Below are 57,671 nucleotides of genomic sequence, written 5' to 3'. Positions count from 1 at the left end.
AGCCTGTCAGAGGCTGCCCAATACTTCACCCTATTTTGAGTGCGGTGTCTACAGGTTTTCCGTGGGTGCCTCTATTGGGCGACTGCGACCCTATGGCCGAGGCTTCCCGCGGGGCGCTGGAGCTTCTCCGCATGCTTGACGTTGAGCTCGGCGTCCTCGGTGTGGGTAGTGGCAGGACTGTGTTGAGGTTCCTCCACATGGCCGTCGACGCGGGGGTGGAGCCGGGGGTTGCTGTGCCCAGCAGCTTTGAGACGGGGGCCGCGGTTTACGGGTTGGGGTGGACTGTGGGTGACCCCCGCGTATACCGGGGGGTTGACGCTTATGTCGACGGGGCTGACGAGGTGGAGCCTGGAAGCGGGTATATGGTGAAGGGGGGTGGGGGGGCTCTGCTGGGGGAGAAGATACTTGCCTCCAGGTCTAGGCTCAACATATTCATAGTTGGTGAGGACAAGCTGGTGGGGAGGCTTGGGGAGAGGATGCCTATTCCCGTGGAGGTTGAGCCCGGCTTTGCCGCTATGGCGCTGGCGGGCCTTGAGGAGCTTGGGCTTAAACCACGGCTGAGGACCTCGCAGGGTAAGAGAGGGCCTGTGGTTAGCGACTGGGGCGGTGTGCTGGTCGACCTGCACACCGGGCCCATAGAGGATCCGCGGGATCTGGAGTCGACGCTCAGGATGGTGCCGGGGGTGCGTGAGACCGGCCTCTTCCTGGGGCTCGCCGACTACATTGTAGTAGGTCTTTCAGGCTGTGGCTACAAGGTTCTAGGCCCCTACAGGAGGGGAGGGGTTTAGCGTGTCGGTGAGGGACGCCTGCCTAGAGTATCTGGCCCTCGAGCCCGACGAGGTCCTCGGCCTCTCCGGGAGGTATGTGAAGCTCGAGGCGGGCGGTGCCACGGGGGTCTGGGTCTACCTGGGCGGGTCGAGGGACTATATTCTGGTCGAGGGGCTATACTGCTCCTGCCCCAGCATGGCGGGGAGCCTGTTGAAGGGGGGCTGGGGGTGCAAGCATTTGAGAGGGCTTAAGGCCGCAGTCTCGAGCGGCAGGTTCAGGAGGGTTGCTATGGAGCCTAGGGAGGTGGGGAGGGTTGTTATGGAGGTTTACGCCTCAGGCCTGGCGGTGACTGTTAGGAGGAGGCTGGCTTCAGGCGGCTAGCGGGGGAGAAGCCTCTCCACAGCCTTGGCAGCCTCAATCAGGGGCACCATAACCCTCTCCCCCGTCGCGGCGCTGTATAGTGTTAGGAAGCCCCCCTCAGCCTCCTTACCCCCCACGAACGCCACCACGGGTATGCCAAGCCTCGATGCCTTCCTCCTCTGAACCTGTCCGCTGGCCCGGGAGAGGTCTATCCTCACGTTGAAACCTCCCTTCCTGAGAAGCCGGGCGGCCTCCCAGGCGTAGCTGTAGTAGCTCCTGTCAAGGACGACGACTGCGACCTGAGCGACGGTTTTCACGTCAAGGCTATACACGCCGAGCTCCAGGCCCGCGTCTATAATCCTCTCTATACCTATGCTGACACCGGTTGCCGGTATATCCCTGCCCGCGAACATGCCTATCAACCCGTCGTACCTCCCTCCACCGGCCACACTCCCTATCCTTGGCTCGTCGAGGACAACCTCTAGTATGGGCCCGGTGTAGTAGTCTAGCCCCCTGACAAGGCTCAAGTCTAGCTCAACCCTACTATCCCTGGCTAGGGATAGCATCTCCTCCAGATGGTCGAGAGCCTCCCTAACCCTCCTGTTAGACCCGTAAACCCTCCCCGCGGACTCTAGGACCTCGCCGGGCCTCCCCCTCCACGAGATAATCTCCATAATCCTTGCTACCGTAGAGCCCGCTAGCCCCAGCTTCTCAAGCTCCCTCCTAACACCCTCCTCCCCTATCTTGTCCAGCTTGTCTATAGCCCTGTAGATCGGCAGGGGGTTCTCGAGGCTCAGCTCCTCCTCGAATATGCCTGCTAGGAGGCGCCTATCGTTAACCCTAACCCTAAAACCATTGAACCCCAGGGCCTCCATACTGTCTACCACGAGGCTCACAACCTCGGCATCCGCCTCGGGGTGCGGGCTGCCCACTATGTCGGCGTCGCACTGCACGAACTCCCTATACCTCCCCTTCTGGGGCTCCTCATGCCTCCAAACCTTCCCTATATGATACCTTTTGAACGGCATCTGCAGCCCCGGGTTAGACGCGACGAACCTGGCTAGGGGGACTGTAAGGTCGTACCTGAGCGCGTACCACCTACCGCTCCACGGGTCCTGGAACCTCCATATGAGCCTGGCCTCCGCCTCCTCCCCATACTTACCCGAGAGGGTCTCCCAGTACTCCACAGCAGGGGTGTCGAGCGGGTCGAAGCCGTAGCTCTCGAACACCCTCTCAAGCCTGGAGAGCAGCCTCTTCCTGAGTATCATGACTTCGGGGGGGAAGTCTCTGAAGCCTCTGGGGGGCCTAGGGCGACCTCCCGCCACCTGAGGCACCCTTAGCCTCCATACTACTCATAGACCTTATGAGGTACTCTTGAACTATGCTGCCGTATATACTAATCCCTAGTATGAATGTAGCGTAGATCCTCTGCCTCAGGGATAGGCTAGCACAGTCCCTAGACCATATCCTCTCCAGGGCCTCGCTAACCTTGGGCGGAGGACGCTGTTTGAGAGGGTCCTCTACATACTTCTTCACACGCACCGCCTCCTCATCGTTTAGGCTGAGGGCCTTAGCTATGTCACCCTGCCTGTGGGAGAACATGGAGGGGTCGAGACAGCATTGCCCGCCTCCTGCTTCCTCATCCATTTCTACAGGCCACACCTCTACACAGCTTCTAACACAACTTATGGTTGCTATAAGGTTTTAAACCCGTAACGGCTCAATAGATGGTGTATGGTGCCCGAGATGCCGGAGGCGCTTGTCGCTATCAACGTTGACGTCGGGAAGGAGGATGAAGTGTTTAACAAGCTGCTGGAGATGCCGGAGGTCAAGGAAGTATTCATGGTATACGGGATATACGATATCATAGCCCTAGTTGAGGCCCCAACCATGGACCAGCTGAGGGAGACTATAACGGGTAAGATAAGGAAGATTGACGGGGTAAAGATGACACTCACAATGGTTATAGTGACCAGGAGGGTTAAGAACAAGGGGTAACCCCTCCTAAGACGGGGCGGGGGGGCCAGGCATCCTCCTGTTAAGTATGGCGTTCGACGATATCGATTTTAGAGGGGGAGGATGTACAACACACTTCGCAGGCCTCCTCCTACACACCCTCCTACCCCGCGGCCGCTACACACTGGCGGACTACCCCCTACTCGTCAGGCTTAACCCCGGCATACCCTGGAAGACTAGGGGCAATGCTTCAGTGGTGATAAGGCTATGGACAAGGGGTGAGGATGAGGCTCTAGACGCCGTCGAGACTGCAGTCCAGCTTATGTGGGACTACACTGGCGGGAGGCCCTCTGAGGCGGGTAAGGGGCCTGGTATGGCAGCCCTCGTGGGAGACCCCTTCAGACCTAGCCTCGAGGAGCTGTATAGGAGGGCCCTGGCAGGGGTCCTGGATAGAGGTTTCGCGGTGGCTGTTGTGGAGAGGGAGGGGGGCTGGGTTCGGGGTGGCTGGGGTGTTGTGGGTGCATCCGCATCCCTCGCAGCCTTGAAGCCCGGGGAGGACTATACCTGGGAGCTAGTGGCCTACCGGAAACCGGAGATGTGGGGGAAGGGGAGGTGCGTGGATTGGGAGGCGGCTGCTAGGGTTGAAGCCTCACTACCGCCCTGCACGTTCAACAACATAGACATCGCTGGGGGGAGGGTTGCAGCCGCCCCGGCAGGCCCGGATCCTGTGCTAACCGGGTTCCGCGGCGACTGCCCCCACCTCCTCCACCGCTACTCTGAGGCGCTCTGCGAGGAGCCTCACTTCTGGGTCCTCTACCGCAGCAACCAACACACAGACGCGCCCCGGGGGGTGGAGAGGAGGGTCTACCCGTACTCCTATGTAACATTGGAGGCGGTGGTGGCCGGCACCCCGCAAACACTGCCTGGGGGGCACGTGGTGGTGAGGGCATCAGCAGGCGGCGGCGAGGTCGACCTTGTATTCTATAGGGAGGCCTCGCCTCTCAACCAGGTGGCTAGGCTCCTGGCGCCCGGCGACCTTGTGGAGGCTATGGGGAGCGTGAGGCCCTACAGGCCCCGCGGACTCTGGACGGTTGCGGTGGACAAGCTGTCTGTCAAGCGGCTATCCCCAGTTATCGAGGTGCACTCCCCCCTATGCCCCCGCTGCGGGGCTAGGTTGGAGAGCGCCGGGAGGGGGAGGGGCTACAGGTGCCCCCGCTGCGGCTTCTCCTCTCCCAGCGCCAGACCTATTGAGACACCCGTGCCCCGTGCTCTACAGCCCGGCGTCTACACGCCGAGGGAGGGGAGGCTTAGACACCTGGTCGCCCCGCCAGGCAGGAGGCCTGCCCGCTGGACGCCGCCCCGCCTCGTAGAGGCTCTGTGGGCGTACTCGCCAGACCCCACTCCACCAAGGCCTCCTCCAGTGGGAGACAGTTTTAGCCTCCAGCAGAGCCCCCTAGGCCCTCGGGAATAGTGGTATGAGTGTGCAGGAGGTCTTCGGCAGGGCCACTAACGTTCTTCTCACACTCATAATACTCGCCGTTATAGCATACAGCATCCTTTTAATAGTCGAGCCCAGCTACGCCCCCGAGAGCGACGTGATCTTGCTAGGCGTTAGCGGGGGCAAGCTGAGCTATAGTGTGGAGCCAGTTTTGGAGAGGGGCGAGGGCTACATGCTGGTGAGAACCCCCTCCCAGGGCTACACCATAGCCTTGGAGCCAGTTGAGGGGGGTGTGATGATCTACCTGGTTGAGGAGAGGCCGTACCCCCTACCGCTGCCAGCGCCTGCAAAAGCCGTAGAAAAGGGGTTCATAGACGTTGACGGTTTGAGGCCGGGTTGTGTTTTACAGGGGGTTGTGGGGAGCGGGGTTGAAGGGCCGGTTACCGTTAAGCAGGTGCTAGCTCTCGCCCTGAGCAGGAGCGACTCTATACTTATAAACATCAAACCGGAGGAGGATATGAAGCCTAGGATAGAGATTGAGATACCTGCCAAGGTGGGTAGCAGGAGCTTCAAGGGGGGCTCTATAAGCGTTGATCTAGACCTAAGCCGGGTTTCGGAGGTGAAGGCCCCCCAGGGTAAGATGGTGTACGTTTACCTAGAGGCCTCGGTGGAGATGCTTCGAGGAACCCTCGAATTCGACTGCGGCGGCTCAACAGTTGAGCTTGGAATATCCTTTGCAAACGTTGACGCTAAGCCTGAGGCCAGGTTCAATATAGTAGATGTTCAGGAGCAGCTTAGCGAGGACGTGGTACTCCCCTCGGGAAGCTACGAGTGCATGTCAACCAGGAAGCCTGTGGCACCGGGCAAGACCGTGTACACCACGGTATTCGACATGGACAACCTAACCTACCTCTACACCATAGACGTTGGAAGCGCAACTATAGGGGTTAACGCGGAGTTCACAGGGTTCGAGACAAGGGTCACAGTAGTATCTGGCCTCGAGGAGGTGAAGGCCGTGTGTATACTGAAATCGGTGTCGGGGGACCCGCTACCCATACTATCCTCAGCCAGCCTAAAACCGTCCTAGCCGCGGGGGAAACCTGCTGGAAGGGGGCGGCGGGAGATTTAACCCCCCGCACATTACGGTACATGTGGGAGATCCCGGGGGTATGTAGAGGCTTGTCAGTCAGGAGGAGGAGGGAGAGGAGGGCCGCACCCGTCACAGCCGCGGGGCTGCTGTCCTTCTACGAGGAGTATGAGGGGAAGATAAAGGTGAGCCCCACCATTGTAGTGGGAGCAGCCGTCCTTGTCTCGGCGCTAGTTGCAGCCGCCCACATATTCCTCCCCGCAGTGCCGTAGCAGCCACGGTAGGATGCTGTAGAAGCTGGCCGCCAGCTTAACACTCGCGGATGCCGGGTGATGGTATTACTGTTACGCTAGAGCTGATAGCCGCCGTGGTTTGCGTATCTTTGCCTTATCTACCCGGGTTCTTTTGCGTGTAGGATATGTGAGAATACATGTCCTGCTTATATACTTTATTCATTTACCTCCTGGGTTAACACCTTTTATATGGTGTTTGTTTGTGGAGAGGAGGCTCATCCTCTGGCTAGACGAGGTTTCCAAGGACCTCGTCCCCCTGGTGGGCGGCAAGGCCGCTGGCCTCGGTGAGATGATAAAGGCGGGCATACCCGTGCCCCCCGGTTTTGTTGTTACCAGTGAGGCTTACAGGAGGTTCGTGTTCGAGACCGGTATAGCGGGCTATATAAAGCATGTCCTTGAGGAGACGATTGTGAGCGGTAGGCCGGAGGAGTATGAGAAGGCTAGCGAGCTCATTAGGAGCAAGTTCGTGAGGACACCGATGCCCCCCCATATAAGGAGGGCTATAGTTGACGCCTACAGGAAGCTGGGCACCATGGTCGGTGTTGAGGAGCCCCGTGTGGCTGTGAGGAGCAGCGCCACTGTGGAGGACCTCCCAGAGGCCAGCTTCGCCGGCCAGCAGGAGACTTACCTTAACGTTAAGGGTGAGGAGGAGGTTGTCGAGAAGGTTAAGACAGCCTGGGCCAGCCTGTGGACGGCCAGGGCGCTCAGCTATAGGGACAGCCTAAACATAGACCATGAGACAGCGTTGATGGCGGTTGTAGTGCAGAAGATGGTGAGTAGCCGCAGCAGCGGCGTCATGTTCACCATACACCCAGTGACGGGTGAGGAGGATAAGATCGTTATAGAGTCGATCTGGGGCCTCGGAGAGTACATAGTCGGGGGTAAGGTGACTCCCGACAGGTTCGTCGTTAGGAAGTCTGACCTGGAGATTTTGGAGGCTAGGGTGTCCAGGAAGGATAAGGCTCTATTCTACGATCCAGACTTGAACGAGAACGTCGAGATCAGGATACCCGAGGGCGAGGAGGAGCTTGAGGACCTCAGGAGGAGGCACCCCGCGGTGGCTGAGGTTATAGAGAAGCTTGGGATAAGGCCGGAGGCCCCATCGCTCTCGGAGAAGGAGGTGAAAGAGCTGGCCCGGCTGGCTGTAAAAGTTGAGAACCACTTCGCCAGGCCTATGGATATAGAGTGGGCTATAGACTTCGAGCTCAGGCCTCCGGACAACATACTCCTACTCCAGGCAAGGCCCGAGACGGTGTGGTCCAGGAAGAAGGAGGAGGCTGAGGCTGGGCAGCCGGCGGAGGAGGCGGTGCCCGAGGGCGAGGTCCTCGTCAGGGGGGTGCCTGCCAGCCCTGGCGTTGCATCGGGAAGGGTCAAGGTGGCCCTGACTGTCGAGGAGGCTGCTAAGAAGATGGAGAAGGGGGACGTGCTTGTGACGAAGATGACGGACCCCGACTGGGTGCCCTACATGAAGCTCGCCAGCGCCATAGTGACGGATGAGGGGGGCATGACCGCCCACGCCGCCATAGTGGCTAGGGAGCTGGGCATACCCGCGGTGGTGGGCACCGGAGACGCGACCAAGAAGCTCAAAGACGGGATGCTGGTTACCGTCGACGGTAGCAGGGGCGTGGTATACGCTGGCGCAGTCAAAACCGAGGAGGAGGCTAGGGAGGAGGAGGCTAGGCCTGAGCTGGGCGCGGTGGCGGCCGAGATACTTTCCGAGGTCTACCCCGTAACCGCCACCAAGATCTACATGAACCTGGGCCACCCCGAGGAGATAGACAGGTACAAGCACCTCCCCTTCGAGGGCATAGGACTGATGAGGATAGAGTTCATAATCTCCAGCTGGATAGGCTACCACCCGATGTACCTTATAGAGCAGGGTAGGGGCGTGTACTTCATAGACAAGCTGGCTGAGGGTGTGGCCAAGGTAGCCAGCGCCATATACCCCAGGCCTGTGGTTGTAAGGTTCAGCGACTTCAAGACCAACGAGTACAGGAGGCTTAAGGGGGGCGAGAAGTATGAGACGCTCGACGAGAGGAACCCGATGATAGGCTGGAGAGGAGTCTCCAGGTATATACACCCCAACTACGAGCCCGCCTTCAGGCTGGAGGTCAGGGCTATAAAGAAGGTTAGGGAGGAGTGGGGCCTTAAGAATGTGTGGGTTATGTTCCCGTTCGTCAGGACCACGTGGGAGCTGGAGAAGGCGCTGAGGATAATGGAGGAGGAGGGGCTCTCCCGCGGGAGAGACTTTAAGGTGTGGATAATGGTTGAAGTGCCAAGCACAGTCTTCCTGGCCGACGAGTTCGCCAAGATGGTGGACGGGTTCAGCATAGGCAGCAACGACCTAACCCAGCTGGTTCTAGGCGTTGACAGGGACAGCGGGTTCCTAGCGAAGATGGGCTACTTCGACGAGAGGGACCCCGCGGTACTCAGGTCCATCGAGATACTGATAGAGAAGGCGCACAGCCAGGGGGCCACCGTGAGCATATGCGGCCAAGGGCCCAGCGTGTACCCCGAGCTCGTCGAGTTCCTGGTGAGGAGGGGTATAGACTCGATAAGCGTCAACCCAGACGCTGTTGTGAGGGTGAGGAGGCAGGTGGCCAGTATAGAGAGGAGGATAATGCTGGAGAGGCTGGAGGAGCTGGGCTCCAGGCTATCCAGGGTCTAAGGCCTAACGGGATATAGTTTATCCTCCCTAACCACAACCCTACCCGTTTTGGATAGCATGTCCAGCACGTCCCTAACCTCTCTGGGCCCCCCGTTGACCACTACAACGTCGAACCCGTGGCTATGGGCCAGGTATCCTAGATAGAGGTAGCCGGCCTTCCCTATCCTACCCCTCCTACTATATATAATTATGAGGGTATCCCTCCCCCCTCCCATTGCGAGGCCCGCGGCGACAGCCCTCCGGGAGGACCATATGCCTATTTTTGACCCCTCCGGGAGGACCACCACGATAACCCTCCTGCCGGATATGATGCCAGCGTCCAGCACGGTAACGTCTAGCCCCCCCACGTCGAACCTCTCTACCCCCGCGAAGTCGAAGGCGCCCTGCAGCTCCTCGACCAGGAGGGCGGCCTCGTCGAGGCTTGATCCAGACACGCGGCGTCACCCCAAGCCCCTAGGCTATCCTCCTCTCGGATACTATTGGGGTCCTGGAGGGGGTTGGATGGGCCTCCACTATGTAGGCTTCACCCCCATACAGCCTTACAACGGTCTTGAGGAGGTCCTCCCGCGGCGGCAGCATTACAACCCCGCCCCTCTCCTCCCCCAAGCCTGTGGGGGCGGTGGAACCCCTGACCTCCCCCCACACAAGGGTTCCGTGGCTGGTCGGCTCCTCATACCAGTATGCGTCTCTGGCTGCTGAGGACCTCAGCCTGTTGCCGGTCTGTATAGAGTCTTTGAAGCTGGCGGGGCAGAAGTGGACGGGCACACTGCTGTTCTCCGCCGCCCACCTCAAAACCCTCAGGGCGGCCTCGAGGGCTCCTCTAACGGTGAAGGGCCTCTCACCACTCTCTGTATACCCGCGGGCTAGGAGGGCTCTCGCGTTGGGCTCCACTATCTCCATCTCGTTCAGGTTAACGAAGCCGCCGCCAGCGGCCTCTACAGTCTTAACAGCCTCGATAGCCAGCCCCTCCAGCCCGGGGGCTATGGGCATCTCAACCCCCACGCTCATACCTGTATACCTCTTAACCATCTCAACCCTCGAGAGAAGGCTCCTCTCCGTGGGGTGTATCCTCACCTCGTCTACACCGGCGCGCCAGAGAGCCCTGGCAACCTCCGGGGTCATCCTCCGGCCGCTCGTGTAGAGGTGTATATGGAACCCCCTCCCCAGCTCCGACTTAAACGCCTCCGCCACCTCGAGGGTCCTGTGGAGCGCCACCAGGGGGTCTCCGCCTGTGAGGCTAGCCCCCGAGGCGCCTGTCCTCAGGACCTCGGACACCGCCTCCCAAACACTAGACACGGGGACCTCGTTAACATAGAACACGTCCCTCCCAAGCTTGGCCCTGCTAACTGGGCAGTAGAAGCAGGAGTCGTCGCAGAGGCCTGTCACGAACACAACCGCCTTCCGGCCTGGGAAGCACAGGTCACACCCCCGGGCCATCCAGACGCCTCTAGAGCCCGCTAGGAGGGCCTTGAACGGGTCTCCCAGCAGCCTGCCCCTAGCCCTCTTCAGCCTGACCGCGGCCGCGGCGCCCATAGCCCCAGCACTCTCCCCCAAACAGTTCTATCTTACGCAGCCTTAAGCTAATATCCCATACACCACAGAACCCCCGCGTGTGGTGCTCAAGCTTAAACCTCCCCCTAGACAATGTGGTGGTTGGGAGTATCGGGTTGAACGCTAGGCTAGTTATAGGCGTTTTCCTCGGCCTGGTTATGGTAGCGTCGACGTTTGTAGTGGTCTTCCAGGGCTTCGGCCTGACAGCCCCAGCTGGGGGAGGCTCAAGCTCCTCCGGCGGCGGGGGCGGCGAGCTAGAGGAGCCGCAGGGACTCTTCCCCACGGTGACACTTACAATACCCCTTGCAGAGGGGGATAGGCTTGTGTACGAGTCGACGTCAACGTCCACCAGCGGCACCAACGTTGCTACGAACTCAGTCTCCATTGTCAAGCCGGGGTGGCCCGAGAGCGAGGTGAAGGTCCAGCTGCTAGAGGCTGGGGACCCTGTGGTGACGTCCACGCCGGAGAAGGGAGTGTTGACAACCACTCTCCTAGCCCTCCCGGAGGAGTATCTCGGGCAGCAGGAGATCGTTGTTCCGGTCTACATACCCCCGGGGAGATCGGGCCTCTGCATGAGGATGTCGCTCGAGGCTGGAGACGGCGGGGGCTACGTCTATAGGGGGTACGCTAACGTTGGCGACTATACCGTGACTGTGAAGGCCGTCTATAGGGGGGACGGCATTCTAGAGTCTTTCGAAGCCGGGATAGTTGGCGGGGGACTATCCATACGCTACACCCAGAGCCTGGTCGAGGCTAGCGTCTCGGGCTCCGACACCGGGGTTAGCGTTGAGTGGGAGTGCACCGCCGACGGTTTCAGCAGCAACCTCAGCTACGTTAGGGAGGGGCTGGCTGTGCTGAGGGACGGCGGGCTAACATACATAACGCCGGAGGAGTTCAGGCAGCTGCTCCAGGGCGACGCTATACTGGCTGTGTATAGCAAGACATGCCCACACTGCCATAGGGACTGGCCGCAGCTGCTCCAGGCCTCCCGGGAGATTGACGTTCCCATAGTAATGTTCATATGGGGCAGCCTCATAGGGGAGAGGGAGCTCTCCGCCGCCAGGCTGGAGATGAACAAGGCTGGTGTGGAGGGTACCCCCACACTGGTGTTCTACAAGGACGGGAGGATCGTGGACAAGCTGGTGGGCGCCACACCCTGGGGCTTGAAGGTGGAGAAGGCCAGGGAGATATACGGCGGCTGAGGGGGGCCGCGCGGCTACTCTCCGGCCACCGCCTTTATAGTCTCGACCGCGGCTATGAGTATCTTTGATACAAGGTCAGCCTCCCTCTCGTCTTGCCTCTCCAGAGCCCTAGCGTCAGTCTCCACAGGCCTGGGCGTTGGTGTTAGGGGCCGCTCCGCCACCACGACCGAGAGCGCGTTAAGCCTCTCGAACTGGTACTGCAGCGCGTAGAGGGGGGCTGTAACCGTGTCGGCGGCCCTCACATCCCTCAACCCTATGTACTCCTCGGCGTCGTCGTAGCTCCACCCCATCCTGAGGCTCTGCATGGTCACCGTCGTGCCGGGGCTCACCGACCCCTTCAGTACTCCCAGCTCCGCGTATGCTAGGAGGCCTCTAAGCAGCTCGGCTGAGGCTAGGAGAGGGGTGCCGGGAGGGGCTATTCTCTGGGAGACGGTGTCCAGGGGTATGGCTGCCTTGGCTAGCACCACCCTCTCACCCTCCTCACCCCTCCTGCCAAGCCTGGCACCCCGCGTTATAGCTATAACATTCCTTATGCCGAGTATGAAGAGCTCGTAGACGGCCTCGGCGACGGCCTGCGGATAGGGTGGTATAAGGCCTATGAGAAGGTTCGCCTCACCAACCCTCGCTACTGTGAACCTGAAGCCCGGCGACCCGGTGTATTCCCCCCCGTATATCGTGGAGGCGCCTCTAACCGTCCTAAGATAAACGTCGGGGTGGTCAAGCAGCACGGCGCTTGTAGCCGGCGAGACGCTGGGTATCCTGGTCACTATGCCGACGCCGCTTGACATAGCCTATGCAGCACCCGCATCAAACTCTGTGTTGCAAGCCGGCTCGTATAACCCTTAAATGCCCTCAAAAACACCGGGGCTTATGTAGGGGGTGAGACCATTATTGGCTCAGATACCGTCCTCGAGGACCAACGGCTCGGGGGCGCAGATGAGGGTTTTCGGCCTACACGTGTACGGGAATTTCTATGAGTGCGCCAACACCGAGATCCTGAAGAGCCCTGAGAAGCTTGAGAAGGCGGTACTCGACGCTGCCAGAGAGGGTGGCATGACGGTTCTAGACATAAAGTCCTGGAAGATCGGGGAGGGCGTGAGCGTCGTCGCCATAATACTGGAGAGCCACATAACAGTGCACACATGGCCCGAGTACAGGTTCGCAACCGTCGACGTGTACAGCTGCGGCAGCCACACCAACCCCCACAGGGCCTTTGAGGTCCTCGCGGAAGCCCTGAAGCCGGCTAGAGTAGAGAAGGGGGTCGCAGAGAGGCACCTGGAATAGTAGAAGCCCCCCGGCGCCGCCGGGGGGTTGCACACGCGGCCCCTCACAATATTTTTAAGACGACTCCTCACTCAGCATATCTTCACAGCCTGCAGGTCCTGGGGAACTATAACCCTGGTACCCCTGGAGGCCTGCAGGGCCTCATCCTCGCTCTCCGGAGTCAGGTGGTATAGGAGGCCTAGACTCGATTTCGAGGCTATCCCCACAGCCTCCCCCACGGTAGAGTGGCCGGTGACTGCGGCCTTCTCGGCCATGCTGGAGGGGAGAGTCGCCTCGTGGACTGTAGCTAGGGCCTCCGGTGCTCTCGAGGCCAAGGCCTCGGTGGGCCTGGTGTCGCCGCTCACAAGTATGGAACCGAGCCCAGCCAGCTCCAGCTCCAGGCTCAGGGCCTCCACGGTGTGCTCCGCCCTGTAGCCCCTAACACGTATTAACCCCTCGACACCCGCCTCCTCACCCGGCTGTAGAGGGAGGAGGGAGTATTCAACCCCATACCTTGCCGAGGACCTCACCCCCGCCTCAACAACACTCCTCACAACACCCGCCGCGGCCGGGGGGGTATACAGGGTTAGGGGAGGCCCGCCACGGAAGGACTTCACGAACGACAGTAGCCCCAGGCCGCACACGTGGTCGTAGTGGCCGTGGGTCACAAACACCACCCCCACAGACTCGGGAGGGTATCCCAGGGCCTGGAGGGCGTTGGCGGCCCCGCAGGACGCGTCTACAAGTACCGCGGCCCCCCTATAGTCTAGGAGCAGGGAGGACTGCATCCTCCGGGGGTGTACGGCGGCTCCAGTACCGAGGAAGTAGAGCTCGGCGCACGACAACCCAGAACACCAACGAAGTACTTTGATGTGGGCTGGAAGCTTTAGCGGACAACACTACTCCCTCGAATGACCTGGCGGGCCCCGGCGCCCGGTGGGAGGCGGGGTGGAGATGCTATTCAGCAGCCCAGCGCCCCTGGGGGCTGGCTTAGATGGGAGGCCCGCGCCGTTGGCCTCCACGGCCACCATAACCCCATAACCCTCAGGAAAGGGTTGAGGGCGGGGCGGGAAGTCTCTCTATTTTATACGGTGTGAAGCTGCATGGCCGAACGTCTGTGTGCGTCAACCTAATATCCTCACCCCCCAATATACTATCCTGGTGAACCCGTTGGCCGCTTCTCTAGAAGCTGGTGTGTTGGAGGAGGCTTTCGGCTACTCTGTGGAGGTGTTGAAGAGGCTGGTCTCGATCCCGACTGTCGCCCCCCAGGGGGACCACTATGAGGAGGCCGCGGAACTCCTAGCCAGGGAGCTCGAGTCCATGGGCTTTGAGGTGGCTGTTGAGAGGGTCCCCGCTGAGTATCAGAGGGAGAAGTGTAGACACGCCTCCGAGAACCCCAGGTTTATAGTCTACGGCAGGAGGGGGGAGGGGGGCCCCGCCCTCCACTTCAACGGCCACTACGACGTCGTGCCAGGCGGGCCGGGGTGGACTGTAACAGAGCCTTTCAAGCCTGTGGTGAAGGATGGGAAGCTCTACGGCCGCGGCGCTATAGACATGAAGGGGGGTATAGCCGCCGCCCTCGGCGCCTTCAAGGCCCTCCAGCTCTCGGGGGCCTGGCCGCAGGGGCTTAGGCTTGAGGCTGCCTTCGTGCCCGACGAGGAGATCGGGGGCGAGTGCGGCACAGGATACCTTGTGAACGGGATGGGTGTGACGCCCGAGTACGTTATACTGCCGGAGCCCAGCGGCCTGGAGAAGCCGTGGCACGGCCACAGGGGTATACTCTGGATGAAGGTCCGGGTTAAGGGGAGGACTGCTCACGCCAGCACGCCCTGGCACGGGCGGAACGCTTTCCTGCTGGCGTCTGCCATAGCCCTAGACCTCCAGCAGGCTCTCGCCGCTATGTACGCTGGAAGGAGGAGCAAGTACAGGATAGAGCCTGAGGAGTCCGCCAGGCCTACAGTATCCCTGGGGGGCGAGGCTGGCGTCACCGGGGGAGGGAAGACTAACCAGGTGCCGGGAGAGTTCTACTTCACGGTGGACAGGCGTCTCATACCGGAGGAGACCGTGGCCCAGGCGCGGGGCGAGCTTGTCGGCGTGCTGACCTGGCTCTCTGTGAAGCATGGGGCTGAGGTCGAGGCGGAGGAGGTCATCTCTGCGGAGCCGGCTATAAACGAGCCGGGGGAGCTGTACGAGGCTCTCCGTGAGGCGGCCCGCCAGTCAGGGAGGGTTATAGGACAGCCTGTTGTATGCCCCGGGGGCCTTGACATGTGGTACTACACCGTCAAAGGCTCTAAAGCCCTTGCATACGGGCCCCGCGGAGAGCTGGCCCACGCTCCAGACGAGCATATAGACCTTGTCGAGCTGAGGTTCCTGGTTGAGGCGTTCGCCAGGCTGCCCCTCACCCTGGCAGGGGCCCTGCAACGGCGAACTTGAACAGGTGCACCAGTATAATAGCCCCCACAGCGAGCATCAGCCCCCTAACCATCGAGTACAGCTTGCTCTCGCCGCTCACAACGCCTAGGTAGAGGCCTAGGGCCGCCGATAGTGTAAGTGCTATGGCTAGGGAGGCCGCGAAAGCCTCTCCCATGCCGAGGAGGCCGTAGGCCGCTGCGATATAGGGGGTGATGCTTACCAGGGGGAAGGCTATCACACCCACCCCGCTCCAGAGCGCTATGTAGAGGGGTATTATGTTGGCGGCCTTCCAGTATATGCTCCTCCTCAGGCTCCTCGACACCTTCTTCTCCAGCCTAGACAGCTCCTTAAGCCTCTCAGCCCTCTCGCTGAGATAAACACCCACGACCCCGCTCAGAACACCCATAGCAAGCGACCCTCCCATAATGCTCATAACCATGACAACCGGATCAGCCCCGCTGCTGTAGCCGCCTATGTTAACGCCTATGGCGGCCAGGAGACCATCGAAACCGTTGGTCACAAACATCCTCCTAGCTATGGCTGGCGTGTCGGGATACACCTGCACTATCCTCCTATACTCCATGTACATCTCCCTGAGGCGCCTCACCAAAGAGCACCGGAGTATGAGTGTGTAGAGTCCCGAAGGGGAAATTAGGATAATGCGTGAAGCCAGGATTGCCGTCCCCCCACATTATAGCCCCATAGCCCCAGTTCCTACTGTGATGTGGTTTTCATCCAGCTCCGCCTCGCCCGCGCTGGCAACCAAGCCCCCTCTGGGGTGTTGCGGAGGGCGGTGGAGCCCAGCGGCGTGGGGCTCATATCTAGACTAACCCTATGGGTCTTGGAACACCGCTCCCATCACCCGCAGGGGTCGAGAGAAGAACCTAGGCAGGTTATGAATATAAACTCTACAAATCCATAATTTAAGCATCAGCCCCGTAAGGGGGCTTCCCGGGGCTTCCTGATTAGCCCTGGGGGGTTTGCCGTTAAAAAACAGGGTTGCATGCAAAAATATAGTCTAGGTCTATTATCTCCTTGTAGCCCTTCCCCTGGCCTGCCTTCTAGGCTTGTCTACATGTTGTCTGTAGATGGTCCTCCTGTCGCCAGTTACCTCCACCTCGACAATGCTGGAGTGTGGGATAACGACTATCCTCTCGTCTACTAGCCTTAGCTTGCAGGAGGTGCAGACGTAGAACCTGGTTATCATGTGCCTTCCACCCTCTTTCACGGTCTCGCTGGCATAGTACATCGGTATCCTGCACCTGGGGCAGACTACACTGCCGTTAACCCTCAGGTCCTCGAACCTCACGCTGGCCATCTCTCCAACACCACTCCACTCGCCAACAGCCTTTCGAACACCCCGAGGTCCTCGTTCCACGCAGGCATTCTCGAGCCTTGGACCCCCTGCCTACACTTACTCCGGCAGAGTCTCTGGGTAGGGGGCTCCGCCCCCACTATTCTTTGGGTTGTGGGTAGGCGGTTTAAGAAGTTTGCACCGTTCTCCCCGCGATACAGCCATCCTAGCCTCGCAGGCTTTGTCTCGTGTGCTCGGAGGAGTGTCGCTCCTCATCCCCGTTGTGGTCAGCGTCGCTCCACCGTCCTCATCGCTGGCTAGGATGTGTGGTGGGCCCGGGGGGATTTGAACCCCCGACCACCCGGTGTCTCACGCGGGTTTGGCTCGAACCCGAGACCCGGCGGTATGAGCCGGGCGCTCTACCTGGCTGAGCTACGGGCCCAGGCCTCCACAGCTATCTACAATTCCTCCCAGGGTTTAATACTGTTTCCGGAGCTGTTTCCGGATTATTTCCACTTCTGCAGGTAGAGCCTCTGCTCCTCCGTGAGCCTGTCTATCCTTATACCCATGGTCTCCAGCTTGAGGCTGGCGACCTTCTCGTCCTGGCTCCTCTCAACCCTGTGCACCCTCTTCTCCAGCCTCCCCCTCTCCCTGGCTATCTTGAGGACGGCGAGGGCCTGGTTGGAGAAGCTCATGTCCATAACCTCGCTGGGGTGGCCCTCGGCCGCGACCAGGTTGACCAGCCTCCCCTCTCCTATCAGGTATAGCCTCCTCCCGTCGGGGAGGGTGTACTCGTCTAGGTATCTCCTCACCCTCCTCTTTGAGACGCTCATCTCCTCGAGCGCCTTGACGTTTATCTCCACGTTGAAGTGGCCTGCGTTTGCAAGTATAGCCCCGTCCTTCATCTTCTCCATATGCCTGGAGTCTATCACGTTTATGTTACCCGTCGCGGTTATGAACACGTCGCCGACGGAAGCGGCTTCGTCCATCGTGGCGACGGAGAACCCGTCCATAGCAGCCTCGAGAGCCCTTATCGGGTCGACCTCGGTGACCACAACCCTGGCGCCCATCCCCCTGAACCTGGCGGCTATACCCCTGCCCACCCATCCATAGCCCGCTACAACAACCGTCTTACCGGCGATCAGTATGTTAGTGGCTCTGAGCACCCCGTCTACAGTGCTCTGCCCGGTCCCATACCTGTTGTCGAACATGAACTTCGTCAGGGCGTCGTTAACAGCTATCACGGGGTAGAGGAGCCTGCCCTCCCGCTCGAGGGCCCTAAGCCTTATGACACCCGTTGTAGTCTCCTCCGTGCCTCCCCACACCCTCTCCCCCACGCTCCTCATCTCCTCGTGCAGGAGAACGTGGAGGTCGGCTCCATCGTCGATAACTATGTCCGGCTCCCTCCCGGCCACCGTGGTTAGAGCCCAGTTATACTCCTCGGGGGTCATGCCCCTCCACGCGAAAACACCTATACCAGCCTCCGCCAGGGCCGCGGCAACCTCGTCCTGGGTGGAGAGGGGGTTGCTGGGGGCTAGGTAGACCTCGGCCCCCCACTCCCTCAGAGTCTCAACCAGCACCGCCGTCTCCTTGGTGACGTGGAGGCACGCCGCAACCCTAACACCGCGCAGCGGCCTCTCCCCCCTCATCTCAGAACGCAGCCTCATGAGCACTGGCATGTGCCTCTCCGCCCACTCTATCTGCATCCTGCCCTCCCCGGCCAGGGAGGGGTCTCTAACCTTGAAGCCCTGGGCCAAGCCTAGGCACCCCTCTTCCCCCCACAGGGTTTGCATCCAAGGCTAAAAGGCCTCTGGACAAACCTTGCATCCATGAGGGGTGCCTATAGACTTTGGGCAGGCGGCGTAGGAAGAGGATGAGGAGGCAGGTCCGGAGCGTCCCGCAGGTTTACAAGAGATACTTCACCTGCCCCCGGTGCGGCAGCCTCACGCTCTCGATAACCCTAACCCAGGCTAAGGATGAGGAGGGGAATGTGAAGAGCGGGGTCAAGAGGGCTGTGGCGGTGTGCGGCAACTGCGGCCTCCGCTGCGAGATGGAGGTGCCCGAGGGTCTGGAGAAGGTTGACGTGTATAACCTGGTGAGCGACGCCTATTTCGAGGGCAGAGGGTGTGGAGAGGTTGGCGGGGAGGAGGCTTCTGGAGAAGCTCCTGGAGAAGAGGAGGTCTAGCGGGAGGCTCCACTTCACCCTGATAGACCCCGACAAGACAGGCCCCGCCGAGGCCGGGGAGATAGCGGCTAGAGCTGCCGAGGCGGGGAGCGACGCCGTGCTGGTAGGCGGGAGTATTGGCGTTACTTTCGAGGAGACCGACGAGGTTGTGAAGGCGGCGAAGACCTCCGGCCTCCCCGTCATACTATTCCCGGGGGGCCATACGAACGCGAGCCGCCATGCCGACGCCGTTCTCTTCCTAACAGTGTTGAACAGCGACAACCCATACTACATAGTCCAGGCCCAGATACTCGGCGCCCCCCTGGCCCTAAAGCTCGGGCTAGAGGCTATACCGACCAGCTACATAATAGTCGGCTACGGAGGCGCCGCGGGCTTCGTAGCAAGGGCCAGACCCATACCCTACGAGAAGCCCGAGCTGGCAGCCCTCCACGCACTGGCAGGGGCAATGATGGGGGGGAGGATAGTATACCTCGAAGCCGGGAGCGGGGCCCCCAAACCCGTCCCCCCAGAGGCAGTAGCAGCTTCGAGGAAGCTCATAGACGCCGCCGGGTACAGGGGCGAGGTCCTCCTCACAGTGGGCGGGGGCGTGAGGACGCCGGAAGCCGCGAGGGCCGCGGCGGAAGCCGGGGCAGACGTCCTAGTCACAGGCACGCTAGCCGAGGAGAACCCGGAGAGGCTGGCCGAGATTGTGAAGGCCTTCAAGTCGGGGTCACCCACATAGCCGCGGTTCAACAGCCTCAATACCAGCTGCACTGTCGCAACCCCGAAACGCCAGACTACTCCAGGCGGCTAACGCCCCCCCGGGTGGAAGCCTGTGCAGCATAAACCCGTTATTCAAGATAGGTGATCCTGCTAAGGGCGGGACGCCGGCCCTCAAGCCTCCGGGGAGGTTTGGGGAGGCTGGGCTGTCTAGCCGGTGCAGCCTGAGAGTTCGCCGCCGTACTTAGATCTTAGGGCCTCTTCGACATCCACCCCAACCAGGTTGGCTATGCTGATTGTCCATGCTATAACGTCTGCTATCTCCTCTGCGATCCCATCCTTTTCACCCCTTCTAAGGGCCTCTGAGAGCTCTCCAACCTCCTCCACAAGCCACGAGAAGGTTTGGAAAAGCCCCCGGGCCGCGTCCCTCTCGAGATACGCCTTCCTTATAGCCTCCTGAACACAGCTAACCCTCAACACCAACATCCCCCACCAGGATACTACTGGCTCTGGGGCTTTGAATCCGGCGAGGGAAGAGGTGGGAGGTGCATAATATCATAAACCCCTTGGGCCTACTGTATACCCGGGGGTTACCCTGGGTTGTCGAAGAATAGCTTTATTAACCTGAGACAGCTCCTTCTAGCCTTAGCAATACTCGCTATACTGGCATTAGCCTCCTCGCCCCCCCTATCAGCCTCTCCGGGCGAGGCGCCCCAGCAGGGGCTGATCGCGGGGGAAGAGCTTGAAGGGTTCTACACTAGGGTTTACGGGCTGAGGGGCTATAGCCTGCCTGGAGGCGTTACGGTTCAGCTGTCGGCATACTCAGAGGGGAGGGGCCTCCTGGTGGCGGCGGGCTCCTCGCCCGGGCTCGGGAGCCTCGTTATGGGGGTTGACATGGGGTCTAAGAGCCTCTCATGGAGCCAGGCCCTCGTCGGCGACCCCACAGAACTGGCTATAGACGGTTCAACAGGCTCCTGGGCGGCTGTGGGAACCTCTTCCGGAGAGGTCGCCGTTATAAACCTGGATAACCCTAGCGTCAGAGCAGACTTCTACACAGCCTCCAGGCTAGGCGTCTCAAGCCTCCTAGTGTGGGACGGGGGAGGAAGCCCTAGGATAGTGGCGGTGGATGGCGGGGGGGCGGCTTACCTTGCAGACCCGACTCTCGACGGTTGGGTCGAGTTCAGCCCCACGGGGGGCGGCGGGGTTGAGCACGGCTTCGCCTCCCCGCCTGTCGCCGGGGTGTTGGGGGACAAGGCCGTCTCCCCCACCGGGCAGTGGAGCCTGGGCACTACGGCCTCACTAATCCTCGGCGCCCTCCAGAAGGGCTCCACAGTATCCAACACGTCGGACTCGTACTACGAGGGCCTCGACGCCCGGGTCTCGGGCTTACTGTTCTACAAGACCCCTTCGGGCGCAATACTCCCCGCCACGCCGCAGGAGATATTCGACAGCGATAGGGGCGTGTTGACTAGGTACACCCTCTACATGGCCTCAACCCCGGGCCAGGGACTCCGCATACTAGTCCCCCCCAGCTGGTCAGGGCTTGGTGTCGAGGAGGGTTATGTTGACGATTACACAGGCCTCGCCGTCCTGCCGAGCGAGGTCCTCGACGCCCTGGTGCCGGCCACAGACCAGACCCTACTATTCCTGTATACAGAGTCTACTTACCTAGTGGACGAGCAGGGTAACGAGAAGCTCCTGAGCACAACCTGCTATGCGGCCGAGACACCCCTAGACCCAGAGCCGGGCTCCCATGTAGACCTTGATATAGTGATAATGGAGTTCGTGAGCGACGCAGACAGCCTAGAGACGTGCATAGACGTCCTGGGTTTGGAGCGGGGTGTGAAGCCGCTGCAGCCGCTGCTCAACATCACGCTGGAGACCAGCCAGGCTAGCTTCAGCTATGTGGACGACACCTGGATGGCCTGGCTCCCACTGCCCGAGGACCTGGAGGCCGACGGGCTGGCAGGGGCTACGGTAGCGGAGGTCTACACCCCGCTGAACCCGGTGTTCGACGGGTTCTCCAAGCTGCTGTTAGTGGGCAGCGGGCAGGGCTTCCTACACATATACTATCTCGACGACAAGGGCTACCCGGCTCGGGGGAAGCCGGCCCCCCAGTCGATATACCTTGGCGGCGCGCCCACCGAGGTCGAGATCGCTGGCGGGGGCGGCGTCATTTACGTGGGGACCTCAAGCGGCCACGTCTACATGCTCAAGTACAGGCAGGAGACGGGGCTCTACACGATATCCCACGCCCTCTCCGTGGACGAGAGCCCTATAACATCCATCCTAAACCTAGAGACCCACATAATAGCCGCGAGCCAGCAGGGCATACTGCAGGCGGTGGACGTAGAGAGTTGGGAGCCCCTATGGAGGAACCTACCGGGCTTCAAGGGCGTCGACACGGGGCTCTCGAACCCCGTTATAGTTAGTGTCACCGCGGAGCCGGCGGTTATAGTATCCCTGGGCGGGGGGTCTGTGTATACCTTCGAAAGCCCGGCCTTCGACCTTAACCCGGTCATACTGGACTTCACGGTAACCCTTGAAACCGTCTCTGGAGCCCGGGAGGTGAGTCCAGGAGACCTGGGGGTGGAGGCAGGCGGTTCGAGAGCCGTGATAAGAGGCCCCGGCGGCGGGGTATTCGCTGTCGACCAGGGGGTTTGGGATAGGGGCTCCATAACCCTCTACGTCCCCCGGGGGGAGTACACGATAGAGGTGGAGCTGCCCGGCCTAGGCAGCCTGTATAGGGACGTCGAGGTCCTCCAGCCCCTGGTGCTCGACAGCATAGAGGTCAGGCTGAGGGAGGTCGCCGTCGAGGCTCTGGTCCCCGAAACACCCCCCACCCCGGAGTATAGGGAGGCCTACGACCTCTACTCAGGCCCCATAGGCGGGGTGGAGCTCACACTAACCCCCACCAGCTCAACCCCGGAGACGCTGGGCTACAGGCCCAGCCCCCTCCAGGTTGAGGCTGTCACAGGTGAGGATGGCAGGGCCGCTGCCATAGTCTGGAGCGGGGTGGAGTATAGCGTGGACGGCTCCTCCCCCATAGTCTCGTCGGTGGAGGGTAGCATAGCCGCCGAGGGGCTGGGCCCCTTCACAGTGGAGGCGACGCTCAGGGTCTACCCCCTGGACATAGCGATCTACGACGCGGAGGCGTACCAGGCGGGCGTGCCGTTCACAATCAAGCCGGGCTCAATAACGATATCCACACCCACAGGCAGGAGCACACAGGTCGAGAGGCCGGGCGACACCGTCAGGGTCTACCTGCCCCCAGGCACTTACACCCTCACAGTAGAGGCTCCGGGCTACAGCCCTGCAGAGGCCCAGGTGACCCTGGGCCAGGCAGCTGCGGCCGTGAGCGTGCTCATGGAGCCGACGGACAACGAGGTGACGGTGCGGGCCGTGCTTCAAGACCCCACAGGCCTCTTCATCGGCAGCGTCAAGGGGGCTAGGATAGTCTTCACTCTCGAGGAGCCCGACCTGGGCTATAGTGTAGAGGTTGACACGGGGGAGGAGGGGGAGGCCCAGGTTACCCTGAGGAGCGGTGTCTACAGGGTTGAGGTGGAGCACCACATACTAGGCAGGGTTGTGTACAGCGGGGTGGAGATAGTATCGTCGGGCAGCCTCGACATGCCGATCCCGGCTGGGCCTTCGAAGCTGTCCATCAGCATGGTGGACGGGGAGCTGGGTGTCGAGGCGCCTGGGGGCTTCATAGTAACGGTGACATACCTGCTAACCGGCGAGTCCAGGAGCTTCACAACCCGCTCCAGCGGCATGGAACTCGAGCTGCCCGAGGGCCTCTACAGGATCCTGGTATCGTCGCTCGAGGGCTACTACGAGGAGGCCGAGGCCAGCGTATCCCTCGAGGCGGGTGCGGAGGAGGCCGTAACCCTTTCCCTCGAGCCAGTTAAAATTCCGCTGGTAGTTAACGCTGTGTATAACGACCCCATCGGGGTGGCCGTCGGCGGCGTCGGGGGCGCGCTGGTAGTGGCGACACCTCTAGAGACCCCGGTGCAGGTGGGCCAGGAGGTGGAGACCACCGACAGCCAGGGCCGGGCCGTCTTCCTCCTAAGACCGGGAGTATACAAGGTGGAGGTAACCCACCCCTACACCGAGGAGGCGGTGCTAGAGATAGACCTGTTCAAGGCTAGCAGGAGCGGCGTCGAGGTTAGGCTGGGGCTGAAGCCCCTCTACGGCGAGGTGGAGATTACTCTCCTGGACTCAGACCTTGGGGTGGAGCTGCCCTCCGCCATACTTAACATAGTTTGGCAGGGCTACAGCCAGTCCTCCCAGAAGACCCTAAATGTCGAGGGTGGAACGATCACGATTACACTACCATTCGGCAGCTACATCCTGGAGGCGGAGCTGCCCGGCTACTACACCCCGAGGATGCACAGCTTGACGCTGTCTCAGGACAGGGTCTTCGTCAGCCTAACCCTAGACCCCATAGTCGTTGACGTTAAGGTTAACATTTTCTACTCCAGCTCAACAGCGGTTATAGGAGCGGCCGAGATAACACTACCCCCCACCCCCGCTGGCCTCGCCTCAGTCACCCTAAGGCCCGACGACCCCATACTCAAAGCACTGGGCGTCGACCCCATCTCCACCGTTGCAGACGAGACAGGGGTTGCAGAGGTTAGTGTGAGGGCCGGTTCCTATATAGTCGAGGCCGAGGCCGGGGGCTCGGTCGCTGGCTCCAGAGCCTTCATAGGCGCCGAGACAACCGCCCTATCGATATCTATAAAGCCGAAGGCCCACCCAGTGGAGCTGGCCGGCTTCGACCCCGACCTGGGCGTGGAGAGGGGGGTTATAGAGGGGGCTAGGGCTGTGCTGAGGATGTTCAACGGGGTCGAGCTTGAGGAGCCTCTCCAGTTCACCCTACCGGTGAAAGCCATACTCCCGCAGGGAGTGTACACACTGGAAGTCTCGGCCGAGGGCTACCCAGTCTCTACCGTGGAGATAACAGTCGAGTCACCCGGAGCCGTGTACGTGCCCATAGAGCCGCTGAAGGTCGATGTGGCTTTCACCGTCTCGGCCGACGTTAGTGGAGAGGCTGTCCCCGTCCTCTGGGGGACCCTCATACTAGACCACACGGAGATAGAGGAGGAGAAGCCGTTCGAGGTTGAGATAACGCAGGGCAGCGGCGAGGCGAGGCTGAGGCCCGGCCTCTACCGGGCTGAGTACAGGGTGGAGGTTGGGGGTGTAGAGGTCTCGGTCGACGCCGGCAACATACTAGTCCCCGAGGAGGGGGGCGGTGTGGAGGTCGTGATAAAACCGCCGCTGGCCGCTGTCAAGGTGGCGGCGCTGGACAGCGAGTTCTCCGTTAGGCTGCCCGAGTTCTCGGTCTCCTACACCTACCTAGGCCCCTTCGGCCAGCTGGAGGGCGTGGTTGAGGGTGCTAAGGGGGAGGCTGTGCTACAGCTGCCGCCGGGCCGGGCGTCCCTAGAGGTCGGGGCTCTGGGCTTCAGGCCAGCCAGCCTGTCCCTGGAGATAGCGGGGGATGTGGAGCTTGAGGTGGAGATGGAGCCCATAGTATTCGGGATAGCCGTGAGCCTTGCAGACCCCGACGGCAACCCGGTGGAGGAGGAGGTTGAGCTGGTTCTGAAGCACACAACCCTCCCCCTAGAGCTGAGGGCCCGGGGTGAGGGGCCGATATTGAGGCTAGAGGGGGTGAGGCCCGGCAACTATATAGCTGAGGTTAACGTGGTCTCCGAGGAGTCCCTCCTAGCAGACACGCAGCTCAGGATCACGGTAACCCAGGAGGGCGCCGTGGTGCCGGGGGTGCTGACGGTGGAGTACAAGAGGCTCACGGTCGAGCTATGGCTGCTCGACGCGCTCACGGGCGAGCCCATAGGCTTCCCCTACATAGTCGAGCTGGAGAGGCAGGCTCCCGAGGGAGGTCTAAGCTACAGCGTCGAGACTGTTGTTAGGGGTAAGGCGGTCCTATCCCTACCCCCAGGCACCTACAAGGCCAGCCTCAGCCCGGAGGCGGGCCAGTCCTACTACAGGGTAGACACGGCGTTCAGCTTCACCGTTCTAAAGCCTGGGAAGGTGGAGCTCAGGATAAGCCCCATAATGTACACCGTTACAGTGCTGGTGGTCGACGACAGGGGCTCGCCGCAGCAGGGCGCGCTGGTGAGGGTCCTCTCCGAGGAGGGGGTTGAAGTCGCCTCAGGCCTGACCGACGGGAGCGGGAGCTTCACTTTCCAGGCCCCATACGGCATCTACATAGTGAACGCCGAGAAGCCGGGCTACAGGGAGTCAACGGGCACCATACAGGTCCCCCAGTCCACAACGCTAACAATAACACTCAACCCAGGCCCCCTCGTGCTCCTGCAGAGGTACGGCCCGATAGCGGTGGGCTTCATAGGCCTAGCCGCCCTGGCCGCCGGGATATACAGGATAAGGGAGAGGATAGCCCGCAGGCTGCTCGAGGAGGAGGAGTATTTCTAAACCCCCAGCCCCCACCCTTTAAGGCTCCCGAGCGCAGCCCGCCTAGACTCGGGGGTGTGTGGCTGTTGCGCCCGGAGGTCCTAGCCCTCCTAGCCTTAATACTCCCGGCCCTACTGCTCCCCGCAGCCTCGCGGGCGGAGGCCGGGGGCTTCACACTAGACCTTGTACAGGCTGTAGACCTGCCCGAAGGCTATGTGCTGGTTGATGCCGACTTGCTCGATGGCTCTGTGGCGGCGCTGCTCTACACTGGGGAGGAGTTCAGGCTAGCCCTGTTAACCGGGGGGTTGATAGAGTGGAGCAAACCCCTCCAACCACCCCCGGGCGTTGAGTCCTACGAGCCCATAGGTGTTGACGCCGCCGGGGGCTACATCTACCTGTACTCCCGGGGGAGGCAGGGGCTGAGCGAGGTCCTCGCCATAACAGTCTACACGAGGGACGGGGGCGTTGGTGACGAGAGGACTGTAAACCTGGGCGAGGGTTTCAGAGCCTACTCCGCCAGCCTCCAGGGATCCACGCTGACCGTGCTAGGCTCCCTCTACACCGGGCTCGACACGGGGTGGGACGCCGCGGTGCTCAGGGTAGACATGATAGCGGGTAAGACCGTCTCGGAGACCGTGGTCGAGGAGCCGGGTGACCAGAGGGGTGTAGACGCTGCCGCGGCACCCGGGGCGGGCGTCTGCCTGGTGGCCCTAGAGACCGGGGACAGTGGGGGAGGGGTGCTGGCCTGCCAGACACCCCAGGGCGGCTGGGACAAGACCCCCCTGCAGGGGAGCCTCCCCGCCGGGGCCGAGGCCTGGGACGGCTGCATAGCCTGGTGGAGCGGGGGGTCTGGGTGGAGCTCGGTCCAGCCGCCACCCTCTGCTGAGCCCCAGCCGCTGCCTGGGCTGGACAGGGTGTATGGGGTGGCGGTGGCCGAGCATCCTGAGGCCGGGGAGGTAGCTGTGGCCGGGGGTAGCCTCGACGGCAGGCCAGCCCTAGCCATCTACACGGGATGCCCAGCCTCCGGGGGGGACTGGTGGGCCTACAGCCTCATGAGCGACGCTGGCGCCGTTGCGGGGGTGTGGGCCCGGGGCGGCGAGGCCGCCGTCCTAATAGTGTCAGGCAGCCAGCAGGCGCTGGCCGTCTACAAGATAGAGGTCAAGCCCCCGGGCGAGACGGGGGGGCAGACCGCAACGGCAACAGGAGAGACACAGACCCTGGAGACCGCTACCACAGCACGTGCTGTTGACAGCCTCCTAGAGACGCTATCCGACAAGAGGCTCACAGCCGCCCTAGCAGCCCTCGCAATAACCCTAGGCCTAGCCGCGGCATACGCCACAGCAAGGAGAACCGGCGGCTAGACCCGCGAGACCCCCCGGGGATTCAACGGGGTGTATATGAGGCTCGGAATAGTAAACATTCCAAGCCCCCCTCCCCCTCCTCCGCGGCAGCGTTCTGTTGTGGTGTACCTCGGCCTTGGCGCTGCGGAGGAGGGGTTTGAGCGAGGTCTACGGGGCCCTTGTAGCGGTTGCCGTTGCCGTAGCTGTGACGGCGGCCCTCATGTCGGTGGGAGGTAGGACGGCGGGCCTTATAGTGGGCGCGGGTGAGGCGGCCTCCCAGTCTATAGAGGCGGCCTCCAGCCCCCTCATCATGGAGGCGTGGGTTGAGGCGGGAGGCCTTAAGGCCAGGTTCTACTCCCCAGGCGCTCCTGTCGAGAGCGTGGTTGTGTTGAAGCCGGGTGAGGGTGTGGTGGCCAGGCAGCAGCTGCCCGAGCCTGCTGTGGAGGGCGTTGTGGAGGCGCTGAAGCCCTACGACTGCAGCCCGGTGGTTCTGGGGGTCGAGACTGTTGGGGGCGGCCTCAAGCTCTACCCCCACCCCTACACGTGCAACACCCGGGAGCAAGGCGGCGCCGGCCCGGAGCCAGCGGTAAACATAGGGGGCCAGTGGCTCGGCCTAGCCAGCCTGGGGGCCGCCAGGGTCGTAAGCCTGGGATCCTGGGAGCCTGTAGACGTCGTGCTGCAGATCCAGATAGACCTGGACAGGAGCTGCAGCCCCACCATATCAGCCCTAGGCTCTGAGGCGTCGCCAGACGGGAGCGGGGGGTACAGCGAGGAGCCTCTTGGGGCGGTTGAGACGGGGCTGGGCCTGTTCAAAGTCTACGGCTTCGCCCTATGCACGGGGGACGGCCTATGGGCCGGGGTCAGGCTAGAGCCCCCGGGGGACATGGTCCTCAGGGGCTGGGCCGAGGCCCGGGGTAGCATAGCCTTCCCCGGCAAGCCCCGTGGGGCCGTGGAGGCCTTGGTGTACAGCGACGGGCTGGAGACTGTGGCTGGCTGGGTGGAGGCGTGGATGGTCAGCCCCCGCTACTCCAACGGCGCCACAGAGGCCCGGGGGGATTTCGCCACCGCCACAGGGCTGATAGTGCTGCTCCACAGCAGGGAGCCTGGGGAGGCGAGGGCCAGCATAGAGGCCACAATAACTCTGGAGGAGGCGGCCCCCCTAACCCTCTCAACCCACACCGCCACCCTACCCCACACAACCCCCACAAAGATAACCGTACTGGCCTGCCGAGACCAGGCCCCAAGCCTGGGTGTAGACAGCCTCCTCAACCCACCGCCCAGGCTGGAGGCCGTGGTGGGCGGCGTAGCTAGGGAGCTGAAGCCGGGCCAGGCGTTCCAGGCGGCCTGGGCCCCGGGGCTCGAGGCCATGGTGAGCATCACACCAGCCAAGACAATGGGAACCCCCGTCAAACCCTTGGTAAAACCAGTGGAGGGGGAGGCGGGGTACAGGGCCGCCATAACACCCGTGCCCTCGCCATGCGGAGCCCCCGCAAAACCACTGATAGTAATACAGGACACCCACCAGGCGAGAACCCTAGCCCACCTCCAGCTCCAGGGGGCCAGGCTAGTGATAGCCCCGGCGGAGGAGGCGGCCGCCCAGGGCTACAAAGCCTTGTACAAAGCATGGATAGACGCCGGGAGAGGGGTGATCACAGTCTACGGCAGCCAAGTCCAGATAACTCCCCAGCAGGCATACGCAGCCATAAAAGCCCTAGGACCCGTGGCCGAGGCTGACATAGTGATCGCGCAATAACCGAGAGACAGTTATAAACACGAGGCCAGCCGACCAATATGAACCCCACCCTAAAACCGGAGAAGCCTGGAGAGGCCTGGGCGACACCAGCCCCCCCGGGTTTCCCCCGGGTTTCCCCGGGGGTCTAAGGGTTTCCGGGGGGCCAGTAACCCTTATAAACCCGGCCTGGGCCAGATATCCACGGCCCCTTAGAGGGTGAGTATAGACGTGAGACTCGTAAACATGGCTATAGCGGTTTTGATGGTGGCGCTCTTCACACTGCCAACGCTCCTGCCGATAGCCCAGGCTGCGCAGGACATAATGCCCACGCAGACAGTGGATCTCGGTGTCAGGGAGACCCTGATGATAGACATAAACCAGATTGCTGGCCCATCCGGTCCCTTCTTAGGAATGGTTGGCCTTGCCGTGGTGTTCACCATCCTCGGGGAAGGATTCGATGACACGGCCACCCTAGAGTTCGCCCTGGTTAAGGGCGAGGTAGCCAGCACGGGAGATATAATAACGTTGAAGGACGGGGATCCGAGCTATCTGACGGCGGCGAGCCCGATAAACCTCTACGCCGAGAACGACGGGCTGAAGCCCATTAGGGGGGGCTGGGCTGAGAACCCCAGCATAGAGACCCCGCCCACGGTGGTTCTGGATGATTCGAACATAGACACGAGTAATGTAACCGAGGGATGGTATAACCTGGTGGTAAGGGAGGCTGGCGCCACTGACGGTATTGCGGTGCCCTTTAGGGTGGAGGATATAGTAGCTGGCGATGCTCACCCGGTAGTCTACACGCTCGGAACCCTGCCTGTTATAGACACGACCAAGTTCATAGACGTTGATTTCGACACGCTAACGATAGACATAGCAACGGTAACTGTAAGCTCTGTAGACAGGTACATTCCCGTCTACCAGCCAGGAGACACTGTCGATTTCGTAGTCGACAACCTGCCGCCTAATGTTGATAGGGTAGATATCTTCCTGGACTGGGTAAGCTCTCCATACAGGGGCTCCGCGGAGCCCTTCGGCGGAGTCTACCTGGGCGAGATAGAGCTGCCCGACGAGCTGCCCATGGGGATTCACCTGGTTATAGCTGCAATCTACTTCACATACGCGGGCGAGGATTGGGTGACACTGACTTTCATGCCGATATTCATAGAGCCGAAGCTGGTTAACGGCCCGTTCATAGTGGAGGGTGTTGCGGGCGAGGATATTACTCTCGAGATAACCGGCCTGCCGATGGATACTAGGATTGGAGTAGACTTCGACGGAGACGATAACGTGGAGGCTGCGTGGCTCGTGAACCAGTTCGTAGACCCGACTGTCGATCCTGAGGACGCCTACCACCTGGTAGGCGGCCCCGAGTTCACCAGCAGCCTTGGCAGCATAGAGTTGCCTGTGGAGCTCGAAGACTCTATAATGCCTCTGGACAGGGGCGCGATGGACATCTACCTCTGGGAGGAAGACGATGCCAGCACTATAGCGTGGGAGCACGATCTCGAGCCGGATACTGAAGTACCGCTCGACAGCGACGGTGACGGCTATAACGATATAAGATTCGTGGCATCCCTCATAGCCAGCAGGGCTGACGTACCCCCTGGCGACGTCCTCTACGGAGACAGCGGGATAGCAGTCTATATTGACGGCCAGCCTCTAACAAGCGACACTGCGCCGCTAGACCTATACCCGTGCCTCAGCACAATAACGGTTATCATATTCAACACTATGGCGAGGGCTGACGTAGACATCTACCTAGGCCCGTTCAAGCTGGGCACGGTAGAGACCAACAGCTTCGGCGTGGGAGTCCTCGAAATAATATCACCCCCGATACCAGGAGTAGGAGGAACCACCGAAGACTATACCTTCACGGCTGTCGCCAACAGAGGAAGCTTCTACGATAACATAAACTTCGACTCAGAGGACTATGTTAACATAGTGCCATGGGCTAGCTACGAGGTTAGCATGGGCACCGGCTTCTACTTCAGGGCCGGTGGTATGGAGTGGGCTGCAAACGGCACCCAGTTTGTCATAAGTATATGTGGCCTCGAGCCTGAGGAGGTGTTCACGGTAGACATTGAGGCGGAGAACGATGGTGTAACTCTCTACACCGACTCCGACTTCGGTGTGGCTGACGCCCTAGGCCAGGCAGTCTACGTCCACAGCGCCCCCGAGCTCGAGAGCATCTACCAGGACATAACCCTCACAATAACAGGAGCTGACAGCGGAGTGGTGAAAGACTCCACGGGAGCCGACTTCGAGCTAATGTACAGGGTTCCTGAGCTGCTGGACATAGAGCTATACTATGAGATCAGCTCCGGCTCGGACGTAGGCGACGTGGGCTACAGCACCGTCCTACCGGGAGACAACCTCGACCCCGATTCCACGTCGAAGCTAGTCATAGTTGCGGAGGACAACGACGGTATAGTGCCCAACCTAGAGTACGAGCTCCTGATCGGAGACGAGGTGGTGACGTTTACCAAGGAAGACTTCGGAGGAGGAGTGAGCTATGAGGTGGAGGAGAAGGCACCCAGGAGGACGGGAGTATACCCGCTGGGCATAGAGGCCCAGGGCTTCAACTTCCTCGAAACCTTCGACAGGCCATTCGAGGATATACTGTACTTCCTGTATCCATACTACCCGACGCTAGTTGACCCGTTCAACGACGAGGTGTTCCCCAACTATGACTTCTACTTCCTGGTTGTGAGCGACCCAGACGGAAGCCCCGACATAATATGGGTATACCCGGACAGCGAGGAGATAGACGCGGGCACTGGAGGCGTTATATTCGCGGCAATAAACTTCGACTCGCTAGCAAACATATACGTGACATCTCCAACTATAACTTCACCAACATCCTATCCGGGTAGGTTCGACGTCGACACAGACACAAGTATATCGGTTACTCCAGACCCCGACACGGGTGTCTACGAGCTTAGTGAGACAGACGACACGGGTGCAATGATGTTCGTGGTAGACGAGTTTATGACACCAGCGACAACCCACACCCTACACATATTCAGCAACGACCCAGAATACCTTGAGACTTTCAACGTCGTGCTAATGGAGAACTGGGAAGAAGTTGAGATCGGCGGAGGGAGTATTATAGAGGCAGTACCTCTTGGAACAGAGGTTGAGGTTGCTATAGAGGCGTACGGCCTGAGAGATAGGGGATGGTATAAGGCGGTCCTTCTAGACCCGGCAACCCTCGAGCCGCTAACAGATCTTGTGTTCGGCCAGACGTTCGAATCAGAACCCTTCCAGGCGGACCTTGAGGGCTACATAGGAGGAGGTAGCTACAGCATACCAACCACTATATACCTCCCTGTATACACCCTCGCCATTGTCGGCATATTTGATGTAGAGACCGGAGAGCTAAGGGCCATCTCAGACAACTACGTCCTGCTAGTCCCGGCATCTGGATCCACGACATACTTAGGAGGTGTTATACCAGTAACTACGGATGAAGGGTTGTCGATAGGCATATTCCCCTCAACACTAATACCAGCTTCCAGCATGACCATTACCGTTAGCGGCTGGGACCCGATAAATGTGGCAGGATGGACTGTGACTAGCATTGGCATAGAAGTATCGTTCTGGAGTGTGGATGAAGAGGGAGAGAAGAACTTCGAATTCGCGACAGTGGGGGTGGCTACTGCATTCGAATTCGAAGGCAGCAATCTAGTTGGGGCAACATTCAGGGTACCAATACCCAACTACGACGACAGGCTCTCAGGCGAGTATCTAATCATGACTATAGACAAGATAGTAGTTCAGATGAGTGAGGCTGCTGACAGTGACTCTGACAATATAACTGATATACAGTTTGTATTCCCAATAAGAAGCGACTACGAAAGTGAAGTGTTCTACGATCTTGGCTTTGTAAAGGCTAGCGTGGCCCTCGGGAATATGCAGGTGCTGGAGGCTATAGCCGAGCTGGGAGATGATGTGGCGGAGGTTAGAGATATACTGCTGGCTGTGAGTGACGACGTCTCGACGATAATGCTTCAGCTAGAGGACATGAGCATGACTCTAGAGAACATCGAGAACGGAGTGGCCGAGCTGCTGACAAGCGTGGGCCAGCTCCAGGCCAGCGTGGACAGCCTAGCCGAGCTGCTGCAGGAGACCGGTGAGGAGATAACTATGAGGCTCGACGACATAGACAGCGGACTGGCCGAGATATCCAACGGCGTCGCCACTATCCAGGGCGATGTGGCGACGATACTGGAGCTGCTTGAGAGCATGAACGCGACGCTGACAACGATCCAGGGCGATGTGGCGGAGATAAAGACCATCGCGGGCACCATACTGGTGAGCGTCCAGGACCTCCAGACGCTGGTGGCCGATAGCACGGACGCGGTGATACAGGCTGTCGAGGACAACGTGGCCCTAGTGCTCGACGGGCAGGCCATGATACTGGAGAGTCTCGACATGCTGGACGCCAAGATAACCAGCGTCTCGGAGGGCGTGGCCGAGATACAGACAGTTCTCGGAACGGTTAGCGCAAACGTGGAGGACCTGGTGCAGGCTAACGCCGAGATAACTGGTATAGTACAGGAGAACAACCAGCTACTCGCAACCATAACAACGTCCTTCGGCACCCTGACGGCCGACGTCTCCACAATCAAGGACCTGATAGAGAACGGCGTGAACGTCAAGCTAGACCAGGTTATGGAGGACCTATTAACAATATCCGACCAGAACGCACAGCTCGCGGCCCAGGCTGAGGCGATAGCCCAGACCCTGGCAGCAGTGCAGGACGACACCTCGAAGATAACCGACATACAGTCAACCCTAGCCAGCGTGGCTGGAGATGTGGCCAGCGTGAAGCAGGACACCAGCACGATATCCAGCAAGCTAGACGATGCAAACGGCAAGCTAGACAGCATATCCAGCAAGGTGGACAGCGTGAGCAGCGCGGTCGCAGACATACAGGAGCAGCTAGGACAGGTAGGAGACACGGCCGAGAGCGCGAGCGGCAGAGCACAGACCTGGGGCATAATCAACGCAGTCCTCTCCCTAGCAGTCCTAGGGGTAGCGGGCTACCTAGTGCTGCAGCTAACAAGGAGAGAATAGCCAGGGTAGGCTAGAGCGCCACCCAAAACATTTCCCCACCTTCTTTTTAAACCTCTAAACCCGTTTCTTCCTCTATAGTTTACCCAGTTTACCCTACAATAGGAACTCCCTACCGAACCGTGGGAGCGGGTTTTTGATTATACTTATCTTTAGGAGAATAGTATATACGTTATAAACTTCGGGTAATCTTTAAAATCCTTCTGGCTAGACTTATTATCACAGCCAACTATTCTAGGGTGGGTTGACGTGTACACCTATAAACCTGGGAGGCTGGCCTTCCGGCTGGCCGCCGCAATTCTGATCCTGATAATGGTAATCCCCCTAGCACCTTCACCTGCCCTCGCCTCCTCGCCTACAGCACCGGAGCCTAAGGCCTACGTAGACCCGGTGCTGCTAACGCAGGAGGGCTATGAAACGCCGGTTGATGTAGCCTACACCCCAGAGCTTTCCAGCATGATTGCCAAGCTTAGGGAGCACAGGCTCGCCTCTGGGCTCGAGCCCCTCAGAGAGGGGCAGGCGAAGGTCACTATCATATATCTCGGCACGAACCCTGAGGAGGTGGCAGCCCTAACAGACGGCGCCATATTCGGGCTTAACGTGGGTGGCAAGTGGGTAATAGAGGCGTGGGCCGACAGGGAGAGCGTAGAGAAGTTGGCCGGCATGGAGGGCGTGGCGGCGGTTGTCAAGTCGAGGAGCCCAGTGTCGAGCATATTGAGGGAGAAGGAGCTTCTCGAAAGGCTCCAGCCAGAGCCGGGGGTCGAGCCCACGCTCTACGCTGCTGTCGACGTTATAGGAGCCTCGAGGGTTTGGGAGGAGTTCGGCGTCACAGGGGAGGGTGTGAAAGTAGGTGTTGTAGATACCGGTGTGGACTACGGCCACAGCGATCTGGGGGTCGAGGCTATAGCTAGGGATAGCGACGGCATGCCGCTTATATTCGATGCGGACCAGCTGGGCTTCGCCCTTACCCTGGCCGAGGCTGTGAAGGATGAGGAGGGCTATGTCAACGTCTCCACCCCAGTACCCTTCATAGACCTCTTCTTCATGGGTGCCGGGGAGGCGGAGGCGGGCTGGCTACTCTACATAAGCCCCGACGGGGCGGTGGCCTACTATGAGTTCCCCATAGACAGGTTCTACGTGGGAGACGTAGAGTCGGCTAACGGAGTGTTCAAGTTCGGCCTCGCCGTCCAGACCACCTTCATACTCTACGGCTCCCTGGGCATACTAAACTACTCCCTTCCCGTCCTGCTGGCGGACGGGGATGGCGACGGCAGCTACGACACCGTCTACGCAGACCTCAGCACAGCCTACTACCTATTCCTCAAGGCCCTCAGCGACACAGGCATGATAAGCGGGGAGCCCGACGATAGCCTCTTCGACCTAAGCTTCGCCGACGAGGCGCCAGCATACTACGGCAACGAGGTCCTGGCTAGAGACTTCAACGGCGATGGTGTGAACGACTTCAGCGCAGGCGCCCTGGCAGGCTGGACGTTCGACTGGGTAGGGCTTCTAACGGGAGAGAGCGTGAACCTCGGCTGGAGGCTCGGCTTCGACTACGCTGGCCTGGTGCTACCCGGCCTTGACCCCCAGGGCAGGTGGGTGTCGATACTCTACGACACCTACGCCCACGGCACAAGCGTAGCGACGGTCATAGCTTCGAGGGGCAACGTGGAGTTCAACCTGGGATACATGGAGACTAGCCTTAGGGGCGTGGCACCCGGGGCTACCATAGCTGCTGGAGGCAGCTTCCTCATAAACGTGTTCGTCGCCCAGCTATTCCTCTCCGGCTTCGAGCCCCAGGACAGCCCGCTGAACTGGGTCTACACCGGGGAGCACCAGGTGGACGTTATAAACAACAGCTGGGGCAACAGCTACATAGCCCTGAGGGGCTTCATAACCGGTGCCGACGACTACGCCACAATAGAGGACTACATAGTATCCGCCAGCGGCACGGTGATAGTACACGCCATGGGCAACGGAGGCCCCGGCTATGGAACTGCAACCACCCCAGGAGCAGCAAGCCTAGTAATAAGCGTTGGCGCCAGCACCCTCTTCGACTACAGACCCCTCTACGGCTACCTACCATCGCCTGGAGGCGACGTTGTCAGCTGGAGCGACAGGGGGCCCAGCCAGATGGGGGTTGCCAAGCCAGACGTAGTCAACATAGGCAGCTTCGCCTGGGCGGGCGCCCCAGTGCTGGTCGGGCTGGGAGACGGCTCCTGGGCCTACGACCTCTTCGGCGGAACCAGCGAGGCTACACCCATGACCTCGGGCAGCGTCGCCCTGGTGATAAGCGCCTACCAGCAGGCCTTCGGATCCAAGCCCAGCCCGGGCCTGGTCAAGGCTATACTCAAGAGCACGGCCAGGGACACGGGGGCAGACGCCTTCACACAGGGCTCTGGACAGGTCGACGTCTACAGGGCTGTGAAGGCGGTCCTCGAGGGTGGAGTGCCCATAGCCCTCTCGACAAGCGTCTACGACAACGTCTACGGCCTCCTCTCCGGCTACAGCTACCAGTTCCTGGCGCCAAACCCGGTTGAAGACACCCAGATATACACCGGAGTGGTGAAGCCTGGCGAGACAGCGGTTGAGAGCCTAACGCTGAAGACCCTATCGGGAGAGGCTGAGGTCGCCGCTGTAAAAGCTTACTGGTTCCACGTTGTCAGGAAAGGGCTGCTAGACTACCTCGACCTGGATAATGCCTACGTCATACTGGCCGACGGCTCCACGGTGCCGCTCTCGGAGAGGCTGGCGGGCGTGGGCGAGGACGGCTCCACACTAACCCTCCTACTCCAGGGCGACGAGAGGAGGATAATAGTGCCTATGAAGCAGGAGTACCTCCAGGGCCTGGCAAAGCCCCTCGAATACGAGAACGAGATAATAGTCAGCTTCCCCTACAGCCTAATGGACCCGGAGAGGACCTACGGCCCCTCTCCAGGCCTACCCTACCTGATACTCGGGGCCGAGTTCCACCTGGGCTTCGACCTGGACGGCGACGGCACTATAACACTGGGCGAGACCGCTAGGGTGAACTACGACATAAGGTATGCCAATACACTTCACGTCGAGATAGGCAACCCTGAGTCCCAGGCTGAGGAGGTTGCTATGTGGCTCGCGGAGAGGTGGGGCATAGAGGTGGCTCCCGAAGACGCCGTGCCTGTGCTGGACCTAAGGGTGCTGTTCAACGTCTACGGCCTCATAGGCCAGCAGATAGAGCTGCCTCTCAGGCTCGAGACAGAGTTCCTACACAGGCTGCCTGCCAGCGAGTTGAGCGTGAGCCTGAGCAGCACCACGGTCACTCCCGAGGGTGTTGAGGCGGAGGTGGCGATACAGGTTCCAGAGGACGCCTCGCCGGGGGTCTACCAGTACTATATCGAGATAGTATACAGCGATGGCGGCAAGACCCTGGTGCCCGTCTCAGTCCCTGTGGCCGCCGTCGTTGACAGCGAGTCCGGCGTGATAGACTTCGGAGGCTTCACCGAGGAGGCACCCTACAGGCAGTACGCGGTCAGCGGCAAGTTCGACTGGAGCTGGAGGTACGAGAGCGGCGACTGGAGGACGTTCCCAGTGGTCTTCGAAGACCCAACAGTCAGGGCTGTTGTGGTTGCTGTTGAGTGGCAGAGCCCCGCCACGGCCATAGACGTGGCCGTCGGAGGCCCAGGCTACAACTACCTAGCCGCCGACACGGAGGAGGACATTGCGTACCTCTACGGCAGCGTCGTAGCGGCGAAGATGGCCTACCACGGAGGAGCCCTCGGAGGGGGCGGCCTGGTCCCCTACTACGAGACCCCCTCCAAGACCAAGACAGTAGTGCTGGCGCCAGTGTTTGAAGCCGGAACGCCATACTGGGTGGTAGTGAGGAACAGCATAATAGACGCCTCAACAGAGTTCCCCGAGACCTTCACAGTCGAGCTCAGGCCTGTCAGGGTGGTGAGCGAGGTCCTCGGAGAGCCTCAGGAGGGGGAGGAGGTAACAGTAAGGTTTACAATAACAGGCACAGCCCTGGTAAGCTACGCCCAGGTCTACGCCAGCATCGAGGGCGCCACAGTAACACCGCAGAGGCTGGGCTTCGGCAACACCCACGTGGTGGAGGTTACGTTCACCTACCAGGGTGAGACCGAGGTCTCCATAGCCCTCTTCACACCGCTCGCCAGAAGCTACGACATAGGCTTCGACTACGGCCCATACAAGTTCATTATCATGAGGGTGCCGGGGGCGTTCACAGCAACAGCACCCCTAGGCTAGCCGACACGGGGGAAATCCTTTATTACAATGCTTTTTTAACGAATACCCCCGCTCCATACAGGAACTCTCTTTTTAACCCGCCCAGGTTCAACAGGCTAGTGGAGGCCCCTCCTGGGGGGTTGCCGGCTTGGTGGTTACCATAGAGATAGGCGGCATCCTGGAGAGGAAGCTGAGGAGGCTTGCGGAGATGGGGCTGTACGCCAGCGTCGCCGAGGCTGTGAGGGAGGCTGTGAGGAGCATGCTCCAGAGCCTGGACCTCAGGAGCCTGGCCCTCGAGCTCTACGTCTCAAGGGGCTCAACCCTCCACTACGCCGCTGAGTTCGCCGACGAGACTTTCAGGGGCTTCATAGACTACCTGCTCGAGAGGGGGGTGACCCCGAGCATAGGGGCTGTGGTGCCCGAGGACTACGAGGCCCCCAGGTCGGGGGTGCTGGTGGTCGACGCCCTCACGGCGTACACACTCTACTCCAGCGGCCTCGCAGACCTCCTCAGCCACCTCTCCTCCGAGGGCTATGTCTTCGAGGCGCCCTCCGCTATAGAGAGCCAGCTCCACCTCCTCGACGCGTGGAGGATAAGGAGGGGGTTCAGGCCGGTGGACGGGCTGGCGCTGGCCGATATAAGGGTGCCGGAGGAGGAGCCGAGGGACATGCTAGCCACGCCTCTCGAGGCCGCGGTCCTGTCATACTCCGCCAGGGAGGGCGCCGTCCTCCTCTCCGACGACTACAGGCTGAGGCAGAAGGCGAGGGAGATGGGTGTGGAGGCGAGGAGCAGCCTAAGCCTGGTGACCATGTACATCAGGAGCGTGGGAGAGCCCCCCGCTAGCCTGCCCGAAATAGTAATGTCCGCCAGGGCCATACCACTCCTCATACCAAGGAGTGCCCTAGAGGCGTGGGGGGTTGATTAGGGGCTACGACGTGGTCTGGGCTGTAGACCTCTCTAAGAGCATGGCCAGGGCGGCGGGCAACCTGGGCGGGAGCAAGCTTAAGGTTTCCAGCGGCATAATAGCCATGGCAAGCTCCCGCATACTCTCGAGGCCCGGCTCCAGAGTAGGCATAGTGGGCTTCCACGACAGGGCCTTCCCCATACTACCCTCCACCGACAACTACAGGAGGGTTCTCGACTCCCTAACCCTGCTGAAGGCCATCGGGGAGGGGTCAGCCGGGGGGGATGGGATAGTGGAGTCTGTCAAGATGCTCAGGGGAAGCGGAAGGGAGAGGCATGTGGTTCTGGTGAGCGACGGCGGCTTCAACACGGGCATACCGATACCCCTAGCCGCCATATACGCCCTGAACATGGGTGTGAGGCTCCACTTCATAATAGTTGGCGGCCAGCCCGGGGATGTGGTTAGGAGGAGCGTGGAGGAGGCTGCCTCCAGGACGGGTGGCCGCGTCTACATAGTGACGGGGGAGGGGGAGGATATGAGGGCCGCCGTGGGGGTGGCCAGGGCTGCGGGAGGCCAGGCTTAGAGACCTCATAATAGCCCTGGACAAGCCCAGGAGGGGCGACACCAGGCTCCACAGGGCCGTTCTGGCAGCCGCAGAGGACCTCCCCGGGGACGTGCTCGTCGGCGTGGTGTTCTACCACGAATGGTCAACCCCACTCCTAGACCCCACACCCCGCCCCCAGGGGGCTCTGGCCAGCTTCGAAGAGATACCCAGCCTCCCCGGCCGGCCCGAGCCAGTGCTGGGCGCGGCGGAGGCGTTCCACATGGCGTCGGAGTACAGGGACGTGCTCTACAGGCCCCTCGTCCTCATACTCTGGACGGCGGCTGCAAGGCCCAAAACCCCCCTGTCCATAGCGTTCAACCTACTCCGGTCCGCCGGCCTCGAGAGTGTGCTGGCCGTCTCAAAGGCCAAGCTCCCCGGGTGGGCGGGGCAGGTGGGCGTGGAGGAGGATGGTGTGCTGCTCTACAGGCCTCAGATGAACGTTGGCAGGATGCTGGCTAAGATGCTCGAGACCGGGGCTCGGGGCCGGAGAGGGTGACCACCCTATCCCCCAGTATATAGGCCTTGACACCCCTCTCCCTGTACTCGACCTTCCAGATGGGGGCCTCCCTCTTAACCCTGTCCACAACCCTCTGGAGCCCCGGATAGACGTTCCCCCGGGAGGCGCCGGCCACAACCGCAACTATAGTAGTCTCCCCCGGCCTCCTCTCCCCCGTGTAGTGGTACACTATCGCTGCCGAAAGCCCGTTGGCGGCTGCCTCCTCTCTAAGTATAGACTCTATAACCCTGGCCGCAACATCCTCAGCCGCCTCGTAGAAGAGCTTCTCGACCCTGACACCCCCTACAACGGCCTTCACCGTGCCCACGAAAACCGCCACAGCACCGTTGGCGGGCGAGGCGGAGGCCGCCCTAGCCACCAGCCCCGCTATATCAACACTCTCACCGGGCTTCAGCAGCCTCGCCTCAACAACCACACCCCCCTCCCCACCGCTCGGAGGGGGTATGACGTGAACCCTGGAGCCGCAGCCCACCCTATCCTCCAGCGAGAGCCTCGACCCATCGTCCAGCAGACCGTAGACCTCCCAGGAAATGGTCTCCAGAGCCCTGCCAAGCCCCCCAGAGGCTCTGGCAGCCTCCCTCAGGGCCTCCCCCAGGGTCAAACCACCCGGGGGACAAGGTATCCTTACCGCCTCCGAACCCGCAGCGTCCCTGAGTATAGTGTAGAGCCTAAGCTCCACCCAACCCCCGCTCATATCGCCTTCGCCCTCCCCTCCTCAAGCCTCTCTAGCGAGGACCTCAAATCCCTAGCCAGCTCCAGAGCCTCCCTCACCACACACTCCGACCCCCTATCCTCAAGAAGCATCCTGAGAAACCTCTGAGCACACCTAGAACTATGGAACTCGAGGAGCCCGCCAGGAATCTTTATAGTGACGCCCTGCCCCTCGTGGAAGAACCTGCCGCACACAATACACTTGGGCATAGGGCCGAGCACCCGCCGAAGCATCTAGGCCATAACACTATAATTGCGCCCCGGCGCTATTAACATGGGGCATATAGCCCCGGCGGGGGATTATCTAAGCCCGCCGCCTGCCATCAACGTTAACAGGGGGCGGCTCCTGTGAAGTCTCTGGTTTCACCCGACGATGTGCATGGGGAGAGGTTACTCCACGGAGGGCCGCCCCCCGGGGGTTGTGGGGTCGTTGTATTCGACTTCGACGGAGTCCTCGCCGAGACCAGCGGGGGGGAGGTTAGGCAGAGGCCCCTGGGGGTCGTGCTTGCTAGGAGGCTTATCGGGAGGGGCTACAGGGTGTATATAGTTTCTGGCAGGCCGGATAGGGAGGAGGGGCTCATAAAGAGGCTGCTGAGGGAGTGGTGCATCCCCCTCGCCGGCGTCAGGGGGATACTCCTCAGGAGGAGTGGCGTCGGGGAGGTGGACCACAAGCTGGAGAGCATAATGCAGATTGAGGCCAGGGAGGGGTGTGTGGGGGAGGTGCACGACGACAACCCCTACGTCCTTGAGGCGCTGAGGAGGCGGGCCGAGACCCTAGTGCTACACACCCCCCAGGGCTGCGAGGTCCTCAAGGGCAGGCCAGCGGAGCCCTGCACACTAGACGCCGGGTGGCTACGGTGGGAAGGGCGGACTCCTCAGTGCTAGCCCTACTCTGGGGCAGGCCCACGAGGGTGTTGCTTGTTAGGAAGAGGTGCGCCCCAGGCAGCCCCTGGGCATGCGACCTAGCCCTCCCGGGTGGCGGTGTGGAGGCGGGTGAGACGCCCCTGGAGACCGCCCTGAGGGAGGCCTGGGAGGAGGCCCGCATACCCCCCGCAGCCGCGAAACCCCTGGCATCCTACTGCTGCGAGAAAACGCTAACAGCGGGGAGGAGGATATACATAGTCATAGCTGAGCTCCGGGGCCCCGCGGAGCCCAGGCCCGGGGAGGAGGAGGTAGACGCCGCCATATGGGCCCCGCTACACATAGCAGCAGCAACACCAACCCCAGTCAGACACCCATACAGGGGGATAGTCGAGGGCCTCAGACTACCCGGAGGCCTCATACTATGGGGTGCAACCTACAGGATCCTAAGACGCCTCCTAGCAATGATACAGGATGGAGAGGTAAAGCTCAACACCCCACAACACCAAACATAGGAAACCGGGGCCGATGGCCAAAACGCCCTACAGAGGCGTAGACGGAGAACCCGGGTCACGAGCCCCCACAAGCCTGGGGGCTGTGATGACAAGGCCCGCAGGCCAAGGCCCACCCCGGACACTGCATGTAGAGGCTATGCCAATCGATTTTAAGCCGCAGCAGGAAACAAACTATAAACCACTGGGGGAGGGCCCGTAGCTCAGCCAGGCAGAGCGGCGGACCCCGCATAGGCCCCCACTAGCGGGAGGCCGAGGCTCCAGACCCGTAGGTCGGGGGTTCAAATCCCCCCGGGCCCACCACACCCCCCCGTGTGGAGGGGCTCCTACCCAGCCACCCTCGCGGGTGGCCCCCACATAGATATTCCTCTTGGGAGTGGGCTTCTAACATGGAGGTGGGCCTGCTGTTGGGGCGGGGCAACTTTGTCACCAGGATTTTTGAGGTAAAGTCTGAAGAGGTTATCGTCGTCTACGGGCTGGGAAAGCCTAAGGAGATACGTCTCCCCAGGGAGGTCGTGGAGTGGATGGTGGACAGCTACCCTATAACCAGGATCCTGGAGGAGGCCATAAACCACTATAGCTTCAGGAGAAGGCTCTCCCACCCAGGCGCTATAAGGAGCCTGATACTACTCCTCTACGCCCGGGGCCGCGGCGAGCCCCCATACAAGGTTGCCAGGAGATACGGAGTCGCCCCGGAGCAGCTCTACAGGATGGAGAGGGGGCTGAAGAAGGATGGCATGTACGAGTTCGTGATGAACGCCCTCTCCCTAGCCAGCGGCTAGCCAGGCGGAAACCGTTAAAGCCACGAGATGAGATAGAGATAAGGCGGGTGCCGGGGTAGCTCAGCTAGGTAGAGCGCCGGGCTGTTAACCCGGTGGTCGGGGGTTCAAGTCCCCTCCCCGGCGCCAGAAACCATCCTGGAAACATCTCAACTAATCAAATTCGACCACATCCTCAACCACCTCAAACTCCAGAGAGTCAATCGGAAACTCAATCTGCTATACGGTTGTTATACGCCCTCGGCCTCATGGAAGCGTATAGCAAGAATAGTACCGGCGCTCCAAGCAGTATTCTCGCTGGCGAGAGGGCCACTACCTCTGAGCCAGAGGGCAGTGAGGGAGTAGAGGTGCTCCCCGAGCCCAAGGACGTGCCACAGGAGGCTAGAAGGGCGCTCCTTAACCTTCTCGCCGAGAAGGGAAGGGTGAAGCCGAGAGACCTGGGGGTCTCCAGGGCCTACTTCTACCAGATGCGGAGGGGCTTACGCCCAGTACCAGACCAGATACTCGAAAAGCTATTAGAGGCTGCCAGCGACGATGACCTGGGTCAAGTGGGCTATTTCGCCCAGTTTGTGGACTACTCGAGGATTCGAGCCTATGATGTTGACAGGATTGTAAGGCTGGTATTGGAATGGGCGAAGGCAAACCCAGCCAGCGCGAAGGTTCTTTTAGACACGCTGGAGTCGGAGCTTGAGAGGCTGGGGCTGGCTGGTAGGGCTGTGAAGGTGACTGAGGCGCATTTGGAGGAGTGGCTTGCATACCTGGATTCTAGGCGGGAGGCTGGCACCCTAAGCTACAAGCAGTGGCAGAGCCACAGGATCTACCTCAGGAGGCTGCTAGACTCTACTGGTTGGGTCCTGTCTCCGGGGCTCGTTAGGAGGGCGTTGCTGGATGAGGCTTCCAGGAGCCCTAAGGCTGCTCAGAAGATGGCTGAGAGCGTTAGATTATTCACTAGGGAGATACTTCAGGATCACGATCTCTACCAGAGGCTTCCCAGGTTCAGGGCCCGGAGTAGGAGGACGGAGGCGCCGGGGTGGGATGTGGTATGCAGGGTGCTCGAGGCAGCCGAGTGGCCCCCGGCCAAGGCCCTCCTCTACCTCACGCTCAGCGGGCTGAGGATTGAGACGCTTTACACTATACCCTTCGATAAGGTCGACCTTGATAGGAGGGTTGTGGCTCCGTGGAGCGACAGGAAGTACAAGAGGGACTTCTTCTCGTTTATACCGGAGGCCGCGGCGGCCTACCTGAGGGAGGTTTATCTCCCCTGGAGGGAGGTATGGCTGGAAACCCAGGTCAAGGGTCAGGAGGAGCTAAGGCGGCGCTTCATACCTGTGAAGCCGAAGAGGCTGCGAGAGCACATCTACAACGTGATGGACCGGGCTCTAGGCCGCAGGTTCCAGCTGAGAACTATACGGCACAGGGTGACGACGCATCTGGCCCTGCACCTGAGCAAACTTGAGGTCGACGTCCTGACTGGCCACGCCTCGAGAGACGTGGTGCAGGCCCACTACCTACAGCTCGACATACTAGAGGATCTACGCCGTAAGTACGACGCTGCTATGAGTAGGATTTCGTGCCTCTCCTCGGAGGGTGACTGAGGGTTGTTGGAGATTGAGGAGCTGCTAGATAGGTTGTGTGAGGCTGCTAGGAGGGCCCTCAAAGAGCCTGGTAAGGCTGTTGACGTGCCTGGCCTGCCTGGGTATGGCTTCGAGTGGCTGGAGGTAGAGGGGGAGCTACTGCCTGGCCTGCACACGCCGCGTAGCTTCGATGTGGGGTACGGGCTGGGCATCGCCAGGATGTGCGGGCTCGACTATAAAATCAGGCGGAGCTGCGTGCTCGACGGAGAGGACGTCGATCTCCTAATCCGGCTTTACGGGAGAGGCTGGTTTGCGAGGGTCTGGCGGCCGGACGACCCGGACTGCTGGGCGGAGATCGTGGAGGAGACAGACGAGCACGAGGAGGGGTGAGGTATGGGGGAGTTCTCTTGGCGATAGGCTCTCCAGCCTGTCTGGGAGGAGGATCAGGCGCGTCAGGCTGAACTGGTGTGATAACGAGGAGCACCGTACCGCCGATATCCTCGAGGATCTGAAGCACATGTTCCTCTGCGACGGCTACCACATAACCATAATCCTCGAGGATGACACTGTGGTGGAGCTGTTCGCCAACGAGAACGGCCACGTCAGCATATACGAGAAGCGCGGGAAGGTGGGCTAGAGTGGCTGTGGCCCGCCCCCGGGTAGCCTCGAAGGTTCGGGGGCGGGCCGGGGAGAGAGTTAGAGAACGTGTTGAGAGGCTTCTCAATACCTGTTCTCTAACGCGGCTGCCTTTGAGCAGTGAAGAGAGGTTTCTTCTAGGTGAGATCGCGAGGTATGCACTCAGGGGTTTGGGCTCCTACAGGATTGGGAGGATGCTCTGGCCTAGTCTCGATCCTAGGACTGCTCAGAAGAGGGTTCAGAGGCTCCTGGATAGGTGGGAGAGGCTTGCGTCTCTATGCTCTCGGCGTCGCCGGGTTGTCTCAGTTAGCGTGTCTCAATTTGAGACAAGCCGAAGACGCGTCTCAACGGGTGAAGACGATACCGTGTTGGGTCTTAGGCCCGCTCCCCCGGGGGGGCTCCTGTTCCTGCCCGAGCCTGTCTTGGAGGGGAGGGTTGTGAAGCTGGGGAGAACCCAGCTTCTGGTCTTGGCTGCTTTGAACAGCTTGAGCGGTAGGGCCCGGTTCTCCTCTATAGTGAACGAGTACCTTACCTTGGCTGGGCTTGAGCCCTCGCTGGCGAATAGGGAGAGGTATAAGAACCGGGTGTGGCAGGCCCTCCGGCGCCTGGCCGCCAGGGGTCTCGTAGGGTTTGAGGGCGGGGTTTACTGGCTCTCCGGCCCCCTGGCCCGGAGTAATGTGGTTGTGGAGAACTTCAAGGGCTACAACAGCCTCGGCAAGCACATTACAGTCTGGAGTAAGAAGGACCACGGCAGGGCCATACCCCTGACGGAGGCCCTCATAATAGCGACCCTCAGAGGCGTGGAGAGGGTAAGCCAGATAGAGCTGGCGGAGACCCGGGGGGACGAGCCCGGCCTAGACCGCCTAGGAGTGTCCATAGTTAAAATGTACAGGGACAAGCACCACCCACACAACAACAGGTGGAAGATAGAGGCAACCCTATCAAACCCGCCACTAAAACCGAGGCTAGAAGACGTAGACACATGGCTCAAAGCCTGGCAGCAAATAAAGAAGGCGGCAAAACGACTAGCCTCAGACTGAGACACCACGGGTTTTAAAACCCCGTCTCACTGGGGTTGTTTTGGATTTAAACCGGGGTTTAGGTATTAGGTTGTTTTGGGTGGTTTGTTTGCCTAGGTTTGAGGCTAGAGCGTATATACCGTTGACAAATGAGTATGAGGAGATTAAGTTTACGGATGAGGATGTTTTAAAGGATGTTAAGATAGGGGAGTTTTTGTGTAAGATTACGCCCTCTTACGAGAAAGGTCCGCCGCGGTTAATATTGGTGTTTGCCTGTGAGTTTGAGGATAAGGATTTGAATAAATTTGATGAAAAAAGGTAGAGGAGCAATTAAAAGGGGTATTGGAGAAGATTGTGCTGCGGTTGTTAGCAGATGGTATACTAGGGTACTACCCAGACACATATAATGTGAATGTGAGTATTACTGAAAAAATTGTGAAGAACGGTAGGAAGCCTGTAAAGAAGCATGTATATTGGAATGTATATGATTCTGTTTCTGCATCTGGTGAAGCTAAGTTTGCTATTAAATCGGATAATGTCAATGTTAGGATTAGTGGTTCGATCAGGAAGGCACTCTCGAGCATGGTTATGCCTGGCGATAAAAAATTGCTTGAGCACCTCAAACGAGCTGCTAGATTTTATGGTTATTTCATAAAGGCTTATGATGATGTGGACAAATTTATCCATGCCTGGATCATGTTAGAGGCGTGGAAATGCTTTTATGGATATCATCATGGGTTAAAGGCTAATCCCAACTGTGTATGTGGCTCTAAACAGAGAGTCAGTCACAAAGAGTGTATCTGCCTCTCGATAAAAGATTTATGCCAAGAACTCTTCGAAGGAGCAATCTCAAGTGATTCCTGCGTAGACAAAAATACTAAATTCTATAAAATATATAATGCTCGAAATAGGATCTTCCACGAAGCTGACGAGTCAGAGGCAAAAAAAGTATTAGGCGATCTAAATCAATGTATAAATAGTATACTCAAAGAGGTGAAAAGGAATATAGGCGAGCTTATAAATCCCAGCTGAGCTAGTATGAAATAATATTTTATCATTTTATTCCGGGGGCCGACTGACCGCTTTAACCGTTAAGCGATTTCAGGTAGGCATGATAAAGGTGCGTATTGGGCTTGAAGGCTTTAGAGTTTGGGTAAGAGAATATGTTGGTGTGTGCTTACCAGCCTGTTCTCTAACTCTCGATTTGGAATTGTTTTTCGGTTATTGTTTTTAGTATGAGGTTTGTTAGGTATGTGGCTATTCCGATTAGGGATTCTATTTGGTGTAGTTGTATTTGTCTTTCTGTTGAGATGTGTGGTGCTGTTGGTTCTGGGGCTTTTTGGGTGATACTTTTAAGTTTGGTTAGTGTTTCCGTGATTAGCTTAGCTAGCTCCTCGTCTCCCATGTGCTGTTTTATTGCGTCTTCGCTGAACTTACAGCCTACTGTGCTGACACGTTCTGCCAGGCCCAGTGGTATGAGGCCCTCGCATAGCTCGTTTATGGCGTTTCTTAGGGCTGTGAATGCCGGGCCTATCATGAGTGTCTCGTATATGGCTGTTCTAGCGGTTCTAAGGGCCTCTATAGATCTTCTTAGGTGTTCCTGGGCTATCTGGTTGGCTTCGTTCAGCTTGGGTATGGGGAGTTCTACGACGTCGTATTCGGCGAGCAAAAATGTTGATAGGAATTCTTTAACCCACCTGTATCCATCTATGGTTATGGTTATGGTTTCTTCTCTGAGCGGTTGAGTCATTAGCAAGAAGTGTCTCGGCATCCTCAATGAGTCGGCCCCTTGAGTAGCTATACTAGTTAGGGTGTAATACCTAAGTGTCAACACTAACTCGACGGATCGGTCTTCCCTTAGCCTCCTCTTATTTTCTATAAACCTTAGGGCGCCCCTGGTGAGTAGAGTTTTGCACTTCAACTGTAGGTTATAACCTGGCGTTCTTCCCTCTACAGACTTCTGTATAACATAATTTCTGGCGCTGATCATTATCGCTGGCGATCTCGGCTGTTGAGGCATTATCTCCGGGCCGTATATATTCAAATATTCTATTATGCATGGGGCTAATAGCGTTTTCCTTCCGCCATCCGCGATATAGAGAGTAACTCCAACTATGTGCGGGATTTCCTCACTAGCGATTATGGAACCGCTTGTATCGAGGTTTAAATCAAACTCGATACATGGTTGCAAGGCCTCTCTGCAAGGCTTCACAGTTATGTTCTCCACTTTCATTTCAAGAGAACCCTCTCTCCCTTTCTATTTAAGCTAGTTTTCCTTCCGTTTCTCTTTACTGAGGCACTCTAGACCTTGTTTGACTGCTTCTGGCCATGAGAGGCCTAGTTGTTCCTTTATTTTCTTTAGGTATTGGAATTCCTCGTTGTCGAATATTATATAGACCCTTTTTACCATGTTTGGCTCACCTCAGTATAGTGTCTGATTATAGTGAGGTTTATAACCGTTGGCTCACTCAGTATACTGAGTGAGCGTTAGAGAAGGTGGTTGGCGGTGCTGTGGGTTTGCTTCTCTAACTCTGGGCGGGATATGGAGGTTTTGGCTGCTTGCCTGGCTGAGGTTGAGCTGCTGGCTCAGGTTAGGCTGCTAAGGGCGTTGCTAGTGTTTTACAGGGATAGGTTGCCGGGCGATGTGAGGGAGGCCCTGGCCAGGGCCTTGGAGGAGGCTGAAGCTGTGCTGGACTCTCTGGCGGCGGACCCGGTTGTGCGTAGGCTCGGTGACCGGGTGTTAGAGAATAGGCCTGGCAACCCGGGTTGACTGTTCTCTAACACCGGTTCGGAGTCTAGAGTCTGAAGCTGTGTTAGAGAACGTGTTTAATTGTATTGTTTGGACTATGCGTTCTCTAACAGTAAAGTAAAGTATTATATTACTTATCCTCCTGTTCGCGGTGCTCCTTGTCTTCCCCTCCGCCGCATGTTTGGGCGCATATTTGTTTGTGGGTGTGTTTGGGTTTGCTGGAGTTTGTTAGGCGTCTTACCGGGGCTAGGGAGAAGCCTGATCCCAGGGAGCTGCTGGGTCTGCTGCCTTTTGCTGGGGAGGCTGGTGGTGAGGGTGGGGGGCCGCCGCTGGACCTCTATACTCTCCTGGAGGATGAGAAGGTTGGGAGGGAGCTGTGGCCCTATATTCTGGGTTTTGTGGCGAGGGATACGAAGCTCACCTACTTTACGGAGAGGGATGAGGAGTACCTGTTCTGGAAGATCGAGGCCATTGCTACTAAGATAGAGATGGCGCTGAACTCCCAGACCCCGCCTCCAGAGAGGTTCGCCCGGGTTGAGGATTACATTAAGGTTGTGGAGGCCCGGCGGCTCCTCGAGTATGTGGAGTTGCTTCCAACTAGCGGGGAGATCATGCTGGCTGCTGTGCTGGTCTGTATTAATGGTTATTATGAATGGTATATCTAGGACGGCTTTGGATAACATTTTTCGGGGCCTCTGGCTTGGGGCTCTTGAGGCTTACCTGGTACAACACCCCCATCCTCTACGTGCTAGGCACAGCTCTGGCCTTCTTCCTGCTCGACCTGAGGGACCTCAGCCTTTCCCCCGATTTAGAATTTTATATCTTTATAGTGGAGCTGGCCCTTCTGCTCCCCCCTTCTATGCTTGTATGGGGCTTCCTCTCCCTGGTATCGTGGTTTCTCGACAGGAAGCTCGGCCCTCTGGCCCTCCTGGTGCCGGTGCTGGCGGGGGGCATCGTGGTTGTTGTCAACGCCTTCTTATTGAGCATGCTGCCTCCCTAGGGTAGCGCGACATGTCGACTGGTAGTCGAGGGTTAACCCGAGCACTTGAAGGGTAGCAGAACATCTCGGGCATAGCTGAGATATATCGGGAAAGCGGGGCTAAGGTAGCCTTGGCCAGGTTAAGTGTATACTAAGCTTTACAACGAGATGCTGAAGCTCGTTAGGTTTAGGACGGTGAAAGCCAGAAGTGTAGCATAACTATATCAGCACTATATCAGCCCGGGTAATGTAGTGTAGCTATGGCCTCCGGCGGTTGCTCTATTTCTGCTCTTTCTCCCTTAACATTCTTTTAAGCTCTTCTATCTCGTTTTTGAGGCTTCTAATCTCATCTTCCAGACGCTGCTTCTCGCCGGGTATCTGCGTGGGCTGTTGTGTCTGCTGTCCTGTGGAGAGCCCTCTTATGAGGGCTATTATGGCGTAGATCACTGCGCCTAGTATGAGTATGAATATTAGCATCCAGAAGAGACCGAAGATTCCTCCCATGAAGCCCCATCCCCATCCCATCATGCCCGAGTGCATGCTCCCGTCACCCATCATGGTGTCCATGTCTCCCGCGTCTAGTAGGAGGGGTTTCGAGGCTATTTCGACAAGGCTATATGCCATCACCGCTCATCCCACCTCATATATCATTAAAGATATTTTAGTATGAAGGATATTATATGCCGAAACTTACGCGGCCACAGCCCGAAGCACAGGTTATGGCAAGCCATGAAGGAGAAGTATCTAACTATTAAGACAGCTTTGCTGGAGACTCACAATTTGTGAGTCTCCGTTTTTAAAGCACCCTTGAATAACCTAGGGTGGACACGCGAGGTGAAGCGGCATGGGTGTGGATCTAAGGATACTTGCTGTGGCCCTCGCCCTCTCCACGATACTTGTGGGCGGAGGCCTATACGCAGCCTCAGCGCTAGCCCATGGAGGAGGCCAGGGCATGGGAGGCATGATGGGCGGCTACGGCGGCCAGCCCATGGCCTCTCCTGGTATGGGTGGTATGGACGATCATGACGAGCCCTATGGAGACGAGCATGGTGAGGGCTGTCCCATGATGGAGTACATGGAGGATATGATGGGCATGCAAGGCCCATGGCACGGCGGCCCCGGGATGCCCTGGGGTATGGGCTACGGTTTCATGGACCAGGACAGCATGGAGGAGGCTCTTGCCGAGGTTGAGGGTGTTGTGGTCAACGCCCTGGACAGGTACAACGCGATAGTGGTAGACACGGGGGAGAGGACGGTTAGGGCTAAGATACTCCCGGTATACATAGACGCTGAGAACGGATACATGGTGAGCGGGGCTTGGATATTCGAGAACATAGAAAAGGCTGTTGAGGACAGGGGCGAGGAGGTAAACGTGAAGCTCACAATATTCAGGGGAGGAATGGGAGGCGCCGCGGTGGCCATAGAGGTTGAGGGGATAGGAACCTTCGTCTTCCCAGCTCTATACGACGCTCTCAACTAGACACCAGTGTAAAAAGGTTTTTCGTGAAGGCCGCCAGCCCCAACCTTTATTTTTTAGCCTCATTATGTAGCCTCTCGCGGCTGTTTCAGAGCTTGAAGGCCCTCCAGTACCTCTCTAGCGCCCTCTTGTACTCTCCAACCAGCCCTCCCTCCGCTATAACGTGGCAGTGAGGACCTCCCTCGCCTGTGAAGAGGCCTGTGAAGTCGCAGAATACTGCTGCCCCGTCGTCAATATAGTCTACGAAGCACTTGGCATACGCCTTCTTATCGCCGCCCTCCACAGCCTCGCCCAGGTCCTGTGCTATAGCCCTAGCGGCCCTCCAAGCCATAAAGCCAGCCAGGAACCCGGCCATAGGTGCTCCGTACTGGGCGACGCTTGAATCCCCTATAACGTAGATGTTGTCGTAGCTAGTGTGCCTGAACCCCTTGTCGAAAGACACTCTAGGCCATCCTCCCTCGCCGGCGAGGCCAGCCTCCCTGATCAGGGGGTGGACCTTGTAGGGGGGTACAAGGGCTAGGACGTCGAAACTCTCCTCCCCTCCCCCGTGCCTCAGCACCCTTCTCCCAGGGTCCACCTCGATGGGCTTGAAGTCCCTCACATACCTGATAGGGGAGAATTCTATAAGGGCCTCCAGCTTGGAGGACACCTCCTCACCCAGTGGAGGCAGAGGCCTGGGGCCGGGGAACCCCAGGGTTACCTCCAGCCCTCCGCCGCCAGCCAGGGGGCTCTTAGCCACGAGGCCCGCCAGCTCTATGGGTGCAGGCGGGCATGGGTAGGGGGGCTTAAAGGAGCCGACTATAACCTTCCTGGCACCAGCCTCAAGAGCCCTCCTCAACTTTAGGGCGCCCTCGAGCGTCCACGGGTTTGCGTTAGCCTCCGCCAGGCCGGGGAGCGCGTTATCGTCGGGAACGGCGCCGAGGGCTATAACGAGGTAATCATACTCTATGGCGGAGCCGGAGTCTAGCTTAACCCTGTTATCACCGGGAGAGATCTCCCTTACGCTAGCCACCTCCAACCTAACCCTGCTCCCAGTAAACTTCTCCTTGAGAGGTATGTAAAGCTCCTCCGCCGAGGACCTCAGGCCAGCCGCCAGGTAGGTTAGGGCCGGTTTGAAAACGATCTTGTCAGCATCGTTGACAACCGTGATATCGGCCTTCTCGCCTAGGAGTCTCGAGAGGTAGCGTGCAGCCTGGAGGCCTCCGAAGCCGCCTCCCAAGATAGCTATCCTCGGCTTCATCTTTACCGCCCTCAGGCTTATCCATAGTATCCTGGGGAGCTGTTGTTTAGGAGGATGTATTTGACAGGTTCAAAACAGGGGAGGGCTATGCAAACCCGAGATCGTTAAGCAACCGTCTAACACGCTTCAGATCGTTTAGGGCTCTAACCCCCTCCCTCGTTATCTCCACCTGCTTCGAACGCCCCATGTCCTTGACGCGTATAAGCCCCTTAGCCTCAAGGGGTTCTAGAACAGTCTGCAGCCTATCGTAGGGCATATTGGCTACTGTCGCCAGCCTAGTAGGCGTCATAGGCCCCTCAGCCTGGAGGGCCTCAAGCACGTCTATTATTATCTCTACCCTACTCCTCCTCGCCACTTCTAACAACCCTGCCGCTATAGTAGAGGGACATTATGAACGCTGCCAGCGACCTAAGGAGCTCGGAGGCTAGTAGGAGCGCCACAGCTTCTTTCCCAGGCATGAGGTACACGCTAACAGCCCTACCCAGGTGGGAGACTCCTAGCAGGGCGAACCCGAGCCTGGCTAGGCCGCGGCTGGTGTACCCGGTTAGGAGGCCCAGGACGCCGGCTACAGAGTCTATGGATAGGGCCATCACGAGCGGGGCGGCTGCGGCCACGGGGGGTATAGACCTCCTGGACTCTAGGCTGGCTAAGAGTATTATAGCGAGCCCCGCGGCCGCCAGAGAGGCGGATCCAACGTACAGGCTCACAGCCATCCTCGGGGAGCTGACAAGCATCTCGGCAGCACCCATTGCCGAGGATGCTGAGAGGAGAGAGAAGCCCCAGGCCACGCCAGCCAGCTCCTGAAGGCCAAGCCTGAGGTAGGCCCGGGCCAGCACGGCGGCTATCATCATGAAGAGCGCCGCCGATGCGCTGTAGAGAGCGGCTAGAACACCCTCTACCAAAATAAATGCTCCCCAGGAATCCCCGGTAGCGGCGGGTTTTTAAGATTTACTCATCACATGTTAATCCAATATATAGACCCCAGCGCCCATAACGGTAGAAATGAGTGTGTGGCTCAAGCCGTGGGGGACGGGCTGTCGATGCGGCCTAGCAGATTTTACCTTGGATTCCCAGGACTATGCTGGCATGCCAGCTGGCAAGCCCCAAGCCCCAGGCAGGATGGGCCCTGGGAGGTGGTCTCCAGCCTTGGCTAGTGTAATAAGGTTTGCAGTAGCAGCCACCATACTAGCACTTCTAGCTCCAGCCATAGCCTACTACTTCTACCCTGCCGAGGCCGAACCCCTCACCGCTGGCCTCCCCGTCTACAGTAGCTCAAGCTCCCTGGGGAGGGGGCTGGAGACTGCTAGGGGGTTACAGGGGCCTGTGGAGGTCAGTGGTGTAGTGGAGGCGCCAGCAGGGAATCCGGCTATGATGCACCACCACCTGGTCTACCTGGTGGTGGAGGGGAGGACGGTGATGCTGGCCCTACCTGGCTGCTGGCAGGCCAGCAGCGGGGAGATGCTGATGGGCCACCAGCTAGCCTCCCTTCTCGTGGGGAGGGATGTTTACGTGAGGGGGGTGCTTATGAAAACAGGTATGGGGCCCCTTATAATAGCGGGTGAGGTCGTGGTCAACGGTATAACTCTTGAGAGGATCGACTGCACGCCGATGATGCCCATGGGCGGGGGAGGCATGCCTCACGGCGGAATGCCGGGAGGCTGGGGAGGCTGGAGTTCCAGCGGGACTGCGAGCCCCACACCCTAGACGCCTCCCATACTCAACACGGCGGGTGTAGGGTATACTCGGTTGCCTCATGCATCAAGCCGCGGAATCTATGGATAGTTCCAGCCTGCGACCGCCCCGGGCTGCGGTCGGGCCTAAACTCTCCCACTGGCTATGAGCTGTTTATACACTGCGTGTTAAAAGCCCTATTTTCCATCCCTAGGAGCTATTGATTTATTGTGTGCAGTGAACACGGGGGCTGGGCGTGTTTGTCTGGGAGGTATAGCCTTGTGAAGGTGGAGGTGGATCCTCCCCTGGGCTGGCTCGTTTTCAACAGGCCCGAGAGGCTTAACGCGTTCAACACAGCCATGATGCGCGAGGTCCTGGCGGCCCTGGACGAGCTGGAGGGGGAGGGCGATGTCAGGTTTGTGGCTATAACGGGTGAGGGCAAGGCGTTCTCAGCCGGTATAGACCTCGGCGAGCTGGCTGAGGCTAGCAGACCCGAGGAGGCTGAAAAGCTGTTCTCCACTCTGGCTACAGTGGTGGACAGGATATTAGGCCTCACCAAGCCTGTGATAATGGCTGTCAACGGCCACGCGATAGGGGGAGGCGCCGAGCTCCTCTGGGCTGGCGACATAGTTGTTGCGGTGAGGACAGCCAAGATAGCCTGGCCCGAGTCCCTCTGGAACCTGGCACCACCGTTCCTACCCACCATAGGCTCCCTGGTCCTCGGGCCGGCGAGGGCCGCATACCTGGCGTTAACCGCCGAGAGCATAACCGCGGAGGAGGCATATAGGATGGGCCTCGTCTCCCTGCTTGTAGACGATCCTGGAGAGCTCGGAGACGCCGTCCGGCGGGTTGTGGGGAAGATAATGGCATCCCCGCCCGCCGCCGTAGAGTCTATAGTGGCTATGCTTAGGGCGGGGAAGAAGGGCTGGCACACCCAGCTGGGAGTAGCTGAGCTGAAGAGGCTCTCGAAAGACACAACAGCACTAGAGGCCGCCAGGAGCTTCAGAGACACGAAAAAACCGCCAGACTACACCAGGCTATGGAGGGGAGGCAGACGGTAGATACCCTGTACTGTAGAACGCTGCGACGTATAGACCAAAGCCGCGGTTGCGGTGGCCACGGCGAGTTGAGAGGCCCAGTCCTAGGGGGCCTGGGGCAGGGTCCACGGCCTGGTAATGGGAGTAGGCTGGTATGCAGCTTTATAAACCGCCGGGTTTGGGGGTGGGCATGGTTGATGCGTGCCCTAAGGAGGGCCCTATATAGTAGGTGTGGATGGAGGTTCACTGTGTACGGGCTACTGCTGCTTATCTCAGGGCTGGCGGCGGGCTATGCTCTGGGCTACAAGCACGGCTTTGAGAGCGCCATGGTTACAATAGGGGGGTAAATGGTTTTCGCAATAGCTCCTCGCCTTCTAGACCCTACGTCTAGCCGCGTATATACACGGTGGCGGTGTGAGGGTTATAGGTGGAGAGTAGCGTGGGAGCGTTTTTCGGCGGGAGGCCGCCGCCAGCCCTTCCTCCTCGAGGCTATTGCCCCCAGGCCCGTTGACACCGCCATTATGAGGATGATCAGGTGTAGTTGGAGCAGGCCTTCAGACGAGAGTGAGAGGCCTACCGCGGCGGCGGCCAGGAGCAGGAGTGGGGCTGAGGCCTCGGCCGCTATGTAGGATGCCGCGGCCAGAGCCCCTGCAGCCATAATTGTTTTATAACGCTCTATAGGCGGCGTCTCGAGCCTAACTAGCTGGTATGTTATGGCTGCCTCCTGGGCGTTGGCAAGGTTCACATAAACTATCCCGCCGTCCACATAGTACGACTCCGGCGTCGCGGAGAGCTCCTGGAGGCTGTAAACCCTAGTTGCAGGGGCGCCGCCGGCTCGAACCTCGGTCACAAGGCCTGAGGGTATGTAGACGGCTAGCGTGACAGAGGGGGAGTCAACGGTTTTTGAGACGCCTATAAGACTTCTAACCTCCACCAGCCGCAACCCTGCGCTAGAGTGGGGGGAGGCCCCTAGGGTTTGGAAGGCTATAGTGTGTACTATCCCTCCCCTAACATACTCGAGAGCGGCGCCAGCACTCCTCGCTTGAGCCAGCAGATACTCCCTCAACCCCGCGGCCACGCTGCTCTGGGTTTCAACGTTAGCCTCGCCAGCCCCCTCCCGCGTAGGCACCCAGTACTCGCTGCTCAGCAGGCTCCAGATCCTGTTGGCCGAGGCTAGCAGCCTCCCGTCGCTCCAGTAGTGTCTAGAGAGGGCTTGCAGGAGGTAGCCGAGGGAGTACGGCTGCTCCTCGTCAAGGTATACCCTCTCGAGGCTCCAACCCTCCTCCCCGCTGGCCAGCCGGGTATAGTGGTACCAACGCCCCGTACCAGGTTCCCTGTGGAACCAGTTCTGGAGCCAGTAGTCAACCGCCTCCCTGTAAGCATCATCCCCCGTCCTCTCCCAGAGGGCCAGGAGGGCGTGGGCAGCCTCGGCGTTGGCGTCGAGATATGTAGCAGTTCCGAAGGGGATGACGGCCTCCAGGAACCCCCCGTTCCTGGGGTCGCTGGGATCCCTGACCTGGGCCTTGAGTAGATTCTGGGCGGCCTCCACCGCCCTGTCAAGATACACCCTATCACCTGTGTGGTCGTATAGCAGGGCTAGGGCAAGTATGTAGTTGGCGAGCGTCCTTGTGGATACCCTCCACCCCCACCCCTCCATAACGTAGCCAGCACCCTCGACGACCCTGGACACGAACTCGCGGCCGTCCCGGTCAACGGAGCCGTAGATCATGGAGAGCCCCTTGAACGCGCCGGTGCCCGTGTTGACCGCGTAGCTGAAGTCCCGGCCCCCCAGCTGGTCCAGCTTAGAAGCCATCTCCATATAGAGGTCCTCGAGGCCCGGGGCGTAGCTTGCCATCGGGATGATCAGCACTTTCACAGTCTTAGACTCGCCTGGGGCTAGGTCGCCGACGAAAATCTCGTACTTCAGCCACCGGTAGTACCAGCCCGGCTGGGCCGAGTCGCCGTAGAACTCCTTATGGGGGGTCTGCAGGTTTCCGTACCCCCATAAGCGGACGTCGTAGCCCCCCTGGACTAAGACTAGAAGGGCCCTGTTAACACCTAGGGGTGCATCGGCGTAGATTATGCTCGGCCACCATACACCACCGTTAGAGTCAACTATACTCCGCCACTCCCCACCCCTCGTAGAGGCGATGACATACTCCTTCTCGCGAGGGCTAATCAGGGCTCCGCCTCTAGATGCATCGAAGTAGCCCAGGCCCGGTATGTAGCAGTGCCTGTATAGCCACCAGTCCAGGTTGTCGAACGCCAGGGTCACCCTCACGTTGCTGAGAGTATCCTGGCTTTTGTTAGTGACCGTTAGCTCCACCTTGAGATAGGGCTTCCCGGGCTCGAGTATGAAGCGCTGGGTGTAGCTTAGGTTGGCGTCCTCCATAGTCCTCTCCGCAACACCCACCTCAT

The 57,671-nt window shown here is 59.5% G+C and carries 54 protein-coding genes and 3 tRNA genes (1 of these 57 only partly in view); 38 read left to right on the top strand and 19 right to left on the bottom strand.

Annotated features, from left to right (window positions below):
• The first annotated feature begins 74 nt into the window (after window positions 1–74).
• Together rpiA and ACAM_RS02515 are read left to right on the top strand one after the other, a co-directional pair.
• Window positions 75–788, top strand: coding sequence for a ribose 5-phosphate isomerase A (rpiA, locus tag ACAM_RS02520; RefSeq protein WP_022541238.1), 714 nt, complete (start codon window positions 75–77; stop codon window positions 786–788).
• A gap of 1 nt (window position 789) precedes the next feature.
• Window positions 790–1,149, top strand: coding sequence for an SWIM zinc finger family protein (locus ACAM_RS02515; RefSeq protein ID WP_062662337.1), 360 nt, complete (start codon window positions 790–792; stop codon window positions 1,147–1,149).
• Here ACAM_RS02515 and hisS read toward each other — a convergent pair.
• Together hisS and ACAM_RS02505 are read right to left on the bottom strand one after the other, a co-directional pair.
• On the bottom strand, window positions 1,146–2,453 hold the full coding sequence (gene hisS, locus ACAM_RS02510) for a histidine--tRNA ligase (RefSeq protein ID WP_022541236.1): 1,308 nt from the start codon (window positions 2,451–2,453) through the stop codon (window positions 1,146–1,148). The two genes, ACAM_RS02515 and hisS, sit on opposite strands and share 4 nt — an antisense overlap.
• On the bottom strand, window positions 2,434–2,775 hold the full coding sequence (locus ACAM_RS02505; RefSeq protein WP_148706355.1) for a hypothetical protein: 342 nt from the start codon (window positions 2,773–2,775) through the stop codon (window positions 2,434–2,436). The genes hisS and ACAM_RS02505 overlap by 20 nt, the downstream gene beginning before the upstream one ends.
• A gap of 99 nt (window positions 2,776–2,874) precedes the next feature.
• On the opposite strand from ACAM_RS02505, the gene ACAM_RS02500 reads away from it, so the two are divergent.
• From ACAM_RS02500 to ppsA, 5 genes are all read left to right on the top strand, one after another.
• Window positions 2,875–3,126 carry an Lrp/AsnC family transcriptional regulator gene (locus tag ACAM_RS02500; RefSeq protein WP_062662341.1) on the top strand — a complete coding sequence of 84 codons (252 nt, stop codon included), beginning with the start codon at window positions 2,875–2,877 and terminating at the stop codon, window positions 3,124–3,126.
• A gap of 46 nt (window positions 3,127–3,172) precedes the next feature.
• Window positions 3,173–4,555: a tRNA(Ile)(2)-agmatinylcytidine synthase gene (locus tag ACAM_RS02495; RefSeq protein WP_022541233.1), complete on the top strand. Its 1,383-nt coding sequence runs from the start codon at window positions 3,173–3,175 to the stop codon at window positions 4,553–4,555.
• A gap of 4 nt (window positions 4,556–4,559) precedes the next feature.
• Entirely contained in the window at window positions 4,560–5,609 is a 1,050-nt protein-coding gene (locus tag ACAM_RS02490) for a hypothetical protein (RefSeq protein ID WP_022541232.1), read from the top strand.
• Between the two features lie 92 nt (window positions 5,610–5,701).
• A complete protein-coding gene (locus ACAM_RS02485) occupies window positions 5,702–5,881 on the top strand; it encodes a preprotein translocase subunit Sec61beta (protein ID WP_022541231.1) in 180 nt (59 codons plus the stop codon).
• Between the two features lie 223 nt (window positions 5,882–6,104).
• Window positions 6,105–8,570 carry a pyruvate, water dikinase gene (ppsA, locus tag ACAM_RS02480; protein WP_022541230.1) on the top strand — a complete coding sequence of 822 codons (2,466 nt, stop codon included), beginning with the start codon at window positions 6,105–6,107 and terminating at the stop codon, window positions 8,568–8,570.
• On the opposite strand, the gene ACAM_RS02475 is transcribed toward ppsA, so the two are convergent.
• Together ACAM_RS02475 and ACAM_RS02470 are read right to left on the bottom strand one after the other, a co-directional pair.
• A complete protein-coding gene (locus ACAM_RS02475) occupies window positions 8,567–9,004 on the bottom strand; it encodes a Rossmann-fold NAD(P)-binding domain-containing protein (protein ID WP_022541229.1) in 438 nt (145 codons plus the stop codon). The genes ppsA and ACAM_RS02475 overlap by 4 nt on opposite strands.
• A gap of 19 nt (window positions 9,005–9,023) precedes the next feature.
• Window positions 9,024–10,124, bottom strand: a complete 1,101-nt coding sequence (locus ACAM_RS02470; protein ID WP_022541228.1) for a radical SAM protein — start codon at window positions 10,122–10,124, stop codon at window positions 9,024–9,026.
• 113 nt (window positions 10,125–10,237) lie between these two features.
• Here ACAM_RS02470 and ACAM_RS02465 point away from each other — a divergent pair, with 113 nt between their 5' ends.
• Window positions 10,238–11,323, top strand: a complete 1,086-nt coding sequence (locus ACAM_RS02465) for a thioredoxin family protein (protein WP_022541227.1) — start codon at window positions 10,238–10,240, stop codon at window positions 11,321–11,323.
• Between the two features lie 14 nt (window positions 11,324–11,337).
• Here the strand turns inward: ACAM_RS02465 and ACAM_RS02460 are convergent, their stop codons facing one another.
• A complete protein-coding gene (locus tag ACAM_RS02460; RefSeq protein ID WP_022541226.1) occupies window positions 11,338–12,111 on the bottom strand; it encodes a nucleoside phosphorylase-I family protein in 774 nt (257 codons plus the stop codon).
• Between the two features lie 103 nt (window positions 12,112–12,214).
• Here ACAM_RS02460 and speD point away from each other — a divergent pair, with 103 nt between their 5' ends.
• The gene (speD, locus tag ACAM_RS02455) at window positions 12,215–12,607 is read left to right on the top strand and encodes an adenosylmethionine decarboxylase (RefSeq protein WP_022541225.1); all 393 of its coding nucleotides are present in this window, start codon (window positions 12,215–12,217) and stop codon (window positions 12,605–12,607) included.
• Window positions 12,608–12,678: 71 nt separating this feature from the next.
• Here speD and ACAM_RS02450 read toward each other — a convergent pair whose 3' ends face one another.
• Window positions 12,679–13,431, bottom strand: coding sequence for an MBL fold metallo-hydrolase (locus tag ACAM_RS02450; RefSeq protein WP_022541224.1), 753 nt, complete (start codon window positions 13,429–13,431; stop codon window positions 12,679–12,681).
• A gap of 325 nt (window positions 13,432–13,756) precedes the next feature.
• Between ACAM_RS02450 and ACAM_RS02445 the strand changes: the two genes are divergently transcribed.
• Entirely contained in the window at window positions 13,757–15,019 is a 1,263-nt protein-coding gene (locus ACAM_RS02445) for a M20 family metallopeptidase (RefSeq protein ID WP_158318583.1), read from the top strand.
• On the opposite strand, the gene ACAM_RS02440 is transcribed toward ACAM_RS02445, so the two are convergent.
• The 4 genes from ACAM_RS02440 to ahcY form a co-directional block, all read right to left on the bottom strand.
• Window positions 14,985–15,605, bottom strand: coding sequence for a hypothetical protein (locus ACAM_RS02440; RefSeq protein WP_062662366.1), 621 nt, complete (start codon window positions 15,603–15,605; stop codon window positions 14,985–14,987). The genes ACAM_RS02445 and ACAM_RS02440 overlap by 35 nt on opposite strands.
• Before the next feature lie 420 nt (window positions 15,606–16,025).
• Complete coding sequence (locus tag ACAM_RS02435) at window positions 16,026–16,316, bottom strand: hypothetical protein (RefSeq protein ID WP_022541221.1); 291 nt, start codon at window positions 16,314–16,316, stop codon at window positions 16,026–16,028.
• Window positions 16,317–16,619: 303 nt separating this feature from the next.
• Window positions 16,620–16,734 (bottom strand) — tRNA-Ile (locus ACAM_RS02430).
• A gap of 64 nt (window positions 16,735–16,798) precedes the next feature.
• Complete coding sequence (ahcY, locus tag ACAM_RS02425) at window positions 16,799–18,085, bottom strand: adenosylhomocysteinase (protein WP_173391726.1); 1,287 nt, start codon at window positions 18,083–18,085, stop codon at window positions 16,799–16,801.
• 56 nt (window positions 18,086–18,141) lie between these two features.
• On the opposite strand from ahcY, the gene ACAM_RS02420 reads away from it, so the two are divergent.
• A complete protein-coding gene (locus ACAM_RS02420) occupies window positions 18,142–18,477 on the top strand; it encodes a Zn ribbon-containing protein (RefSeq protein WP_022541219.1) in 336 nt (111 codons plus the stop codon).
• Window positions 18,428–19,198, top strand: coding sequence for a phosphoglycerol geranylgeranyltransferase (locus tag ACAM_RS02415; protein ID WP_022541218.1), 771 nt, complete (start codon window positions 18,428–18,430; stop codon window positions 19,196–19,198). Before ACAM_RS02420 ends, ACAM_RS02415 begins: the two co-directional genes overlap by 50 nt.
• 188 nt (window positions 19,199–19,386) lie before the next feature.
• Here the strand turns inward: ACAM_RS02415 and ACAM_RS02410 are convergent, their stop codons facing one another.
• On the bottom strand, window positions 19,387–19,653 hold the full coding sequence (locus tag ACAM_RS02410) for a MazG nucleotide pyrophosphohydrolase domain-containing protein (RefSeq protein WP_022541217.1): 267 nt from the start codon (window positions 19,651–19,653) through the stop codon (window positions 19,387–19,389).
• A gap of 123 nt (window positions 19,654–19,776) precedes the next feature.
• On the opposite strand from ACAM_RS02410, the gene ACAM_RS02405 reads away from it, so the two are divergent.
• From ACAM_RS02405 to ACAM_RS02370, 8 genes are all read left to right on the top strand, one after another.
• Window positions 19,777–25,629 carry a carboxypeptidase regulatory-like domain-containing protein gene (locus ACAM_RS02405; protein WP_022541216.1) on the top strand — a complete coding sequence of 1,951 codons (5,853 nt, stop codon included), beginning with the start codon at window positions 19,777–19,779 and terminating at the stop codon, window positions 25,627–25,629.
• 65 nt (window positions 25,630–25,694) lie between these two features.
• Window positions 25,695–26,969: a hypothetical protein gene (locus tag ACAM_RS02400; protein ID WP_022541215.1), complete on the top strand. Its 1,275-nt coding sequence runs from the start codon at window positions 25,695–25,697 to the stop codon at window positions 26,967–26,969.
• A gap of 115 nt (window positions 26,970–27,084) precedes the next feature.
• Window positions 27,085–28,701 carry an archaellin/type IV pilin N-terminal domain-containing protein gene (locus ACAM_RS02395; RefSeq protein ID WP_158318582.1) on the top strand — a complete coding sequence of 539 codons (1,617 nt, stop codon included), beginning with the start codon at window positions 27,085–27,087 and terminating at the stop codon, window positions 28,699–28,701.
• A 195-nt stretch (window positions 28,702–28,896) separates the two neighbouring features.
• A complete protein-coding gene (locus ACAM_RS02390) occupies window positions 28,897–33,762 on the top strand; it encodes a methyl-accepting chemotaxis protein (protein ID WP_158318581.1) in 4,866 nt (1,621 codons plus the stop codon).
• 246 nt (window positions 33,763–34,008) lie between these two features.
• Window positions 34,009–38,004, top strand: a complete 3,996-nt coding sequence (locus ACAM_RS02385; protein WP_022541212.1) for a S8 family serine peptidase — start codon at window positions 34,009–34,011, stop codon at window positions 38,002–38,004.
• 127 nt (window positions 38,005–38,131) lie between these two features.
• Window positions 38,132–38,908, top strand: coding sequence for a ribbon-helix-helix domain-containing protein (locus tag ACAM_RS02380; RefSeq protein WP_022541211.1), 777 nt, complete (start codon window positions 38,132–38,134; stop codon window positions 38,906–38,908).
• Window positions 38,901–39,470, top strand: coding sequence for a vWA domain-containing protein (locus ACAM_RS02375; RefSeq protein ID WP_022541210.1), 570 nt, complete (start codon window positions 38,901–38,903; stop codon window positions 39,468–39,470). The genes ACAM_RS02380 and ACAM_RS02375 overlap by 8 nt, the downstream gene beginning before the upstream one ends.
• Window positions 39,471–39,561: 91 nt before the next feature.
• Window positions 39,562–39,987 carry a hypothetical protein gene (locus ACAM_RS02370; RefSeq protein WP_022541209.1) on the top strand — a complete coding sequence of 142 codons (426 nt, stop codon included), beginning with the start codon at window positions 39,562–39,564 and terminating at the stop codon, window positions 39,985–39,987.
• Here the strand turns inward: ACAM_RS02370 and ACAM_RS02365 are convergent.
• Complete coding sequence (locus tag ACAM_RS02365) at window positions 39,947–40,702, bottom strand: molybdenum cofactor biosynthesis protein (RefSeq protein ID WP_148706351.1); 756 nt, start codon at window positions 40,700–40,702, stop codon at window positions 39,947–39,949. The two genes, ACAM_RS02370 and ACAM_RS02365, sit on opposite strands and share 41 nt — an antisense overlap.
• Entirely contained in the window at window positions 40,699–40,929 is a 231-nt protein-coding gene (locus ACAM_RS02360; protein ID WP_022541207.1) for a hypothetical protein, read from the bottom strand. Before ACAM_RS02360 ends, ACAM_RS02365 begins: the two co-directional genes overlap by 4 nt.
• 138 nt (window positions 40,930–41,067) lie before the next feature.
• Here ACAM_RS02360 and ACAM_RS02355 point away from each other — a divergent pair, with 138 nt between their 5' ends.
• The 11 genes from ACAM_RS02355 (at window position 41,068) to ACAM_RS02305 (ending at window position 47,132) form a co-directional block, all read left to right on the top strand.
• Window positions 41,068–41,604: a trehalose-phosphatase gene (locus ACAM_RS02355; RefSeq protein WP_022541206.1), complete on the top strand. Its 537-nt coding sequence runs from the start codon at window positions 41,068–41,070 to the stop codon at window positions 41,602–41,604.
• A complete protein-coding gene (locus ACAM_RS02350) occupies window positions 41,577–42,095 on the top strand; it encodes an NUDIX hydrolase (RefSeq protein WP_062662401.1) in 519 nt (172 codons plus the stop codon). Before ACAM_RS02355 ends, ACAM_RS02350 begins: the two co-directional genes overlap by 28 nt.
• 189 nt (window positions 42,096–42,284) lie before the next feature.
• Window positions 42,285–42,395 (top strand) — tRNA-Trp (locus ACAM_RS02345).
• A 104-nt stretch (window positions 42,396–42,499) separates the two neighbouring features.
• On the top strand, window positions 42,500–42,874 hold the full coding sequence (locus tag ACAM_RS02340; protein WP_022541204.1) for a hypothetical protein: 375 nt from the start codon (window positions 42,500–42,502) through the stop codon (window positions 42,872–42,874).
• A gap of 49 nt (window positions 42,875–42,923) precedes the next feature.
• A tRNA-Asn gene (locus ACAM_RS02335) sits at window positions 42,924–43,000 on the top strand.
• A 218-nt stretch (window positions 43,001–43,218) separates the two neighbouring features.
• Complete coding sequence (locus ACAM_RS02330) at window positions 43,219–44,466, top strand: site-specific integrase (protein ID WP_022541203.1); 1,248 nt, start codon at window positions 43,219–43,221, stop codon at window positions 44,464–44,466.
• A gap of 3 nt (window positions 44,467–44,469) precedes the next feature.
• Window positions 44,470–44,835 (top strand): hypothetical protein, encoded by a 366-nt coding sequence (locus ACAM_RS02325; RefSeq protein WP_022541202.1) that lies wholly within the window; start codon window positions 44,470–44,472, stop codon window positions 44,833–44,835.
• The gene (locus ACAM_RS02320) at window positions 44,756–45,082 is read left to right on the top strand and encodes a hypothetical protein (RefSeq protein WP_148706350.1); all 327 of its coding nucleotides are present in this window, start codon (window positions 44,756–44,758) and stop codon (window positions 45,080–45,082) included. Before ACAM_RS02325 ends, ACAM_RS02320 begins: the two co-directional genes overlap by 80 nt.
• Window position 45,083: 1 nt before the next feature.
• Window positions 45,084–46,121 carry a hypothetical protein gene (locus ACAM_RS02315; protein ID WP_148706349.1) on the top strand — a complete coding sequence of 346 codons (1,038 nt, stop codon included), beginning with the start codon at window positions 45,084–45,086 and terminating at the stop codon, window positions 46,119–46,121.
• 88 nt (window positions 46,122–46,209) lie between these two features.
• Entirely contained in the window at window positions 46,210–46,422 is a 213-nt protein-coding gene (locus ACAM_RS02310) for a hypothetical protein (RefSeq protein ID WP_022541199.1), read from the top strand.
• 20 nt (window positions 46,423–46,442) lie between these two features.
• A complete protein-coding gene (locus ACAM_RS02305; RefSeq protein WP_148706348.1) occupies window positions 46,443–47,132 on the top strand; it encodes a HEPN domain-containing protein in 690 nt (229 codons plus the stop codon).
• A gap of 160 nt (window positions 47,133–47,292) precedes the next feature.
• On the opposite strand, the gene ACAM_RS02300 is transcribed toward ACAM_RS02305, so the two are convergent.
• The gene (locus ACAM_RS02300) at window positions 47,293–48,333 is read right to left on the bottom strand and encodes a hypothetical protein (RefSeq protein ID WP_022541197.1); all 1,041 of its coding nucleotides are present in this window, start codon (window positions 48,331–48,333) and stop codon (window positions 47,293–47,295) included.
• 318 nt (window positions 48,334–48,651) lie between these two features.
• Here ACAM_RS02300 and ACAM_RS02295 point away from each other — a divergent pair, with 318 nt between their 5' ends.
• The 3 genes from ACAM_RS02295 to ACAM_RS02285 all read left to right on the top strand — a co-directional run bounded on the left by ACAM_RS02295 (window position 48,652) and on the right by ACAM_RS02285 (window position 49,849).
• Entirely contained in the window at window positions 48,652–48,870 is a 219-nt protein-coding gene (locus tag ACAM_RS02295) for a hypothetical protein (RefSeq protein ID WP_148706347.1), read from the top strand.
• A 194-nt stretch (window positions 48,871–49,064) separates the two neighbouring features.
• Entirely contained in the window at window positions 49,065–49,514 is a 450-nt protein-coding gene (locus tag ACAM_RS02290) for a hypothetical protein (RefSeq protein ID WP_022541195.1), read from the top strand.
• Between the two features lie 35 nt (window positions 49,515–49,549).
• Window positions 49,550–49,849: a hypothetical protein gene (locus ACAM_RS02285; protein WP_148706346.1), complete on the top strand. Its 300-nt coding sequence runs from the start codon at window positions 49,550–49,552 to the stop codon at window positions 49,847–49,849.
• A 258-nt stretch (window positions 49,850–50,107) separates the two neighbouring features.
• On the opposite strand, the gene ACAM_RS02280 is transcribed toward ACAM_RS02285, so the two are convergent.
• A complete protein-coding gene (locus tag ACAM_RS02280; RefSeq protein WP_148706345.1) occupies window positions 50,108–50,452 on the bottom strand; it encodes a hypothetical protein in 345 nt (114 codons plus the stop codon).
• 220 nt (window positions 50,453–50,672) lie between these two features.
• Between ACAM_RS02280 and ACAM_RS02275 the strand changes: the two genes are divergently transcribed.
• On the top strand, window positions 50,673–51,308 hold the full coding sequence (locus tag ACAM_RS02275) for a hypothetical protein (protein ID WP_022541192.1): 636 nt from the start codon (window positions 50,673–50,675) through the stop codon (window positions 51,306–51,308).
• 85 nt (window positions 51,309–51,393) lie between these two features.
• Here ACAM_RS02275 and ACAM_RS02270 read toward each other — a convergent pair whose 3' ends face one another.
• The 3 genes from ACAM_RS02270 to ACAM_RS02260 form a co-directional block, all read right to left on the bottom strand.
• Window positions 51,394–52,545, bottom strand: a complete 1,152-nt coding sequence (locus ACAM_RS02270; RefSeq protein WP_022541191.1) for an NAD(P)/FAD-dependent oxidoreductase — start codon at window positions 52,543–52,545, stop codon at window positions 51,394–51,396.
• Window positions 52,546–52,630: 85 nt separating this feature from the next.
• Window positions 52,631–52,900: a winged helix-turn-helix domain-containing protein gene (locus ACAM_RS02265; RefSeq protein WP_022541190.1), complete on the bottom strand. Its 270-nt coding sequence runs from the start codon at window positions 52,898–52,900 to the stop codon at window positions 52,631–52,633.
• Complete coding sequence (locus ACAM_RS02260; RefSeq protein ID WP_022541189.1) at window positions 52,884–53,447, bottom strand: hypothetical protein; 564 nt, start codon at window positions 53,445–53,447, stop codon at window positions 52,884–52,886. Before ACAM_RS02260 ends, ACAM_RS02265 begins: the two co-directional genes overlap by 17 nt.
• 244 nt (window positions 53,448–53,691) lie before the next feature.
• Here ACAM_RS02260 and ACAM_RS02255 point away from each other — a divergent pair, with 244 nt between their 5' ends.
• The 3 genes from ACAM_RS02255 (at window position 53,692) to ACAM_RS08330 (ending at window position 55,600) form a co-directional block, all read left to right on the top strand.
• On the top strand, window positions 53,692–54,249 hold the full coding sequence (locus tag ACAM_RS02255; protein ID WP_022541188.1) for a hypothetical protein: 558 nt from the start codon (window positions 53,692–53,694) through the stop codon (window positions 54,247–54,249).
• 227 nt (window positions 54,250–54,476) lie between these two features.
• Window positions 54,477–55,277 (top strand): enoyl-CoA hydratase/isomerase family protein, encoded by an 801-nt coding sequence (locus tag ACAM_RS02250; RefSeq protein ID WP_158318580.1) that lies wholly within the window; start codon window positions 54,477–54,479, stop codon window positions 55,275–55,277.
• 170 nt (window positions 55,278–55,447) lie between these two features.
• Window positions 55,448–55,600: a hypothetical protein gene (locus ACAM_RS08330; RefSeq protein ID WP_022541186.1), complete on the top strand. Its 153-nt coding sequence runs from the start codon at window positions 55,448–55,450 to the stop codon at window positions 55,598–55,600.
• 74 nt (window positions 55,601–55,674) lie between these two features.
• Here the strand turns inward: ACAM_RS08330 and ACAM_RS02245 are convergent, their stop codons facing one another.
• Window positions 55,675–57,671: the 3' portion of a hypothetical protein gene (locus ACAM_RS02245; protein ID WP_022541185.1), read on the bottom strand. Its footprint extends 724 nt past the window's final position; 1,997 of the gene's 2,721 nt are visible here — the last part of the coding sequence; its start codon lies beyond the right edge, outside the window; it ends in the stop codon at window positions 55,675–55,677.

Origin of the sequence: Aeropyrum camini SY1 = JCM 12091, assembly GCF_000591035.1 — an archaeon.
GTDB classification, from domain to species: Archaea; Thermoproteota; Thermoprotei_A; order Sulfolobales; family Acidilobaceae; genus Aeropyrum; species Aeropyrum camini.
The sequence above is the reverse complement of the archived record's forward strand: the minus strand, read 5'-3'. Positions and strand labels throughout refer to the sequence as shown.

What these genes read in the sequence shown, in the direction of transcription:
- ahcY (WP_173391726.1), bottom strand. Translation starts at nt 18,085, where the DNA reads ATGCAAACCCTGTGGGGGGAAGAGGGGTGCCTAGGCTTGGCCCAGGGC.
- ACAM_RS02280 (WP_148706345.1), bottom strand. Translation starts at nt 50,452, where the DNA reads ATGGCATATAGCCTTGTCGAAATAGCCTCGAAACCCCTCCTACTAGAC.
- ACAM_RS02300 (WP_022541197.1), bottom strand. Translation starts at nt 48,333, where the DNA reads ATGAAAGTGGAGAACATAACTGTGAAGCCTTGCAGAGAGGCCTTGCAA.
- ACAM_RS02500 (WP_062662341.1), top strand. Translation starts at nt 2,875, where the DNA reads ATGCCGGAGGCGCTTGTCGCTATCAACGTTGACGTCGGGAAGGAGGAT.
- ACAM_RS02460 (WP_022541226.1), bottom strand. Translation starts at nt 12,111, where the DNA reads ATGTCAAGCGGCGTCGGCATAGTGACCAGGATACCCAGCGTCTCGCCG.
- ACAM_RS02435 (WP_022541221.1), bottom strand. Translation starts at nt 16,316, where the DNA reads ATGGCCAGCGTGAGGTTCGAGGACCTGAGGGTTAACGGCAGTGTAGTC.
- ACAM_RS02495 (WP_022541233.1), top strand. Translation starts at nt 3,173, where the DNA reads ATGGCGTTCGACGATATCGATTTTAGAGGGGGAGGATGTACAACACAC.
- ACAM_RS02270 (WP_022541191.1), bottom strand. Translation starts at nt 52,545, where the DNA reads ATGAAGCCGAGGATAGCTATCTTGGGAGGCGGCTTCGGAGGCCTCCAG.
- ACAM_RS02505 (WP_148706355.1), bottom strand. Translation starts at nt 2,775, where the DNA reads ATGGATGAGGAAGCAGGAGGCGGGCAATGCTGTCTCGACCCCTCCATG.
- ACAM_RS02275 (WP_022541192.1), top strand. Translation starts at nt 50,673, where the DNA reads ATGGGTGTGGATCTAAGGATACTTGCTGTGGCCCTCGCCCTCTCCACG.
- ACAM_RS02365 (WP_148706351.1), bottom strand. Translation starts at nt 40,702, where the DNA reads ATGAGCGGGGGTTGGGTGGAGCTTAGGCTCTACACTATACTCAGGGAC.
- ACAM_RS02360 (WP_022541207.1), bottom strand. Translation starts at nt 40,929, where the DNA reads ATGCCCAAGTGTATTGTGTGCGGCAGGTTCTTCCACGAGGGGCAGGGC.
- ACAM_RS02490 (WP_022541232.1), top strand. Translation starts at nt 4,560, where the DNA reads ATGAGTGTGCAGGAGGTCTTCGGCAGGGCCACTAACGTTCTTCTCACA.